This window comes from Thermosynechococcus sp. M98_K2018_005 (genome assembly GCF_015295825.1).
Taxonomy (GTDB): Bacteria; Cyanobacteriota; Cyanobacteriia; order Thermosynechococcales; family Thermosynechococcaceae; genus Thermosynechococcus.
The window spans coordinates 1-54,575 of record NZ_DVEH01000031.1 but is presented as its reverse complement, the minus strand read 5'-3'; the positions used below and the strand labels follow the sequence as shown (position 1 = coordinate 54,575).

39 protein-coding genes and 2 pseudogenes are annotated in these 54,575 nt (G+C 54.4%); 20 read left to right on the top strand and 21 right to left on the bottom strand.

All coding sequences use genetic code 11. The annotated features are described in order from the left end of the window. Positions 1-644 (top strand): annotated as a pseudogene (locus tag IGQ15_RS04195) (cobyrinic acid a,c-diamide synthase); the annotation flags it as partial. Positions 645-705: 61 nt separating this feature from the next. Then, positions 706-1,848, top strand: a complete 1,143-nt coding sequence (locus IGQ15_RS04190; RefSeq protein WP_297048925.1) for a M23 family metallopeptidase — start codon at positions 706-708, stop codon at positions 1,846-1,848. On the opposite strand, the gene IGQ15_RS04185 is transcribed toward IGQ15_RS04190, so the two are convergent. The 3 genes from IGQ15_RS04185 to IGQ15_RS04175 all read right to left on the bottom strand — a co-directional run bounded on the left by IGQ15_RS04185 (position 1,845) and on the right by IGQ15_RS04175 (position 6,821). Then, positions 1,845-3,566, bottom strand: a complete 1,722-nt coding sequence (locus IGQ15_RS04185; protein ID WP_297048923.1) for a phosphodiester glycosidase family protein — start codon at positions 3,564-3,566, stop codon at positions 1,845-1,847. The genes IGQ15_RS04190 and IGQ15_RS04185 overlap by 4 nt on opposite strands. 93 nt (positions 3,567-3,659) lie before the next feature. Then, positions 3,660-6,443, bottom strand: a complete 2,784-nt coding sequence (gene secA, locus IGQ15_RS04180; RefSeq protein WP_297048921.1) for a preprotein translocase subunit SecA — start codon at positions 6,441-6,443, stop codon at positions 3,660-3,662. Positions 6,444-6,509: 66 nt separating this feature from the next. Next, entirely contained in the window at positions 6,510-6,821 is a 312-nt protein-coding gene (locus IGQ15_RS04175; RefSeq protein WP_363315777.1) for a Mo-dependent nitrogenase C-terminal domain-containing protein, read from the bottom strand. A gap of 261 nt (positions 6,822-7,082) precedes the next feature. Here IGQ15_RS04175 and IGQ15_RS04170 point away from each other — a divergent pair, with 261 nt between their 5' ends. The 4 genes from IGQ15_RS04170 (at position 7,083) to IGQ15_RS04155 (ending at position 12,010) form a co-directional block, all read left to right on the top strand. Further along, positions 7,083-8,090 (top strand): radical SAM protein, encoded by a 1,008-nt coding sequence (locus IGQ15_RS04170; protein WP_297048917.1) that lies wholly within the window; start codon positions 7,083-7,085, stop codon positions 8,088-8,090. Continuing rightward, positions 8,011-9,375 carry a glycosyltransferase family 2 protein gene (locus IGQ15_RS04165; RefSeq protein WP_297048915.1) on the top strand — a complete coding sequence of 455 codons (1,365 nt, stop codon included), beginning with the start codon at positions 8,011-8,013 and terminating at the stop codon, positions 9,373-9,375. The genes IGQ15_RS04170 and IGQ15_RS04165 overlap by 80 nt, the downstream gene beginning before the upstream one ends. An 80-nt stretch (positions 9,376-9,455) precedes the next feature. Further along, entirely contained in the window at positions 9,456-10,502 is a 1,047-nt protein-coding gene (locus IGQ15_RS04160; protein WP_363315779.1) for a PstS family phosphate ABC transporter substrate-binding protein, read from the top strand. An 8-nt stretch (positions 10,503-10,510) separates the two neighbouring features. After that, positions 10,511-12,010 (top strand): hypothetical protein, encoded by a 1,500-nt coding sequence (locus IGQ15_RS04155; RefSeq protein ID WP_297048912.1) that lies wholly within the window; start codon positions 10,511-10,513, stop codon positions 12,008-12,010. Here the strand turns inward: IGQ15_RS04155 and IGQ15_RS04150 are convergent. The 5 genes from IGQ15_RS04150 to IGQ15_RS04130 form a co-directional block, all read right to left on the bottom strand. Next, a complete protein-coding gene (locus tag IGQ15_RS04150; RefSeq protein WP_297048909.1) occupies positions 12,000-12,842 on the bottom strand; it encodes a Tab2/Atab2 family RNA-binding protein in 843 nt (280 codons plus the stop codon). The genes IGQ15_RS04155 and IGQ15_RS04150 overlap by 11 nt on opposite strands. Before the next feature lie 190 nt (positions 12,843-13,032). After that, positions 13,033-14,046 carry a cytochrome d ubiquinol oxidase subunit II gene (gene cydB / locus IGQ15_RS04145; protein ID WP_297048908.1) on the bottom strand — a complete coding sequence of 338 codons (1,014 nt, stop codon included), beginning with the start codon at positions 14,044-14,046 and terminating at the stop codon, positions 13,033-13,035. 10 nt (positions 14,047-14,056) lie between these two features. Then, positions 14,057-15,502 carry a cytochrome ubiquinol oxidase subunit I gene (locus IGQ15_RS04140; RefSeq protein ID WP_363315778.1) on the bottom strand — a complete coding sequence of 482 codons (1,446 nt, stop codon included), beginning with the start codon at positions 15,500-15,502 and terminating at the stop codon, positions 14,057-14,059. Between the two features lie 101 nt (positions 15,503-15,603). Further along, on the bottom strand, positions 15,604-18,474 hold the full coding sequence (gcvP, locus tag IGQ15_RS04135) for an aminomethyl-transferring glycine dehydrogenase (RefSeq protein ID WP_297048903.1): 2,871 nt from the start codon (positions 18,472-18,474) through the stop codon (positions 15,604-15,606). A 36-nt stretch (positions 18,475-18,510) separates the two neighbouring features. Further along, positions 18,511-19,149: a methyltransferase domain-containing protein gene (locus IGQ15_RS04130; protein ID WP_297048902.1), complete on the bottom strand. Its 639-nt coding sequence runs from the start codon at positions 19,147-19,149 to the stop codon at positions 18,511-18,513. A 147-nt stretch (positions 19,150-19,296) separates the two neighbouring features. On the opposite strand from IGQ15_RS04130, the gene IGQ15_RS04125 reads away from it, so the two are divergent. From IGQ15_RS04125 to ctpA, 3 genes are all read left to right on the top strand, one after another. Beyond that, the gene (locus IGQ15_RS04125; protein ID WP_297048900.1) at positions 19,297-20,748 is read left to right on the top strand and encodes a TolC family protein; all 1,452 of its coding nucleotides are present in this window, start codon (positions 19,297-19,299) and stop codon (positions 20,746-20,748) included. Beyond that, a complete protein-coding gene (truB, locus tag IGQ15_RS04120; RefSeq protein ID WP_297048899.1) occupies positions 20,748-21,611 on the top strand; it encodes a tRNA pseudouridine(55) synthase TruB in 864 nt (287 codons plus the stop codon). Before IGQ15_RS04125 ends, truB begins: the two co-directional genes overlap by 1 nt. A 65-nt stretch (positions 21,612-21,676) precedes the next feature. Continuing rightward, on the top strand, positions 21,677-22,915 hold the full coding sequence (gene ctpA, locus IGQ15_RS04115) for a carboxyl-terminal processing protease CtpA (protein WP_297048897.1): 1,239 nt from the start codon (positions 21,677-21,679) through the stop codon (positions 22,913-22,915). On the opposite strand, the gene gor is transcribed toward ctpA, so the two are convergent. Then, positions 22,902-24,287 carry a glutathione-disulfide reductase gene (gene gor, locus IGQ15_RS04110; RefSeq protein ID WP_297048895.1) on the bottom strand — a complete coding sequence of 462 codons (1,386 nt, stop codon included), beginning with the start codon at positions 24,285-24,287 and terminating at the stop codon, positions 22,902-22,904. The two genes, ctpA and gor, sit on opposite strands and share 14 nt — an antisense overlap. A gap of 47 nt (positions 24,288-24,334) precedes the next feature. Further along, a complete protein-coding gene (pipX, locus tag IGQ15_RS04105; protein ID WP_297048893.1) occupies positions 24,335-24,604 on the bottom strand; it encodes a transcriptional coactivator PipX in 270 nt (89 codons plus the stop codon). A 171-nt stretch (positions 24,605-24,775) separates the two neighbouring features. Between pipX and IGQ15_RS04100 the strand changes: the two genes are divergently transcribed. The 4 genes from IGQ15_RS04100 to IGQ15_RS04085 all read left to right on the top strand — a co-directional run bounded on the left by IGQ15_RS04100 (position 24,776) and on the right by IGQ15_RS04085 (position 33,567). Further along, the gene (locus IGQ15_RS04100; protein ID WP_297048892.1) at positions 24,776-25,885 is read left to right on the top strand and encodes a S49 family peptidase; all 1,110 of its coding nucleotides are present in this window, start codon (positions 24,776-24,778) and stop codon (positions 25,883-25,885) included. Beyond that, positions 25,885-26,601 carry a tRNA (guanosine(37)-N1)-methyltransferase TrmD gene (trmD, locus tag IGQ15_RS04095; protein WP_297048891.1) on the top strand — a complete coding sequence of 239 codons (717 nt, stop codon included), beginning with the start codon at positions 25,885-25,887 and terminating at the stop codon, positions 26,599-26,601. Before IGQ15_RS04100 ends, trmD begins: the two co-directional genes overlap by 1 nt. A gap of 95 nt (positions 26,602-26,696) precedes the next feature. Then, the gene (locus IGQ15_RS04090) at positions 26,697-30,572 is read left to right on the top strand and encodes an EAL domain-containing protein (RefSeq protein WP_297048889.1); all 3,876 of its coding nucleotides are present in this window, start codon (positions 26,697-26,699) and stop codon (positions 30,570-30,572) included. 4 nt (positions 30,573-30,576) lie between these two features. Further along, positions 30,577-33,567, top strand: coding sequence for a DEAD/DEAH box helicase (locus tag IGQ15_RS04085; protein ID WP_297048887.1), 2,991 nt, complete (start codon positions 30,577-30,579; stop codon positions 33,565-33,567). Here the strand turns inward: IGQ15_RS04085 and IGQ15_RS04080 are convergent. Continuing rightward, positions 33,564-34,346, bottom strand: a complete 783-nt coding sequence (locus IGQ15_RS04080) for a hypothetical protein (protein WP_297048885.1) — start codon at positions 34,344-34,346, stop codon at positions 33,564-33,566. The genes IGQ15_RS04085 and IGQ15_RS04080 overlap by 4 nt on opposite strands. A 183-nt stretch (positions 34,347-34,529) precedes the next feature. Between IGQ15_RS04080 and ccsB the strand changes: the two genes are divergently transcribed. After that, positions 34,530-35,489, top strand: coding sequence for a c-type cytochrome biogenesis protein CcsB (ccsB, locus tag IGQ15_RS04075; protein WP_297048883.1), 960 nt, complete (start codon positions 34,530-34,532; stop codon positions 35,487-35,489). A 13-nt stretch (positions 35,490-35,502) separates the two neighbouring features. Then, positions 35,503-36,537, top strand: a complete 1,035-nt coding sequence (gene tilS / locus IGQ15_RS04070; protein ID WP_297048881.1) for a tRNA lysidine(34) synthetase TilS — start codon at positions 35,503-35,505, stop codon at positions 36,535-36,537. Here the strand turns inward: tilS and IGQ15_RS04065 are convergent. The 3 genes from IGQ15_RS04065 to IGQ15_RS04055 all read right to left on the bottom strand — a co-directional run bounded on the left by IGQ15_RS04065 (position 36,458) and on the right by IGQ15_RS04055 (position 43,306). After that, positions 36,458-38,893 (bottom strand): DNA topoisomerase (ATP-hydrolyzing), encoded by a 2,436-nt coding sequence (locus IGQ15_RS04065; protein WP_297048880.1) that lies wholly within the window; start codon positions 38,891-38,893, stop codon positions 36,458-36,460. The genes tilS and IGQ15_RS04065 overlap by 80 nt on opposite strands. Before the next feature lie 63 nt (positions 38,894-38,956). Continuing rightward, positions 38,957-42,091, bottom strand: coding sequence for an efflux RND transporter permease subunit (locus IGQ15_RS04060; protein ID WP_297048878.1), 3,135 nt, complete (start codon positions 42,089-42,091; stop codon positions 38,957-38,959). A 6-nt stretch (positions 42,092-42,097) separates the two neighbouring features. Further along, on the bottom strand, positions 42,098-43,306 hold the full coding sequence (locus tag IGQ15_RS04055) for an efflux RND transporter periplasmic adaptor subunit (protein WP_297048877.1): 1,209 nt from the start codon (positions 43,304-43,306) through the stop codon (positions 42,098-42,100). A gap of 282 nt (positions 43,307-43,588) precedes the next feature. Between IGQ15_RS04055 and infC the strand changes: the two genes are divergently transcribed. Next, on the top strand, positions 43,589-44,083 hold the full coding sequence (infC, locus tag IGQ15_RS04050) for a translation initiation factor IF-3 (protein WP_297048875.1): 495 nt from the start codon (positions 43,589-43,591) through the stop codon (positions 44,081-44,083). Between the two features lie 17 nt (positions 44,084-44,100). Next, positions 44,101-44,844 carry a M50 family metallopeptidase gene (locus tag IGQ15_RS04045; protein WP_297048873.1) on the top strand — a complete coding sequence of 248 codons (744 nt, stop codon included), beginning with the start codon at positions 44,101-44,103 and terminating at the stop codon, positions 44,842-44,844. On the opposite strand, the gene IGQ15_RS04040 is transcribed toward IGQ15_RS04045, so the two are convergent. From IGQ15_RS04040 to glcD, 5 genes are all read right to left on the bottom strand, one after another. Beyond that, positions 44,837-45,739 carry an MnmC family methyltransferase gene (locus IGQ15_RS04040; protein ID WP_297048872.1) on the bottom strand — a complete coding sequence of 301 codons (903 nt, stop codon included), beginning with the start codon at positions 45,737-45,739 and terminating at the stop codon, positions 44,837-44,839. The genes IGQ15_RS04045 and IGQ15_RS04040 overlap by 8 nt on opposite strands. Then, a complete protein-coding gene (locus tag IGQ15_RS04035) occupies positions 45,739-46,389 on the bottom strand; it encodes an FHA domain-containing protein (RefSeq protein ID WP_297048870.1) in 651 nt (216 codons plus the stop codon). The genes IGQ15_RS04040 and IGQ15_RS04035 overlap by 1 nt, the downstream gene beginning before the upstream one ends. 81 nt (positions 46,390-46,470) lie before the next feature. Further along, positions 46,471-48,783 carry an NAD-binding protein gene (locus IGQ15_RS04030; RefSeq protein ID WP_297048868.1) on the bottom strand — a complete coding sequence of 771 codons (2,313 nt, stop codon included), beginning with the start codon at positions 48,781-48,783 and terminating at the stop codon, positions 46,471-46,473. Between the two features lie 6 nt (positions 48,784-48,789). Beyond that, the gene (cobW, locus tag IGQ15_RS04025) at positions 48,790-49,806 is read right to left on the bottom strand and encodes a cobalamin biosynthesis protein CobW (protein WP_297048867.1); all 1,017 of its coding nucleotides are present in this window, start codon (positions 49,804-49,806) and stop codon (positions 48,790-48,792) included. After that, entirely contained in the window at positions 49,806-51,269 is a 1,464-nt protein-coding gene (gene glcD, locus IGQ15_RS04020; RefSeq protein ID WP_297048865.1) for a glycolate oxidase subunit GlcD, read from the bottom strand. Before glcD ends, cobW begins: the two co-directional genes overlap by 1 nt. Positions 51,270-51,481: 212 nt before the next feature. Here glcD and IGQ15_RS04015 point away from each other — a divergent pair, with 212 nt between their 5' ends. Genes IGQ15_RS04015 through IGQ15_RS04005 form a run of 3 tightly spaced genes read left to right on the top strand, consistent with a single transcriptional unit; the run spans position 51,482 to position 53,658 of the window. Further along, positions 51,482-52,180, top strand: coding sequence for an MBL fold metallo-hydrolase (locus IGQ15_RS04015; protein ID WP_297048863.1), 699 nt, complete (start codon positions 51,482-51,484; stop codon positions 52,178-52,180). 56 nt (positions 52,181-52,236) lie between these two features. Next, positions 52,237-52,773, top strand: coding sequence for a rhodanese-like domain-containing protein (locus tag IGQ15_RS04010; RefSeq protein WP_297048861.1), 537 nt, complete (start codon positions 52,237-52,239; stop codon positions 52,771-52,773). Between the two features lie 3 nt (positions 52,774-52,776). Next, the gene (locus IGQ15_RS04005) at positions 52,777-53,658 is read left to right on the top strand and encodes a sulfite exporter TauE/SafE family protein (RefSeq protein WP_297048859.1); all 882 of its coding nucleotides are present in this window, start codon (positions 52,777-52,779) and stop codon (positions 53,656-53,658) included. Here IGQ15_RS04005 and rbfA read toward each other — a convergent pair. Then, positions 53,655-54,041 carry a 30S ribosome-binding factor RbfA gene (gene rbfA, locus IGQ15_RS04000; protein ID WP_297048857.1) on the bottom strand — a complete coding sequence of 129 codons (387 nt, stop codon included), beginning with the start codon at positions 54,039-54,041 and terminating at the stop codon, positions 53,655-53,657. The genes IGQ15_RS04005 and rbfA overlap by 4 nt on opposite strands. A 224-nt stretch (positions 54,042-54,265) precedes the next feature. Next, positions 54,266-54,442: pseudogene (locus tag IGQ15_RS12000) on the bottom strand (RNA-guided endonuclease TnpB family protein); the annotation flags it as partial. Positions 54,443-54,575 lie beyond the last annotated feature (133 nt).

Sequence of the window (54,575 nt, the reverse complement as noted above, 5' to 3'; positions counted from 1 at the left end):
CCTCAGCCCCCCCTTTTAGCGTTTTCCCCCTCACTCAAGTCACCCTTGGCATTGCCCAAGATGCCGCCTTCCAGTTTTACTACGCTGACACCCTTGATCTGCTCCAAGCTTTAGGGGCAAGGTTAATCGCGGTCTCGCCGCTGCGGGATACCCACTTGCCCACAGGTCTGCATGGTTTGATCTTGGGGGGTGGCTTTCCAGAGGTGTTTGCACCAGAGTTAGCGGCGAATCACTCCTTTCTTGAATCACTGCGGCAGGCCATTCAAGGGGGCTTAGCCATCTATGCCGAGTGTGGCGGCCTTATGTACCTCAGCCAAGGGATCCAAACCTTCGAGGGGCACTACTACCCTTTGGTGGGATACTTGCCGACAGTTGCCCGCATGGGTAAAAAACTCACCCTCGGCTATCGCCAAGCCACGGCTTTACAAACAACGGTGTGTCTGCAGGCAGGAGAGAGGGTTCAAGGCCACGAATTTCACTATTCCTGTTTGAGTGGGCCGCCGCCCGCGCCCCTGTGGCAATTGGATGGTCAAGCAGAGGGCTGGGGCAATTCTCGAATCCACGCCAGTTATCTCCATCTCCATTGGGGCGACCATCCGCAGTGGGCAATTCGCTTTCTTCAGCAGGCAGCAAAGGTTGGATAATGCGACTCACGGGAACGTAATTTTTGAAGGTATTTTTGTAGGGTGGTGTTGGGGACGGTCAATGCCAAGGCAATACCGCTACGGGCTATACCTTTGCCTTGGGCTGCTAGTGACGCTGGGCGTGACTTTTGCCGCTTGGGCAACGGCGCCCTCCCAAAACTTGGAGTATTGGCAGCGGGTGATCCAACAACATCAGCAGCACCAGCAGGCGGTGGGTCAGCAGCGTCAACAACTAGAACGCCTTGAGGCAGCAGCGAGCGATCGCCTTGAGAGTTTGGAAACCAATGTGGACACGACAACGCAGCAGCTAATGGCGGCCAGCGATCGCCTGCAAGCAGCGGAAAAACTGCTCAAAGACCTCAAGGAACAGCAACAAACCCTCAGCCAGCGCTACGAAGCCAGCGTGGCCGTGATTAGCGATCGCCTGCGGCGGCTACAACGCTACCGTGAGATTCCCCAGTGGGCAATGGTCTTTGAGGCGGAAACCCTTAACGATTGGCTTGAGCAGCAGGGGCGTCTGCGTCAGGTCTATGAGCGCGATCGCCAGCACTTGACCGCCTTGGTTCGCGATCGCGAGCGACTTCAGCAGCAGGAGCGACAAATTCAAGTGCAACAGCGCTTCATTCAAGCCCTACGCCAGCAACTGCAACAGCAACAGGCCATCTATGAGCGCGAAGCAGCAAACCAACGGCAACTCATTGCTCGTCTGCGGAGCGATCGCCAAGCCCTTGCCGCTATTGAAGCCCAACTCGCCCGTGATAGTGCCGCCATTCAGCAACTCATTAGCCATCTCCCGAGGGGCGCCCCACCCCTTCCCCGCAGTGGCCGTCTCGCCTACCCGATTCAAGCACCGCTGACCAGTCCCTTTGGTTGGCGGATTCACCCAATTCTAGGCAGGCGGCGATTTCATGCTGGTGTGGACTTTGGCGCTGATTTTGGCACCCTCATCTTTGCTGCTGAAGCGGGCACCGTGATCTTTGCCGGTTGGTTAGGGGGCTACGGCCAAACTGTGATTCTGGATCATGGCGGCGGCATGACGACCCTCTACGCCCATGCCCAGCGGCTCCTAGTACGGGAAGGCCAATTGGTGCAGCAAGGGCAGCCCATTGCTGAGGTTGGCTCGACGGGGCTGTCAACAGGTCCCCACCTCCACTTTGAAGTACGCCTCAACGGCGAACCCAGCGATCCCTTGGCCTATCTCTAGGGGGTTGGCTGCCAAAAAACGCCAATGGCATTATTGACCCGCGTCGTTGTCACCGAATGGCGATCCACCAATACCCCACCCATATACAGAGCGGTTGAACTGCCACCATCCAGATTGACGGCATTGATCAAGCCCAACTCGCGGACAATTTGTGCCCATTCGGCGAGGGTTGGCCCCATACCACCAATACGGTTGTGGGTGGTGACCCAGACAATGCTGCCATCCCTGCGATTGCCCATGGCACTCCGGGGGGCTGCCTGCGCATCTAAACCCACTCCAAATTGCTCCAGTGCCGCATTCAAGACCACTCGCCCCTGATCCACCAGGAGGGGGCCTGCACCGACAATATTGGGAATGCTATGAAAGACAGCGGGCACAGCCGTGGTTTCCAGTTGCACGGAAGCTCCCAGCGGGAAGTTTGCCAAGGCGGAATCAAAGTTACGCGCCACCAGTAGGAAGCCATCTGCGGGAATGGGAACCGTTTGATGGTTATTGATGGGTTGCTGCCCCACCACCTGCTGATTGCGCACTGTGATTACCACTTCACTGCCCGTTTTCCCTTGGTAACTTGCACCCCAACTGGGGGTATAGAGGGCAAGACCGGCTTGGACATAGCCAGAATTAAATGTGACAATGGGCACTGTGCCGGCGGGCGTCCTCACCCACTGCTGCAAACTAAGGCGACCGACAACAATTTGGCCGCGATCGTCCCAGCCAATGGCACCACGATTGAGAATCGGGCCTGAGAGCCAGTTGCCCTCACTGCGAATTGCCCCCAAGGGAGCTTGGCGATCGCGATTAAAGAATCCAGCATTAATGGCGGCTGCGGCTTGCCAGCGTTGAGCCAGTTCGGGTACCGTTGCTAAGCCCACCAAGGTGGTGGGGGTCATTCCGAGGGGACGCAGACGCAGCCCCGGCTGTTGGGGGTTGATGATCAGCAGATCCACAGGAAACTGACGACTGCCGAGGGTAACGGTTTGCTGTTGCCAACGTAGCCCCGGTGCCCATTGAATCGTACGCGGGGGGGGCGCATCACTGCGAAAATCAATCACCAGACGGGTTGGGTTGAGCAGCATCGAGGCCACTGGGCGAGCTGTGCCGGGAATTTGTGTTTCCAGTACGGTGCGATTGGCAGTAGCGGTAACTTTGACATTGGGAATTGTAGCTAACTGGCCGCTGGCTTCAATGGTCAGGCTAAAATCCCGTGGGGTGAGACCAGTGCGGCTAAAGGTGAGCCGATTCACTTGCCAAGGGGTGGGGCGGTCTAATTCAAAGACCCAGCGATCGCCTTGTCGTCCCTGCCGCCAACGGAGAATTCGTGCCGGGGGTGTACTGATCTGCAGCGTATTGCCTTGGGGTTGCACCTGCCACTGGTATTGCTCAATCCACGGTGTAATGTCCAAGTAGCGATACATGCCATTGGCACTAAAGCGCACCGCCAAGGGACTAAATTGTGGCTGAAACCAAGCCACTGGTTGCTGAAACGGGTCTGTAGTATCCCCAAGGAGCACCCCCAAGCGATGGGCAAGGCCACCATCGCTAATCCCTGTGCGCAGTTGATTTTGGTTATCGCGCCACTGCTGCCAAGCCACGGGGTAGTCGCGGCCATTTAAGTTCAGGCGATCACCTTGAATCTCTTGAGCTAATGCGATATTGGCGCTGGAGCTAGCGATCACAATCCCACTGCCAACAACCAGAGAAGCTGACCTTGCAAACACGTCACCGTCCCTACTGAAACGCTATAGTTGACCCTGTAGCCCTGCAGATTGCTCCAGAGCAACGAGGATCAATTTTGGGCAACTCAGTTAGGCCTAATCTGAGGACGAGGACACTTCCTCTGGGGGCGGTGCCACTTGGGGCTGGAACTGGAAGAGGGAATACACCACATTGCGGCGAATCATCACCATCATGTCCAAGAACAATTCATAGCCCTCCCGTTTGTACTCCACCAAGGGATCCTCTTGGCCATAGCCCCGTAGGCCGACCGACTCGCGCAGGGCATCCATTTGTTGGAGGTGCTCCCGCCACAGCAGGTCAATCTGTTGCAGGATAAAGAACCGCTCGGCTTGCCGCATCAGACCCGTTTGGATGCGCTCAATTTCTGCTTCTTTTTGCTCGTAGGCGGTGCGCACTTGCTCATGCAAAAAGGCCTGCATCTCCGGTACGCTCAGATGCGCCAGATGCTCAGGGCGCAGATCCGACAGCAAATAGACAAATTCCTGCACCTTGGCCACCAAGCCCTCTAAATCCCATTCCTCTGGTGGTAGATCAGGATTGACATAGGCGGCAATGATGTCATCCATCGTTTTTTCGGCATACTCCAGCACCCGATCCTTGAGGTCTTCCCCTTCTAGCACCCGCCGCCGCTCAGCATAGATGGCGCGTCGCTGGTTATTCATCACCTCGTCATATTCAAAGACCTGCTTGCGGATGTCGTAATAGTAGGTTTCCACCTTCCGCTGGGCATTTTCCAAGCTGCGGGTGAGGAGTCCCGACTCAATGGGCATATCCTCGTCAACGCGCAGGGCATTCATAATACTGGCGACGCGATCGCCCCCAAAGATGCGCAGTAGGTTATCCTCCAGGCTTAGGAAAAAGCGCGTTGATCCGGGGTCGCCTTGGCGTCCTGCCCGTCCTCGCAACTGGTTATCAATCCGCCGCGATTCATGGCGTTCTGTACCAATCACGTGCAAACCACCGAGGGCCACCACTTCTTCGTGTTCTTTCTTGGTGACCACCTCATATTCTTCGCGGATACGGTTAAAGGCATCCCGCAGGGCTTGAATCACAGGGTCTTGGGTCGGGGCTTTCTCCGAGGCGATCGCCAGCATATCCTCCGCCTGCAACTCCGGCAGACTACGCTCACCATAGGTCTTGACCGCCACATCCACCGCATGGCGCAGCAGCTTTTCCGCATCCTTGCTAATTTCGCATGGGAAGAGTCCCGGTGAGGCTTTCCAATTTTTCTGGGCTGCCTGACTAAAGCCTTGGCCACCCCCGCGAGCCATTTTCAGCCCCAACAGCATCATCGGGTCATCACTGGGGGGCATGACAATGCGAGGCATAAAGTATTCCCGCACCTTGAGGCGTGCCATATAGTCGGCATTCCCCCCCAAGATAATGTCGGTGCCTCGGCCTGCCATGTTGGTTGAGATCGTCACTGCACCCTTGCGGCCGGCTTGGGCAATGATCTCTGACTCCCGCTCCACATTTTCGGGTTTAGCATTCAGCAGGTTATGGGGAATTTCCAACTCCCGCAGCAGTTGGGACAATAGCTCCGACTTTTCAACACTGGTGGTACCCACTAGCACTGGGCGACCCGTAGCGTGAATCTCCGCACATTCAGAGGCCACGGCCAACCATTTACCCCGCTCGGTTTTATAAACCACATCGGGAAAGTCCCGCCGCTGACTGGGGCGATTGGTGGGCACCACCGTCACTTCTAGCTTGTAAATTTTCTCGAATTCCGCCTCTTCAGTCTTGGCGGTACCCGTCATCCCCGCCAACTTCGGATAGAGCAAAAAGAGATTTTGGTAGGTAATTGTGGCGAGGGTTTGGGACTCATTTTGAATTTCGAGGCCTTCTTTGGCTTCGATCGCCTGATGCAGGCCATCACTCCAACGGCGACCCACCATAACCCGTCCCGTGAATTCATCCACAATCACCACTTCACCGTTGCGGACAATGTAGTTCACATCCCGCTGGAAGAGTTCCTTGGCCTTGATGGCATTAAAGATATAGTGTGCCCAAGGGTCTTGGGGGTCATAGAGATCGTTTACCCCCAGCAATTTCTCCGCCTCGATAAACCCCTCATCGGTCATCAGCACATTGCGAGCTTTTTCATCCACCTCGTAGTGCTCGTCCTTTTTTAGAAGACGGGCGACCTCAGCCGCCTTGAGGTACTTCTCGGTGGGACGCTCCACTTGACCTGAAATAATCAGGGGTGTGCGGGCTTCGTCAATCAGTACCGAATCCACCTCGTCAATGATGCAGTAATTGAAGGGACGCTGAACCACCTCGGCCATGGACGTGGCCATATTGTCCCGCAGGTAGTCAAAGCCAATTTCGCTGTTGGTGGCATAGGTGATATCGCAGGCATAGCTTTTCTGCCGCTCTTGGGGAGCCATTTGCTGCTGAATCAGCCCGACCGTCAGACCCAAAAAGCGATGCACCTGCCCCATCCATTCCGCATCCCGCCGTGCCAGATAGTCGTTGACCGTAACAATGTGCACCCCTTTCCCCGTCAGGGCATTCAGGTAGGCTGGCAGCGTGGCCACGAGGGTTTTCCCTTCCCCCGTTTTCATTTCGGCAATCTGGCCATCGTGGAGAATCATGCCACCGATGAGCTGGACATCAAAGTGGCGCATCCCCAGTACCCGTCGCGAGGCTTCGCGCACCACGGCAAAGGCCTCGGGCAGCAAATCATCGAGGGTCTCGCCATTGTCGAGTCGCTGCCGAAACTCAGCCGTTTTCGCCTGTAGCTCACTATCGCTTAGGGGCTGAATTTGCTCCTCTAGCAGGTTGATCTCGACCACAAGGGGTTGATACTTTTTAACCTTGCGCTGATTGGGATCGCCAAATAGGGCTTTCAGCATGCGACAGGCACCATGGATACAAAGCTATACATTTTAATCGTATAGCAACTGCAAGTTCCTCGCTGCCTAGACATATTGGCTGATGTCCTCTTGGCAGACATCGCTGAGGTAGGTGAGGGCACGAAACCGCAGCATCACGACCTCCTCATAAAAGGGATTGAGTTTACACAGGGGGGGAATGGTGATTACTGGCCGACCAAAGAAGGAAAGGGTGCGGGCAAAGGGACATTGAGCTGGGATGAGGCGGCAAATGCGGTGGGCGATCGCTGGCGTTGTAATCGGATAAGTCATTAACCACTGACGGATTTTGGTCATTAACGAAGTGGGCGTGCGGTGGGCAAGCAGTTGATTCATAGGGCTGTCCTCACAATTGCGCATACCCTCACGGTAAAATATAATTCGGGCAAATAACAATACGCTTTTAATATAAAAAATTTTTATAAGTAATAAGCATTGCTAAACTTGCAGCCGGTTCAGGTGAGGACTCGCCGTCCTTCAGCTCAGCAGAGTGCTAAACTGTTCAGCAACTCAAACTCTAATGAAGTTTTGTCTAGAAATTCTTCAATTGCTTGCATAAACTCATTTACCGCTTTTACCCATTATCTTGGCCTTGCTGGAATTCGTTAAGGAAGATACTCAATGCCTCCACTGGTTGCTAACTACTACCTGACCTATCGCTGTAACGCCCGCTGCCACTTTTGCGACATTTGGGCACTAGAGCCAGGCAAAGAAGCTGATTTTAGCGCCATCCAAACCAATCTCCGCGATTTGAAACGTCTGGGCGTGAAATATGTGGACTTTACGGGGGGTGAACCGCTGCTGCGTGCCGATGCCCCAGCCATTTACCGTGAAGCCAAGCGTCTTGGTTTCATGACCAGCATGACGACAAACACGATTCTCTATCCCCGCCGTGCCAAGGAAATTCAGGGCTTGGTGGATTTCTTGAACTTCTCCCTCGATGGGCCTGATGCGGCCACCCATGATCAGTCGCGGGGCGTGAAAATTTTTGACACGCTGGTGGAGTCCGTCAAAATTGCCCTTGAGCTTGGCGAATATCCAGTGCTAAACCACACCGTCACTGCCCAAAATTATGAACGAATTGGTGAAGTGGCCGAATTTGCCCAAAGTCTAGGGGTACGGGTTTGGCTGAACCCCGCTTTTACAGCCCATGAAAACTACAACGACAAGAAGAACCCCACCCCTGAAATTGCTGACCACATTGAAGAAAATGCGAAGAAGTATAACAATGTTGGTTACAATAAGGCAGCATTAGCCCTCATCCGTGCGGGGGGAAACAATACCCAAAATCCCCGTTGCAAGGCGGTGGATGCAGTCATTGCCATTTCCCCCAATGATGAGTTGCTGCTACCGTGCTACCACTTTGCGCAGAAGGGAGTCCCCATCAACGGTCGCCTGTACGAACTGTACAAGTCCTCCGAAGTGGTAGAGGAGTATCGCCGCTCCCAAGGCCGACTCTCCGTCTGCGAAGGCTGCACCGTGTGGTGTTATCTCATTCCCAGCTTCTTTAAGGGAGTGGATAAGTACTGGTTTCTCAATCAGGTGACCTATGCCGGAGAATTCCTGGCCCGAAAACAGTTTCTACAACGAAGCCGATCCCCTCGACGAACTCCTGTCGGAGTGGGTTGATGCCCCAGAGAGTCCTCCATTACAACCACGTTCTGAGGGTCGCCGTCGCAAGGCTTTCCTGGCGCTCTCTCTGATTTGGGGGAGTACGATCGCCCTGCATCTGATTGTGGGTGGTATTTGGCTCATCTATGCCCTAACGTTGCTAATGAGCTTGCAAACGCTGCGCTACTGGCGAGCCAAGCCACAAACACTACCTGCATTAGAGGCCACAGAAAGGGTGCAGCCAATGGTGTCTTTGGTGGTGGCGGCCAAAAATGAAGAGGCGGTGATTGGTCGCCTAGTGAAAAACCTTTGCCGCTTGGACTATCCCCACTATGAAGTGTGGATTATTGATGACAACAGTAGCGATCGCACCCCCGATATTTTGAGTGAACTACAAAAGCAGTATCCTTGCCTCAAGGTGCTGCGGCGGCTGCCGGGGGCGGGGGGCGGCAAATCCGGTGCCCTCAATCAAGTCCTGCCCTTGACACGGGGAGAAATTATTGGTGTCTTTGATGCCGATGCCACGGTACCCCAAGATTTACTGCAAGAGGTGGTCAGCCGCTTTCAAGTGGCCAGTGTTGGCGCGGTGCAAGTGCGCAAAGCGATTAGTAATGCCGACATCAATGTGCTGACCCAGGGTCAAGCTGCAGAAATGATCCTTGATGCCTACTATCAACAGCAGCGGGTGGCCTGTGGCGGCATGGGAGAACTGCGGGGCAACGGCCAATTTGTGCGGCGGCAAGCCCTAGAGCGCTGCGGTGGCTGGAATGAAGAAACGATTACTGACGATCTGGATCTTAGTCTGAAGCTGCATCTTCACGGTTGGCAGATTGACGTGCTAATGAATCCAGCGGTACAGGAGGAGGGCGTGACCACACTAGTGGCACTGTGGCACCAACGCAATCGCTGGGGCGAGGGCGGCTACCAAAGCTATCTCGACTACTGGCAACCCTTGCTGCGCAATCGCCTGGGCTGGCAAAAAAGTTGGGATGTGTTCTGCTGGTTTTTGATCAAATATGCCATTCCCACGGCCACAATCCCCGACCTGCTGATGGCCGTACTGCGTCACCGTAGCCCCCTGTTGGTGCCCCTAACCACACTGAGCTTTACGATTTCGATGGTGGGGATGTTGCGGGGCATTCCTCAGGCACAATCGGTGAGCATCTGGCAACTCTTTTGGCAGAGTTTGCGGGGAACCCTGTATATGCTCCATTGGTTACCAGTGGTAAGTACAACCACGCTGCGCATGGCAGTACGGGCGAAGCGTCTCAAGTGGGTGAAAACTGTGCACCACGGCGTCTAAAGCTAAACATTGGCCAAAAAAAGATCAGTGCGGCGACAACCTTGAGCTAGGCTAGGAGCAGAGTTTTGACTGGTTCTGCCATGTCTCGCAATACCAACCTGCTGCCCTTGCTGGTGTCTCTTGTCGTCACCTGTGGTCTATTGGGGGTGGGGGCAGTGCTCGTGATTCGGTTACTGGGCAATCAAAATCCCCTCCAACAGCTGACTGAAAACTTGGGGGTACCCCAGAGTACACCCGAGAGGGCCGGTGCCAATTTCAGCGATGTCAGCAATGTTCCCAGTGGCACGTTTCAATACGGGGGCAGTACGACGTGGGCACCGATTCGCCGTGATGTGGATCCCCTGATTCAAGCGGCTTGGCCGAATTTTCGTCTGCGCTACACGGATCCACCCACAGGGACACCGGGGTCGGGCAGTGGCATTCGCATGTTAATGAATAATCAACTGGCCTTTGCCCAGTCTTCCCGCCCCCTCAATGAGCAGGAGCGGCAGCAGGCGCAGAGTCAAGGGGTGAAATTGCTGGAATTACCGGTGGCGATCGATGGCATCGCGATTGCCGTTAATCCCAACCTCCAGATTCCCGGTCTCACTGTGCAACAAGTGGTTGATATTTACACGGGTAAACTGACGAACTGGAGCCAAGTAGGCGGTCCGAATCTGGCCATTACCCCCTTTTCACGGCGGCTTGAAGATGGCGGAACGGTAGAGTTTTTCGTCCAAGATGTCTTGGGCAACCAGCCATTCAGTCCCAAGGTGGTGAGGGTGCGGGATACGACGGATGCCCTACGGCGTGTGGGGGCAACCACCGGCGGCATTTACTATGCCTCGGCACCGGAAATTGTTGGTCAGTGCAGTGTGCGGCCCTTGCCCTTGGGGCGGCAGCTCAATCAGTACGTTCCTCCCTATCAGGAACCCTATGTGGATCCTGCCCAATGTCCACAGCGGCGGAATACATTGAACTATCGTGCCTTTCAGGATGGCAGTTACCCCATTACCCGTCGCCTGTTTGTCATTGCCAAGGATGAGAATAGCCCAGATGCCCAAGCGGGTCGCGCCTACGCAGCTCTGTTATTGACGGATCAGGGACAAACGGCCATTGAAAAAGCGGGGTATGTTCGCTTGCGTTAGGGGGTGTGATGTTTGATAGGCCCTTGAATCGAACCTATGAACGGATGATGGTGGCGATCGCCAGCCTTAATTTCGTTGTGGTGCTTTTTGACCTCACCTACATTCCGCTGCGGGATTTTTGGCTATTGGGTAAGGTGCGCATTCCCCTGATTCAGCGGGTCATTTATCTACCTCAGCCCTTGCAAATCACTCCCCTGTACGATCCCATCAAGGGCATAGAACCCCACCGCGCCACCCAAGCATATATTGAAACCGTCGCCAAGCTGCGGCAGACAATTGCCGAGCAGGGGGTAGATGCCCCAGCCACCCAAGAGTTACTGGCTCAGTTGCGCCAACAAAGTTCAACGATGGTGGACACCAACCCCTTTGCATTGGCCAATAAGACGGGTACCCTCGAACAAATTAAGAACCTGATGCGGCTGAAGGTCTTTGGTCGTCGCGATGCTTCCTCAAAACAATCCTTCGAGCGATTTTGGAGTCCAGAGTATATCAGTGCACAGAACTGGCAGACCAACCTTGCTTGGTTTGAGCAGCAAATTATCCCCCTGATGGCCACGAACTATTGGCGTCGCTACGGTGAGGATGGCAACTTCATTGACCACTTTGATACCATTGATGTTCCCTTCAATCTCCTGTTTTTGCTTGAATTCCTGGGACGCACGTTCTGGCTGAGTCGGCAATATCGCGGTGCCCGCTGGCGGGATGCCATGTTCTGGCGCTGGTACGATGTGCTGCTCTTTTTTCCTTTTTGGTGGCTGGCACCTACTTGGGCGTGGCTACGGATTATCCCGGTCACGATTCGCCTTGATCAAGCAGATATTATTTGCCTTGATAGCCTCGAACGGCAGGCCTCTCAGGGCTTGGTGGCAGCGATCGCCACCGATATTTCGGAAGTGGTTGTCTTGCAAGTCCTGACACAACTGCAAAAAGCAATCCGTCACGGCCAATTTAGTCGCTGGCTACCCCGTGTCTCTGGTGTCGGAGGGAGCAAGAAGACTCTCAATGACATTGATGAACTGGCGGAACTGGCGGCCTTGGTTGTGCAGGTGGTGATTTACCGCGTGGTACCGCAATTGCGACCAGAAGTGGAAAGCTTAGTGGCCTACAGTGTCGATCAAGTGCTGCGGCAAGCACCCCCCTATCGGCGGCTCTTGGAGGTGCCATCCCTTGAGGCCTTACCCATCCACTGGCGCCAATTCCTTGCCAAGGAGATTAGCGATCGCCTCTTTCTGCTATTGGAGCAAGCCAGCAAAAACCAAGGCAATCCAACCCGCGAAGGCGCATTACTGGTGAGTCAACTGGTGCAAAAATTTGGCCAAACCCTCAGCGCCGAACTCCAAGAGGAACAGGTGGGCAAGGTGATTCAAGACCTGCTGGTGATGTGGCTAGAGGAAATCAAAATTAATTTTGTACGGCAGACCCATATTGAAGGCATTGAAACGGTTTTGGATGAAACCCGTGCCCTGCAGCAAAGCTTAGAACAGGGACAGGGACGGCTCAAACCTTAGGCGATTCAAGGGGTTGGAGCAGCCACAGAGCGGTGTAGGTGGTGTCATTGGGAGTCGGTTGGATGAGGAGAAAGTGCAGACCTTGAGTGGATCGCAGGCGATCGTGAAAGAGTTCTCCCGCTTTGGCAATCTCAGCATTGTCAAATGTCAAAAAGACCCAGCGATCGCGCAGGCCACTGTGCAACACCACCCCGCAGGGCCGCCCCGGCACAAACTCCAAGCGATAGGGCACCTGCTCTTGCAACCACCGCGCCAGCTGCAGGGACTTGCGACCACCGTAGAGAATAATGCCCGGAATCAGCGTATCGGGAGCTAAGCCCAAAGCCTCTGGCAACATTGCCATTTCAAAGGCCAGAATCCGCAGCGGATATTGCATCAGTTGTTCCAACTCGGGGGGAGTAATTGCTGCAAATTGCCAAGAGTCTCCCCAAAGATCCTCTGGCAGTGGCAATGGCGGCGGCTGCTCGATCGCCAAGGGATCGTAGGCTTCACCCGTATAGGTTTTCAGGCTTGGATACTCCTGAGCGCGCTGGCGCAGGTAGGTCTTGAGGGCAGGGGTGCGGCGCGTGGCTTCAAGGGGAATATTCAGTTCTTGGCAAGCCAGTTCCACTAAGCTTAAACTCTGGGGGCGAAAAACTTGGATGCGCTCTGGTAAAGGCTGACCACAATCTTTGAACTCTGTAGCCAGCCATGAACTGCTCACCAGTGGCTCCGGGCAAAAAGTCGAATAGTAAAAATTGTCTTCAGGGCTGCAAATCACCAGTTCCCACAGATCAAGACCACTGGGGGTACGCAACGGCCGACGATAAAGGTCAACTTGCCAACAGGACATCGACGGAACGGATGAGCAAAAAGAGATGACAGCCCTTTTCAGAAGCACCACGCGCGATCGCCCAGTTTGGCGGATAAACGCTAAGACGAACCCCTACGCTGAGGCATCGATCTGAACAAAGGCTGTATCTTGCTATTGTGCCTCTTTTTTTCTAATTTGTTTGTGTTTTTCGCTTGACTTCCCTCTATACCTAGGCCACAACTTTGCCCCGAAAGACGAGGTAATTATAGAGGTTATAAGCCAGCATAATCGGGATTAAGAAAGCGACGAAAATCAGCATAAAGACTTGGGCACTAGGAGAGGCTGAAGCTTCGTATATGGTGACGCTGGGGGGAATGATGTTCGGGAAAATGACAAAGCCCAAGCCAATAAATGACATCAGAAAAAGCAAAAATGTCCACACCAAGGGCATGACTTCTTCACGCTTTTGTAAACTACGCAGCAATAGAAAAATCAGCAAGATACCCAGCAGTGGAATGGCGGCAAAGATGTAGAACAGGGGTGGTTGAAACAGTTGGGCACGCAGGTGCTCATGGAAAATGGGGGCGCTAATGGTAATCAACACAGCACCGATAAACGTTGTCCAAGCTGCAATGGTGGCCGTGCGGTAGTGGGTTTGCTGCAACTCACCTGTGGTTTTGTAAATTAGATAGGCTGACCCAATCAGTACATAGCCCTGAATCAGGGTCAGCGCCACCAACACCGAGGGCCATGTCAGCCAATCCCACATGCCGCCCGCAAAGTGACCCGCTGCATCTACTTTGATGCCCTCAAAAACAGTGCCCACCGCAAAGCCCTGCCCCAAGGCGGCCAAGAAACTGCCAATGCCAAAGGCAAGGTTCCACACCCGTTTATTATTGGCATTCTCGCGAAACTCGAAGGACACTGCCCGCAAAATCAGCCCCACCACCATAATCACTGCGGGCAGGTAAAGGGCATTGAGGATTGTGGCATAGGCCAAGGGAAAAGCACCAAATAGCGACCCACCCATCAGTACCAACCACGTCTCATTGGCATCCCAAACATTGCCAAGGCTGGTCATGAGGATATTGCGGCGCCGTTCATCGCTACTGGTGAGGGAGAGAATGCCAATGCCAAGGTCAAACCCATCCAGCAGAATGTAGAGAAACAGGAAAAGACCGAGGATAAAAAACCACACCTGAGGTAGAAAGTGTTCTAAGGGGGCAAGGGGATTGGGTTCCATAGCGATTTCCTTATTGCTGAGTCTCCAAGGGACGGCGATCAGGTTGGTGTTCTGCCAGTTTGATGCGAATTTCCAGCTCTTGCGCATTTGCTTGGCCGGGGACTGGCAAAGCAACGTTGGGACCTTTTTGAATAATGCGACTGCCAAAGAAAAGAGCCGCAAAGAAGAAAATCGTGTAGAGGGCAACCAAGCCACTGAGGGAAAAGAGCACCACTTGGGGGGGTAAATCGGAAGCGGCTTCAACCGTCCGCAACTGACCATAGACAATCCACGGTTGACGCCCGACACAGCGCACAATCCAGCCCGCTTCGACGGCAAGGTACCCCAAAGGCCCTGCAAAGATCCAGCCCCACCAGAGCCACTTGTAATGACGCAGGCGATCGCCCTCGAGGCCCGTGCGCCACCAGACAAAAATCGTCGCGATCGCCAGAGCAGCGAGGTACAGACCTATGGCCACCATCAGGCGAAAGGAATAGTAAATTAGGCCAATCAAATGGGGGCGATCGCTGGGTGCCCACTCCTTCAAGCCCAGAATCGGGGTGTCTAGCTTGGGCTTCAGTTCCAATAGATAGCTCAGCAGGCCGGGAATTTTCACTTCCAAGGTATTTGCTTGGGCGGCCTCATTGGGGAAGGCAATCACACTCCAGTCTGCAGGGGTACCCGCTGGCACTGTTTCCCACAGGGCTTCCATGGCGGCTAATTTGGCGGGTTGGTAGTGATAGACCTGCTCAGCACTCAGGTGGCCGACAAACACCTGTAGGGGGGCAATCACCAAGGCCATGACCAACACCACCTTCAGGGATTTGGTAAAGAAATTGGGCAGGCGGTTTTGCAGCAAATACCAAGCACTGATGCCACCGATCACAAAAAGCGACGTTTCGAGGGTGGCAAAGAACATGTGGGCAAAGCTTTTGACCATGAAGGGGTTGGCGATTGCTTGGAAGTAGTCCTGAACGCGGAACTTACCCTCGACAAAGACGCCGCCGGCAGGGGTCTGGAGCCATGAGTTGGCGGCGAGAATCCAAAAGGTAGAGAGGTTCGCACCAAAGGCGACACAGATGGTCGAAATCCAATGCATCACTGGCGGTACCCGCTGCCAGCCAAAAATCATAATGCCCAAGAAGCTGGCTTCCAGCATGAAGGCCATGGTGCCCTCAAAGCCCAAAACAGTGCCAAAGAAATCCCCTACGGATTCAGAGAAGGGCGCCCAGTTCAGACCAAATTGAAAGGCCATCGGCAACCCCGAAGCCACACCAATCCCGAAGTTGAGGATGTACAGCTTTGACCAAAAGCGCGCATGGTGATAGTAGGTTAGGTTCTTGGTTTTCAGCCATAGCCCCTCAATGACCACGAGGTAAATACTCATGCCCGTCGTCAAGACTGGCCAGAGCATGTGGAAAATGGCCGTGAGGGCAAACTGCCAACGGGAGAGAACAACGGTGTCGAGGCTATCCAGTGTCATAAGACCACCTAGGGGTTGACCTGCCTTACTTTTAGCAATGCCTTTTGGGCTTCGACAAGGCCAATCGGCAACCAATGCCAAAATTTCAGCTTTGATTAAGACTCTGGTGAAGTGATGGTCATTGAGCAACTACACACCAGATGGCGATCGCCATAGGCATTGTCAATGCGGGCTACCGCTGGCCAGAATTTGTACTCCCGCAGCCAAGGGGCAGGGTAGGCGGCCACTTCCCGTGAATAGGGGTACGGCCATGGCTCTGTGGCCAGCATCAGGGCTGGATGGGGGGCATTTTTCAAGGGGTTTTGCTGGCGATCGCTCACGCCGGCCTCAATCTCAGCAATTTCTGCACGAATGGCAATCATCGCCTCACAAAAGCGATCCAATTCCGCCTTCGTTTCACTTTCTGTCGGTTCAATCATGAGCGTTCCCGCTACAGGCCAAGAGACGGTAGGAGCATGGAAGCCGTAGTCCATCAGCCGCTTAGCAATATCTTCCACCTCAATCCCTGCCGATTTTTTCAGGGGACGCAGATCAAGAATACACTCGTGGGCCACCAAGCCCTGGGCACCTTTGTAGAGAACGGGATAGTAGGGTTCAAGGCGTTTGGCGATGTAGTTGGCATTGAGGATGGCGATCGCCGTGGCTCGCGTCAACCCCACCCCCCCCATGAGGGTGATATACATCCATGAAATCGGCAAAATACTGGCACTGCCCCAAGGGGCTGCGGTCACAGGGCCAATTTCTGATCCCTGGGGAGTCACCTGCGTCGTCGGTAAGAAGGGCGCTAAGTGAGCTTTCACCCCGATGGGTCCGACACCGGGTCCGCCACCGCCATGGGGAATGCAGAAGGTTTTGTGGAGATTCAAATGGCAAACATCGGCACCAAAGTCCCCCGGACGGCACAGCCCCACTTGGGCATTCATGTTGGCCCCATCCATATAGACTTGACCGCCGTAGCGATGGATGATTTCGCAGATGTGGCGAATTTCCGTTTCAAAAACGCCATGGGTCGAGGGATAGGTAATCATTAACGCCCCTAGGCGATCGCCATAGGTTTCCGCCTTGGCCGCCAGATCGGCCACATCAATATTGCCCTGGGCATCACAATTCACTGCCACCACTTGCATCCCCGCCATCACGGCACTAGCGGGGTTGGTACCATGGGCGGAGGTGGGAATCAAACAGACATTGCGCTGGCCTTCACCGCGGCTGTGGTGGTACTGGCGAATGACCAAAAGTCCGGCATATTCCCCTTGGGAGCCGGCATTGGGCTGCAGGGAAATGGCATCAAAACCCGTGATTTCCGCCAGCATTGCTTCTAGCTCTTGAAACAGTTGCCCATAGCCTTGAGCTTGCTCCGGCGGCGCAAAGGGGTGCAGCTGATTGAATTCTGGCCAACTGATGGGCACCATTTCTGCCGCTGCATTGAGCTTCATTGTGCAGGAGCCGAGGGGAATCATCGAGGTGGTAAGGGAGAGATCCTTGGCCTGAAGGCGGTGAATGTAGCGCAGTAGAGCGTGTTCGCTGTGGTACTCCTGAAAGACCGGGTGTTGCAGGTAGGCAGATTGGCGTTTCAGGGTTAGCGGTAGGCGATCGCCCCCTTGCACGGCAGCAGGACTTGCGCCAAAGAGCGCCAGTAAATCCACCACATCTTTCTCAGTGGTGGTTTCATCAAGGCTGATGCCGACACTGCCATCGTCAAAGTAGCGCAGGTTGATTTGTGCCGCTGCTGCCCGCTCCTTGAGCACCTGTACTGGCAGGTTCCCCAAGCCAATGCGCAGGGTGTCAAAAAACTCAGAATGGTAGAGTGGATAGCCCGCTGCTTCTAAGCCCGCTGCTAGGGTCACTGCCCGTTGATGGATGCGCTCAGCGATTTGCCGCAGCCCCGCTGATCCGTGATAAACAGCGTACATACTGGCGACAACTGCAAGGAGAACTTGGGCAGTGCAAATGTTACTGGTGGCTTTTTCACGACGAATGTGCTGCTCACGGGTTTGCAGGGCAAGGCGCAATGCTTTTTGCCCAAGGGCATCATGGGAAACCCCCACCAGTCGTCCGGGCAACTGGCGTTTGAACGCCTCTCGGGTGGCAAAGAAGGCGGCATGGGGACCCCCATAGCCCAAGGGCACACCAAACCGCTGAGAACTGCCCACGGCAATGTCGGCTCCCAATTCACCCGGCGGTGTCAGCAGGGTTAGGGCAAGGAGGTCGGTGGCCACGGTCACCAACAGTCCCCGCTCATGGGCAGCGGCAATTAGGGCTTGGGGCGATCGCACCGCACCATCGCTAGCGGGATATTGCAAGAGCAGGCCAAAGGCATTCTCCCAAGGTAATTCACTGGTGATCGTGTCAATGGGCACAATCTCAATGCCAAGGGGCAGGGCACGGGTGCGCAAAACGGCAAAGGTTTGGGGATGGCAATCCTGCGCCACCAAGAACCGGTTGGCTCCCCTTTGACGGCAGGCATTCAAGCTCAGCGTCATGGCTTCAGCGGCAGCCGTCGCCTCATCGAGGAGAGAGGCATTGGCAATGGGCAAACCCGTCAAATCGCTGACAAGGGTTTGAAAGTTAAGGAGGGCTTCGAGGCGTCCTTGGGCAATTTCCGCTTGGTAGGGGGTGTACTGGGTGTACCAGCCGGGGTTTTCCAGAATGTTGCGCTGAATCACTGCCGGCGTAATGCAGTTGTAATAGCCCATGCCGATGTAGCTGCGCCAAACTTGGTTTTGCTGGGCAAGGGTGCGTAATTTTTGCAGGGCTGCCGTTTCACTGAGACCCTCACCAAGGGCGAGGGGGCGTTGCAAGCGAATTTCTGGGGGAATGACGGCATTGATCAGCTCCTTGAGGCTGCCATACCCCAACAGGCTCAACATTTTGGGCAAATCAGCGGGCGTAATGCCAATGTGCCGCGCGACAAATTCGGCATCGGTCTCTAAGTTGATCTCTAGTTGGGGCAGTGAACTGACCATCGCTATCGCACTCGTGTTGCAAATCGTTCATATATCTTAATTCTTTGGGCAGGGTTTGCGGGCATGGAGAACCTGTAAACTGTGCCCTAAGTGGTAAGTCTGCCGCTCGATAGTAAAGCCCTGCAACCGTAGCTGCTCAGCTAAGTCTATTTGCAGCAGTTGCCAAGCGGTTTTGGTTTCAAAGAGCCAGAAAAAGAGAGCCATCCCCGGCCAAAAGAGGGGCACTTGCGGACGATGAAAATCAATCAGGGCAAACCAGCCGCCGGGCTTCAGAACCCGCCACACTTCCGCCAAGATGGCACGCAGTTGCTGCGGAGTCATTTCGTGGAGCGCCATGCTGGTGTGTACCAGATCAAAGGTGGCATCGGCCAAGGGCATCTTCTCAGCAAAGGCTTCCACATAGGTGGCTTGGGGCACCCGTTGTTGGGCACGGGCGATCGCCTTCGGGGAAGCATCTAGTCCCGTGACCTGATCAAAGGCCTGAGTTAAGGCTTGAGTAACAATGCCGTGGGCACAGCAGAGATCCAAAACCACCGCACTACGGGGTAAGTCCAAATCTTGCCAAGCCAGGCGATGCAGGCGATCGCTCCCCCCGACCGCTATTGCTGCGAGGGCACTAATAGTGTCGTAAAGCCACGGATATTGATAGCTCCAAGTGCGTAAAATGGTTGCCACGGCGCTTGATCAAGCCTTGAATTTTGCAGAATTTGAATCCGTTGAGTGCCAGTGTACCGCCTTTTTGGCAACGATTCCTTGGGAAAGGACTGTTATAGTCTTATGTGGTAGCGAGAATCCGTAATTGTAACGGTGTCGGGAGTGAGCATGGATCAACAATCCATCTGCCAACAAAGCAGTCTGCTGCTGGGGAGCCTTGTGGGGGTCTTGATCACCGTGAGCGGGGGGGCGATCGCCCAATCCAACCCTACGGCCACCGATCTCCTGCCCTTCAATCCCAATCCCGATCCCCTCTATCTCCCCAGTCGTCCCGATCAAGTGAAAATTGATTTGGATCGCCCCATTACCCTTAACGAAGCGATTGAACTGGCGCGGCGGAACAATCGCCAACTGCAAATCATTGAAGCGCAACTGCAACAAAGTCGGGCGGTTCTGCGCCAAGCGGAGGCGGCTCTCTATCCCAGCATCTCCCTGCAATTGGGGATTAGTCGCACAGATTCAGCGGCGATTCGCCTGCAAAATGCCCAACTGCCACCCCCCTTGCGGCTCAACACCACGAGCAATACTTGGACCAGCACCGTGCAACTGGGCTACAACATTTTCACCTCTGGCCAACGGGATGGCAGTATCAAAGCAGCCCAGGAACAGGTGCGCAATGCCGAACTGGATCTTCAGCGGGAATTTGAACAACTGCGGCAGGATGTCACCAATGCCTATTACAACATTCAACAGGCAGAGGCGCTTGTGCGCATTGGGGAAGCAGCGGTACAAAACTCCCAAATCAGCTTACGGGATGCGATCGCCCGCGAACGCGCTGGCTTGGGAACCAAGTTTGATGTTTTGACAGCCGAAGTGCAACTGGCCAACAACCAGCAGCAACTCGTGCAAGCCCAAAGCCAACTGCAAACGGCTCAACGCCAACTGGCACAGCTGCTCAGTCTCAATGACAAGGCGAATGTGCGGGCCGCTGACCCAATTCGAGTGGTTGGGGAATGGAAACTTTCCCTTGAGGAGAGTATTGCCTTGGCCTGGCGTAACCGCGTGGAACTGGAACAACAACTGACGCAACGGAATGCAGCGCTTCAGCAACGGCGGGTTGCCTTGGGGAATCTAGGCCCCCAGTTGGTGGCCGGCGGAAGTTTTAACACCCTTGATAGCCTCACAGATAGCGCAGCACCCAGTTGGGGATATACCGTTGGGGGTCAAATGAAGCTGACCCTCTTTGATGGGGGGGTCTCCCGTGCCAGTGCCGCCCAGCAGGAAAGTGCTGCCGCGATCGCTGAAGCCCAGTATGCCGCCTTTCGTAACTTAATTCGCTTCCAAGTGGAGCAGGCCTACTACACCCTCCAATCCAGCCAAGAAAATATCCGCACCAATGAAGTGGCGGTGCGCCAAGCAACGGAGGGACTCCGCCTTGCCCGGCTGCGCTTTCAAGCAGGGATTGGCACCCAGGCGGAGGTGAGCAATGCAGAAACGGCTCTGATTCAAGCCCAGAGCAACCTGTTGAGTTCTACCATTGACTACAACCGAGCGATCGCCGCCCTGCAACGCTTTGTCAGTGGTTTACCTCTGAGTCCCCGAGGGACTGCAACGCCTTGATGTTTGGTTTTTTGAATCTGAATAAACCCGCTGGCTGCACCTCCCACGACTGCATCAATGAACTGCGAAAGCGGCTGCGGCTCAAGCGCATTGGTCATGGTGGTACATTGGATCCGATGGCCACAGGGGTGCTGCCGATCGCCGTTGGTTCAGCGACGCGACTCCTCCCCTATTTCAGCGATCGCAAGGCCTATATTGGCACGGTGCGCTTTGGCATCACCACGACCACGGATGACATTACGGGTGACATTTGCCAAGAACAATCTGCAAGTCACCTCACCCTCGAGGCCATTGAGGAACAGCTGCCGCGATGGATTGGGGAGATTGAGCAATATCCCCCAGCCTATAGTGCGATTCAAGTGGATGGCCAGCGGCTCTATGCCCGTGCCCGTGCGGGTGAAGTAGTGAGCGTTCCGCCACGTATCGTTACCGTGTACCGTATCGAGGTGTTGCATTGGCAACCGAGTCGTCAGCCGGAACTCACGCTGCGCATTACCTGTGGCGGTGGCACCTATATTCGCGCTCTTGCCCGCGATTTGGGCGCGGCCCTCGGGGTAGGGGGAACGCTGGCGGCACTGCAACGGATTGAAAGTGGTGGCCTGAGGATTGAGGAGAGCCATTCCCTAGAAAGCATTTCGCCAGAGCATTTACCCCTGCGCCCGCCCCAAGAGGTTCTCTCGCATCTGCCATGGCTTGAGCTCAATGAAGTACAACTCAACGACTGGTACCATGGCCGCGCTGTGATTTGTGAGGGGCTACCGCCGATGGGGAGTTTCGTGGGCGTCACCTTTGCCGCTACCTGTGTGGGCCTTGGCATCAGTGGAGGCGATCGCCTGCATCCCAAGGTAGTTCTCAAGGCATAACTGTGTCTTCCGAAACATTTTTCTAGTGCTAGCCTAGGAAAAAGAAGCAAGCAGCAGGTGAAGTAATGGGGGTTCGTTGGCTGCAACGTCTCGTTTGTTGGTTGGTTGTCCTGGTGGGGGTCTGGGGCTTTTTCCCCACTGACTCAGCGATCGCCCTGACGGCAGAACAGAAACTCTTGAATGAGGCATGGCGTATTGTCAACCAAGCCTATGTGGATCCCTCTTTTAATGGCCAAAACTGGTGGCTGGTGCGCGAAAAGGCGCTGAAGCGTCCCCTACCCAATCGCGAGGCGACCTACGAAGCTATTCAAACGATGCTGGCGAGCCTAGAGGATCCCTTTACGCGGCTGCTGCGGCCTGCCCAATTTCGTAGCCTGCAAACCACCACGGCTGGGGAACTCACTGGTGTCGGCTTGCAAATTAGCACTGACCCTGAAACCGGCGTCCTCGAAGTGATTGCCCCCATTGATGGCTCTCCCGCTGCCGAAGCTGGTATTCAACCCCGCGATCGCATTCTTGCCATTGAGGGCATCCCCACCACCCAGCTCAGCCTTGATGAAGCCGCCGAAAGAATGCGGGGAGCCGCCGGTTCTGCTGTGCATCTGTTGTTACAACGGGGCAGTGAAGCCCCTCAAGAAATCACGCTGAAACGGGGACACATTGAGATTAATCCGGTCATGGCTGAAGTTCGTCAAGTACAGGGGCACACCGTTGGCTATATTCGCCTTGGTCAATTTAGTGCTATAGCGGCCACAGAAATGCGCAAAGCCATTCAAATGCTAGAGCAACAGGGAGCGGAGGAGTACATTCTTGATCTGCGCAATAATCCGGGGGGACTGTTGCAGGTGGGGGTGGAAATTGCCCAACTGTGGCTGGATTCGGGGGTCATTGTCTATACCGTCGATCGCCAAGGGATTATTGATAGCCTCAATGCCAGTGGCGGTGCCCTCACCCATGATCCCCTCGTCGTCCTCGTGAATGGCGGAACAGCTAGTGCCAGCGAGATATTGGCCGGTGCCCTGCAAGATCATGGCCGTGCTCGACTGGTGGGCGATCGCACCTTTGGTAAAGGCTCGATTCAGTCCCTCTTTCACCTCAGTGATGGCTCTGGCCTCGCTGTCACCATTGCCCACTACGAAACCCCTAATCACCACAACATCAACAAAGTGGGGATTGAGCCAGATCGGCGGGTTCTCGATGCTCCAGGGAGTCTCATGGCTATGGGTACAGCAGCAGATCCCCAGTATCTAGCGGCTCTAGAGCTGCTCCACAGTTCGGTTCAAGTCGCCACTAACGCAGTGTGACAAACTCCTCCGCTGTCGAGGGGTGAATGGCCATCGTGGCATCAAAGTCCTTCTTGGTGGCACCCATTTTGAGGGCGATCGCGATTCCTTGAATAATTTCAGCCGCATTATCCCCCACCATGTGGGCACCCAGCACCCACTCTGTATTTTTCTCCACCACCAATTTGACGATCACCTTTTCATCCCGACCCGTGAGGCTGTGGTACATCGGGCGAAAGGCCGCACGGTAGATTTTCACATTCTCTTCCCCCAATTTCGCCTTGGCCTGAGCCTCAGACAGCCCCACCGAAGCCGCCTCCGGCTGGGAAAACACCGCCGAGGGAATATTTTCATAGCTCAAAGTGCGCGGTAGATTACCAAATTGAGTATCGGCAAAGGCGCGGCCCTCGGCAATGGCTACGGGAGTGAGGTTGACGCGGTTAGTGCAGTCCCCCACAGCAAAAATATGTTCCTGATTGGTGCGGTAGTATTCATCTACAGCAATGGCGACAATCCCTTGACTATTGGCAGTCAGATGCACCCCCGCCTGATCGAGACCTAGCCCCTGCAAGTTAGGCGCACGCCCCACGGCACACAGCACCGTATCCACTTTGGTTTCGCAGGCTTGCCCCTGCTGTTCGTAGCGAATGCGGATATTCTCCTTCTTGGTCAGCTTCAAGCCAGTAATGTGGCACTGGGGACGGACATCAATGCCGTGGCGAATCATCCCCTCATAAACGCCATCTTGAATGTCTTGATCAAAACCCCGCAGTGGGCGATCGCCCCGCAGAAAGTGAATGACTTCCGTACCTAGCCCCTGCATAATGCCGGCAAACTCAACACTGATGTAGCCGCCCCCAAGGATAGCCATGCGCTTTGGCTGCTTGGGCAACAGAAACATCTCCCGCGAGGTAATGCTGTGTTCGATCCCCGGCACATTGGGTTTAATCGCTTCGCCCCCGACGGCAATCAAAATTTTCGCCGCTGTCACTCGCCGCTGAACCTGTCCTTGGCGATCGACGAGTTCTAGGGTGTGGGGGTCAGCAAAGCGGGCAAAAAAGGGCAGCAGTTCCACCCCGGCTTTGGCAAGGTAGCTAATGTGCAATTCACTGAGGCGATTCACCTCTTGGTTCACTGCTTGAATCAGTCGCTCCCAGTTCAACTTGGCTTCAACGGGGCGCCAGCCATAACCCACAGCATCTTCAAAGAGGTGGCTAAACTTGGAGCCATAGACCATAAGCTTTTTGGGGACGCAACCCCGAATGACACAGGTACCGCCGACTTTATCCCCTTCGGCAATGGCCACCCTGGCACCGTAGGAAGCTGCCCGCTTTGAGGCCGCCAAGCCACCGGAGCCGGCACCAATCACAAATAGGTCATAGTCGTAGCTCATCCTCGCTCCCCAAAACCTAGCCTCAGTCTAGCGAAATCTGGATCGGGTTACATGAAGGCTTGGCGATGAATTGCCTGTAGAGCTTGGTATTCAGCCATTTTGCCAAGGCGGCGGAGCAATCGCAACCGCTGTTCAATGAGCATTCGCGCATCGGTGCGACTAATGGACTCAAATTCCATCCCCGCCGGCCGTTGGCTAACGATGAAGAACAGCCGCTGTGCATACAACGTGGTAAACAGTTGCCGATGCTCATCAATAGGGCAGACCCCATAAAGCAAGCCAAAGGTGGGGTGATTGAGATAGTGCTCAGCGGTCATCGAGGGTTTCATTAGTAGAGAGAACCTACCTCGCAAAAGGATCGTGACAGGTCAACACGGCAAGGGTGGCTTGTGAGGGGCAAAAACAGAAGAAAACCTCAAGTGGCGGCTAAAATAAGTAAAACATTTGACTGAAAACTTTTCAGATTATACTAGACCCTTTCCTCCTCTATGACGCGCTCCCTTCCCCCCTTTTGGCCCAGTGTGTTTCACCGCTGTGGTGTCATCTTTTTTGGCACGCTGACCTTTTTTTTGACGCTGGGGGTGGTGGGCTTCAGTGCCACAATTTTCTTTGCCCTCCTCGGGGTCTTGTTGGCGCCTGCCAGTGAAACCAGTCCCTATGAACACATCAGCGGCAAGGAGAGCAGTCGCGATCGCATTCTCAGAATCGACATTACTGGTCCAATTCTCGGCAGCCCGCAAAACGAAGAGGATAGCTTCTTTGCGCCCCTTGTGGGTGTCACCTACGGCTATGAAGTGCAGCGGCAGTTGGCAGAGGCCGCTAAGGACAAAACGATTAAGGCCGTCTTTGTCAATATCAGCACTCCCGGCGGCACGATCTTTGGCTCGCAGGCGATCGCCGAGGGCATTAGGAGCTACCGCGCAGCCACCCAAAAACCGGTCTATGCCTTTATTGAGGGAATTTCTGCCTCCGGCGGCGTTTGGGCAATGGTAACAGCGGATCGGGTCTACGCTGATCACGGCAGCATGATTGGCAGTATTGGCATTCTCGGCCCTAGTGTTTTCTACTACGATCGCCCCACTAGTCTCGATAATGGCCTATTGATGGGAGGCGTCACCGCCAATAGTATTGAAGAACGGACACTGAGCGCCGGTCGTGGCAAAGATATTGGCAACCCCTTCCGTCGCCTTACTCCCCAAGAAATTGTGGTCCTCCAAGCCGGCCTTGAGCAGGAGTACAGCAAGTTTATTAATCATGTGGCGCAGTCACGGGGCATTGATCCTAATGTCATTCGCAACGAAATGGGGGCGATGATTTTCAGTAACGAGCAGGCGCAGAGCTACCGCCTCATTGATGGCACCCGCAGCCGCTCAGAAACCCTCAGGGCCCTTGCCAGTGCCGCTAATCTCAAGGAGGGAGAATATGCCCTTGTCCGTTTTCGGCGAGATCGCTCCCCTTTGATCAATCAACTCTTTGGTGTCCAGTCACCTCCCCCAGCCCCGGAAACCCAGCAGCTGTGGAAACAGGAGCAACTTTGTGCCCTCAGCCAATTGCGTGCCCTTGCCTACTATGGTTCCCTCTCTTGCCACCGTCAGTAATGCGTTTCGATATTGTTACCATCTTTCCAGAGTTCTTTGCCTCTCCCCTCAGCAGTGGCTTAATGGCCAAAGCCTTGGCACGGGGGATTGCTGAGGTCGTCCTGACGAATCCACGTAACTTTAGTACCGATAAGCACCAGCGGGTGGATGATGAACCCTACGGGGGTGGTGTGGGCATGGTGATGAAGCCTGAACCCCTCTTTGCTGCGGTGGAATCGCTGCCCTCTTTGCCTCGCCGTGAAGTAATCTATGTTACCCCCCAAGGGCAACCCTTGACCCAACAACACCTCTGGCATTGGTCACAGGAGCGAGATCAACTGGTGATTCTCTGTGGGCATTATGAGGGAGTGGATGAGCGGGTCGTCGAGCATTTAGTGACCCAAGAAATCTCCATTGGCGATTTTGTCCTGACCTGTGGTGAAATTCCTGCCCTTGTGATTCTCAATGGTGTGCTGCGACTCCTGCCGGGCACCGTAGGCAAAGCTGCCTCACTCCATCAAGATAGCTTTGAAGATGGCTTGCTGGATTATCCCCACTACACTCGACCCGCAGAATTTCGGGGTTGGAGCGTACCGCCGGTCTTGCTCTCTGGTCATCATGGAGAAATTGCGGCGTGGCGGCGGGCACAACAGATCGAACGCACTCGTCAACGCCGCCCAGATCTGTATGAAAGGTGGATCAACCATGACCAAAACAAGAAAATCTTATTAGACTAAAAGCTGTACCACCGCCCTCATGGCTCATTCAACCTTAAAATCGACCTCCAAATAACAGGGACAAAATCATTACAACCATTACAAGTGTGCGAATCATGGATAGTTCAAATTTTCCCCTCATCCAGCATTCTCCCTGCGATCGCCTGGAGGAGAGGCTTGTTTGTTTGCTTAACAATGTCGTAGGTGAGGAAATTGAGTACTATCTTGGGGCTGTTTTTGATGCTCTGCCGATTGGAATTAATCTCTATAATACATCGGGGGAAATTGTCTATATCAATCCCTGGGGGCGTCGGCTTTTGCAGGTTACGGATTCCAGCCAAACTGCTGCGGAAATTCGTGCCAACCTAGAGGTTTATTATGCCGATAGCGATTGCCCCTATCCCAAGGAGGAACTGCCGGGGGTGCAAGCCCTCAAGGGTAAAATGATTGGCCCTATAAAAATTGATCTGAAACATAGCCATCAACAGCGCATCACCCTTGAAGTTTATGGCATTCCTATTTTTAGTGCGGCTGGCGAAGTCATGTTTAGCCTTGCGACCTATACTGATGTGAGCGATCGCGAACACTCAGAAATTGAACAAAAAATTATTAGAAATTACTGGGAAAAAGAAGCCAGGCTTTACTGCGATATGGTGCAAAGTCAGACAGACTTCATTGTGCGCTCCCGTGCTGACACCACCATTACATTCGCGAATCAGGCATTTTGTCGGGCTTTTAACCGCTCGCCTACGGAAGTCATTGGTCACCCTTGGTCTGAATTTGTTCTTCCTGAAGATTTACCTGGCCTGTTAGAGCACGTTACTCAACTCACTCCCAGTGCCCCCTCCTTTGCCGCTGAAAATCGGGTGTACCATCCGCAGCAGGGGGTTCGTTGGACACAATGGATTAATCTGGGAATTTTTGATGATCAAGGCAACCTACAGGAAATCCAATCCGTTGGTCGTGACATTAGTATTCTCAAAGAGCAATTACTGCGGGAGCAAGCTCTCAATCGCGTCATTCAGGCGATTCGCAACTCCCTTGATCTCGACACTATCTTTGAGACAGCGGTGCGGGAAGTGGCGCAAGTGGGGCTGGGGTTTGATGTCCTTGTCGTCAAGTATTTACCCGAGGAGGCGCTGTGGCGGCATGTAGCAGAATACCACCATGATCCCGACTTTCCCTCCCTGATTGATGTTGCCATTCCCGATCGCGATAACCCCTTTGCCGAGCGCCTGAAGGCCGGTGAAGTTGTCGCCATTGCTGACTCTAGCCAAATTACTGATCCTGTCAATCAACAAGTTGCCGCCACGTTTCCAGGAGCTTGGTTGCTGATTCCTCTGCTGGTGGAGGGTTGCATCTGGGGCAGCTTAACTCTCTTTGCCCCTCAACAATGCCATGAGTGGTCAGCGGCAGAAATTTCCCTTGCTCGTGCTATCTCCACGCAACTGGAGGTGGCCATCTACCAAGCCACACTCTATCAGCGGGCACAGCGGGAACTGGCTGAACGCCGTCGTATTGAAGCTGCCCTGCGGGAAAGTGAAGAACGCTTTCGCCTCACTGCAACCAATGTCCCCGGAGCCATTTTCCGCTACATCCAATATCCCGATGGCCGCAATCAGGTGTTTTACCTCAATCCCATGTGTGAGCAGCTTTGGGGGGTGCCGGCTGAGGTTGTCGCTGAAGATAGTTCCGTCCTCTGGAATATGGTGCACCCTGAGGATCGGCAGGCCATGTGGGAGTCGGTGCTTGTTTCGGCCCGAACCTTACAACCGTGGTTTTGGCAATGGCGTATTTGCTATCCCAATGGCGATATCCGCTGGGTTGAGGGTGCTGGTCAGCCCGAACAACTGCCCAATGGCGCTGTCATGTATTACACTCTCATTCTTGATGTCACTGAGCGGTATCTGGCGGAGGCGCGCCTCAAGGAGCAACAGGCACAGTTAGACTTGGCGGTGCGGACTTCGAATATCGGTTTCTATTTTTGTGATCTGCGCACAGGGACCTCCTATGCCTCCCCCACGTATAAAGCCCAGTTGGGCTATCCCCCCACCGCTGAAGAGGGCAGCCCCAAGGACTGGAAAGCACGACTGCACCCGGAGGATCGCGATCGCGCCATTGAGGCCTTCCAGCAGTTTTTACAGGGGGAGACAGAGTACGCCATTGACTTTCGCCTGCGTCATCGAGATGGCAGCTACCGCTGGTTTAACAGTAATGCGGTATTGATTCGCGATGAGCACGGTCAGCCTTGCAAAGTGGTGGGTACCCACATTGACATTACGGAGCGCAAGCTAGCAGAAATCGCCCTACGGCAGAGTGAAGAGCGCTACCGACTGCTGGCGGAAAATATCAACGATATTATCTGTCTCCACGATCGCGAGGGCATTTGTTTGTATGTCAGTCCCTCCTGTGAACCCTTGTTGGGGCGTCATCCCGAGACACTGATTGGCCAGCATTTCACAGAAATCTGTCATCCCCAAGAGCGATCGCGGGTGCAGCAGGAACTGCAACAGATGGTTCAACAGCACAAGTTTTGGCCAATCACCTATCGGGTTTGCACCGCTAAGGGTGATGTCCTCTGGCTAGAAACTTTGGTGAAACCTCGCTACGACAGTGAGGGGCAGTTGCAACAGTTTCAGACCACCTCCCGCGATGTCACCAGTCGGGTACAGGTGCAAATGCAGCTTTACCACGAGGCCTACCATGATTCATTGACAGGGCTCCCCAACCGCCTCTATTTGATGGAACAGTTGGAAACGGCCATTACCCAAGCTCGGATAAATCCCAAGTTTCACTATGCGGTGCTGTTTTTAGATTTGGATCGCTTCAAGATTATTAACGATAGCTTGGGACATGCGGTGGGCGATCGCGTTCTGGTCGCCTTTGCCAATCGGTTGCGCCATTGTATTGATAATCGCTATACACTGGCTCGCTTTGGTGGTGATGAGTTCGTGATTCTGGTACCGCAAATTTCCCACATACAGGGGGCGATCGCCCTGTGTGAGCAAGTGCTGCATTGTCTCCACCAACCCCTGAGGGTGGATACGCGGCAAATTGTGATGGGTGGCAGCATTGGCGTTGTTTTTGCCCAAAACGAGTATCAGCAGGGGCTAGAAGTCCTACGGGATGCCGATATTGCCATGCATCAAGCCAAAGCCCAGCAAAAGGGAGGCTATGTCATCTTCAATCAGCAGATGTATGAACAGGTGCTGGATCGCCTCCACCTTGAGCATGATCTGCACGATGCCCTAGAGCACCATCAACTACGGCTGCTGTATCAGCCCTTTTTCAATCTGCAAAATCAACAAGTGGCGGGCATGGAGGCCTTGGTGCGCTGGCAGCACCCCGAACGGGGTCTTATATCACCGGCGCAGTTTATTCCCATTGCTGAGGATACGGGGTTAATTGTTGCCCTGGATCAGTGGGTATTAGAGCATGCCTGCAAGCAATTCTGGCACTGGCAACAGCAGTATGCAGCAGCAGCAAATCTCGTTCTCAGTGTCAATGTGTCTGCCAAAACCCTGAAGCATCCCAGTTTCCTCAAGCATGTTGATCGAGTGCGCCAAAAGTATCCCCTTGCCAAGGGGCAACTGGTGCTCGAACTCACCGAAAGCATGGGGCTGGAATTGGAAAATGAGATGATGAATCTCTTGCAAGCCTTGGGCGATCGCAATATTGATACTAGCATTGACGACTTTGGCACCGGTTACTCCTGCCTCAGTTATCTTCACAGCCTGCCCATTCAACACCTGAAAGTGGATCGCTCCTTTGTCTGTCAACTGGAGCAAAATGCACGCAATTTTCAAATTACCCAGATGATCTTGCTCCTCACCCACCAGTTGGGCTACCGTGCCATTGCCGAAGGCATTGAGACCTCTGAGCAACTGCAAACCCTACAGCAACTCGGCTGTGACTATGGTCAAGGGTATCTCTTGGCTCGACCCATGCCGCCTCAAGATCTCGAATCTCTCTTGAGTTCCGAACTAAAATAGCGTCATGGCTGTTTTACATGGGACGTGGCTGGCAACGCCGAGGCCACAATTTTTTCTTTGGGCAGAAGAATGGCGATCGCTGGCTCAGGCAACCACGCCTTGGGCATCAGCGATGGTGCCTGCTTATCCCTATGCGACCTCCCGGCAGCTGTCCCTTGCCAAGGCGAGTCCCAGTTTTACGTATGCGGCTTTACCCGCCCAAGTGCAGGGCAATGAACTCGTGCCCCTCCCCCTAGCAGAAGTGAAAGGGGAACCGCTGTTTCTCTGGCAGTTGCCGGGCTGGTCAATTCCAGCTTCAGAAGTTTTAGAACAACTGCATCAACTGAGTCTTTACGGCCAAGACAGTGGCAGCATTGGAGATGATCTGCGCTATTGGTTCCACGTAAGTCGCTGGTTGCTGGATTTAATTGTGCGCGGCCAATACCTGCCGACGCCGGAGGGTTGGCGAATTCTGCTCACCCACGGGGCCGATCGCGATCGCTTTCGCCAATTTAGCCAACTGATGCCGCATCTGTGTCGCTGTTATCAAGTGGATGCCACGGCTCTGTGGTTTCCGCCCCATGCCACAGATCTATTAGCGGATTTTCTGCACCACACCTTGCAGGGCTATCTCCGCACTGCCCTTGCTCCCCTAGACTTACCCAAAGTGGGCTTGGCAAAGGAGCATAGCCACTGGCTCGCTTTTCTGAAGACGGGTCAAGACCCCGACTTCCCCCCTTCTTTTGTGGAACGGCTCCAGCGTTGGCAAGAACCCTACCGCGAGCAGTTGGATCTGCGGCCCCAATGGCGATTGGCACTGCAACTGGTGCCTCCTGCTGAGGGTGACTGGCGCTTGACCTTTGGCTTACAAACCGAGGGCGAAACGGAAACAATGCTGACAGCAGCAGAGATTTGGCAATGTACGCAAGAGTCCCTCCTCTATCACGGACAAGTGCTCTGGCAGCCCCAAGAAACGCTGCTGCGAGGACTGGGCTTGGCTTCACGCATTTATCGTCCCCTCGATCGCAGTCTGCAAGAACCTTCTCCTGTGGGTCTGACGCTGCAAACAACGGAAGTTTATGCCTTCTTGCAAAGTGCCATTCCGCCCCTCGAGCAGCAGGGGGTTGCGATTATTTTGCCGCCGAGTTTGCGCCGCAATAGCTCCCAGCATCGCTTGGGCCTGAAGATAATTGCCACATTGCCGCCCACGGCCACTAGCGGCTTGAGTATTGAGAGCTTGATGCAGTTTCAGTGGCAGTTACAGTTGGGGCAGCATCCCCTCTCGGAAGCGGATTTTGATCAACTGCGTCGCCAAGAGAGTCCCCTTGTTTATCTCAATGGTGAGTGGGTGCTGCTGCGTCCCCAAGAGGTCAAGGCTGCTCAAGAGTTTCTCCAGTCTCCCCAAAAGAGCCAACTCTCCCTTGCCGATACGCTGCGCATTGCCACCGGGGATACGCTGACGGTAGCCAAGTTACCCATTCTGGGCCTAGACGCCAATGATGCCCTTCAGGCACTACTCGATAGGCTCACGGGTAAACAAACCCTTGATCCAGTGCCGACGCCGCAGGAATTTTGTGGTGAACTGCGTCCCTACCAAGCACGGGGGGTGGCGTGGCTGAGTTTCTTGGAACGCTGGCGGCTGGGGGCTTGCTTGGCCGATGATATGGGCTTGGGGAAAACGATTCAACTGTTGGCTTTTTTGCTCCACCTCAAGGAAGCGGGACGCGCCTACCGACCGACACTATTGATCTGTCCCACCTCAGTACTGGGCAACTGGCTACGGGAGTGCCAAAAGTTTGCACCGACATTGCGTGCCTACGTCCACCACGGCAGCGATCGCCCCAAGGGCAAGGCATTTCAGAAAAAAGTCGAAACTCACGATCTGATTCTCACTAGTTATGCGCTCCTGCAGCGCGATCGCGCCACCTTGCAACAGGTGTCATGGCAGCATTTAGTACTCGATGAAGCCCAAAACATCAAAAATGCCGACACCCAGCAGTCCCAAGCAGCGCGGGAACTCTCCGCCCAGTTTCGCATTGCCCTGACGGGAACCCCCCTAGAAAATCGGCTCCTTGAACTCTGGTCGATTATGGACTTTCTGCATCCGGGGTACTTGGGCAATCGCACCTACTTTCAGCACCGCTATGTCCGTCCCATTGAACGCTATGGCGACACCACCTCCCTCAACGCCTTGCGCACCTATGTTCAGCCCTTCATTCTGCGGCGTCTGAAAACTGACCGCAGCATTATCCAAGACCTGCCCGAAAAACAGGAGATGCTGGTCTATTGCGGTCTCACCCTAGAGCAGATGCAGCTTTACAATGCTGTGGTGGAAGACTCCCTTGCTGCTATTGAAAATAGTGAAGGCATCCAGCGGCGGGGCAATATCTTGGCTACGCTGACGAAGCTGAAGCAAATCTGTAACCATCCCGCGCAGTATCTCAAGCAGGAAGACTATACCCCCGATCGCTCGGGTAAATTGCAACGCCTCATAGAAATGCTGCAAGAGCTTCAGGAAGTGGGCGATCGCGCCCTTATCTTTACCCAATTTGCCGAATTTGGCAGCCACCTAAAAACCTATCTCGAAAAGGCGCTACGGCAGGAGATCTTTTTCCTATCAGGAGGCACCCCCAAAGCCCAGCGGGAACTGATGGTGGAACGCTTTCAGCACGATCCTGAAGCACCCACGGTGTTTATTCTTTCCCTAAAGGCGGGGGGGGTGGGCTTAAATCTCACCCGTGCCAATCATGTCTTTCACTACGATCGCTGGTGGAACCCTGCCGTTGAAAATCAGGCCAGCGATCGCGCCTTCCGCATTGGCCAAGCCCGCAATGTCCAAATCTACAAATTTGTCTGCACAGGCACCCTCGAAGAGAAAATCCACGAGCAAATAGAACAGAAAAAAGCCCTCGCGGAAATGCTTGTTGGCAGCGGCGAGCACTGGCTGACCGAACTTAACCTCGACCAACTGCGGCAACTGCTCACATTGGATAAAGAGCGAGTCATGACACTCTAGGCCATTGCCCACTCAGAGGCGTGCTCACCCCGCAAAAGACGAATTTGGGCGATCGCGAAAATAGTGGGAATAATGCGCCCATAGTTTGTGGAAATGGCGCGCCAACCCAAGTCAGCAATAAACCACACCCACAGGGCGGTACTGGCAAAGGCCAAGACACTGCGTCCCACGGCAAACCGAGCTGCTCCCATCGCTGCCCCCCGTGACACCAAGGGGGTAATTGAGAGCTTGTAGCCCGCAAAATGAATCGCAAATTGCCGTGCCACCTGCTGCACCAGCATTGAGCGGACGACGGAACTGATGGCGATCGCCGCGCCTCCCTCTAGGATCAGGCGTACGGTTGCCATAGAAATCGGGTGGCCGTGGCGCAGTTCGGGCAAGCTATCTTGGATTTGAGCAGCCAGGACCTTGCGATCCTCATCCCCCAGCTTTTTCCACATCCGCTGCAACACATTCAAGAAGATTTCCATTTCCAGTTCGGGGACTGTCCAACTGGGGGAAAACTTAATTTTCAGATAGCGACAGACCCGCATCAATGTTTGCCGATAGCTGATTTGCTGCGCTTTGCCCTTGAGGACCGTCAGACCATCTGCCGCCAAAAAGCGAAACCGCTCTTCAATGTCATCGAGCCATGCTTGGCGATCCTGAGCTTGAACGGCAATGGGATCGGGCGTTGTTAGATAGTCCAAGGGATTGAGCCGACGACGAAACAGAATTTCTGTTAGGTCTTGCAACTCCTCCTCCGTCGCCAATTCCAGCGCAGCCCGTAGCTCGTTCATGGGGTTCTCGCTCCAGCAGCAGCACAATAGAACATGATGATGCTTCACCCCTGATTATAGGGATTCAGGCTGAAATTGTGGTACAGCCCCTTTCACAAGCATGGAACGCGCTCCCCTATCCCAGAAAAGCGCAGTTCGGACAGTACAATACAAAAGAGTAGCAGGCTGGCGAAATAAAAACCTATGGATTTATTAACCTTAGAAGGTTGGCTCGATAATACGGCCTTTGCGGTGCTTTTCCTCACCATGTTGCTCTACTGGTGCGGGGCAGCGTTTCCCCAATGGCCTGTTCTCACTGCTGCGGGTCGCACGGGGATGGCGATCGCCAATCTCTGTATTACTGGCCTACTGGCAGCACGTTGGCTTGAGGGGGGCTACTTTCCCATCAGTAATCTCTACGAATCCCTCTTTTTCCTGTGCTGGGGTTTGACAGCAATGCACTTTGTCGCCGAGTCCATCAGTGGCCAGCGCCTTGTGGGGGTTGTTACCGCACCAGTTGCCATGGGAATTACCGCCTTTGCGGCTCTCTCGCTCCCCTCGGAAATGCAACAGTCAGCGCCTCTGGTGCCTGCCCTGAAGTCCAACTGGTTAATGATGCACGTCAGTGTGATGATGCTCAGCTATGCCACCTTGATGGTGGGGTCACTGCTGGCGATTGCCTTCTTGGTGGTGACATGGGGTAAACCCGTCAGCCTCAAGGGCAGCTCCGTGGGCACAGGCAGCTTCCGCACTCGCACGCCAGAACCTTCTTTAGAATCCTCGACCGGGGACGGCGGCACCACGGTACTCACCCAACCCACCCTGGAATTGAGTTTGCAACGCCTAACCTTAGCCGAGACCCTCGATAACTTGAGCTACCGCATGATTGGTCTTGGCTTTCCGCTGCTGACCATCGGGATTATCTCTGGCGCCGTGTGGGCCAATGAGGCTTGGGGGGCGCCTTGGAGTTGGGATCCGAAAGAAACTTGGGCACTGATTGTCTGGCTGGTGTATGCGGCTTATCTCCATGCCCGCATTACCCGCGATTGGCAGGGACGCAAACCCGCGATTCTCGCCACTGTTGGTTTTGGCGTGGTCTGGGTCTGCTATTTAGGGGTGAATTTGCTAGGGAAAGGCCTACACTCCTACGGTTGGTTTTTCTAGTGGGTTATTGCAAGTGTGGGGCATTGACCACGCCCGCCTGCATACCACCTTAAAAACCCAGCAATGGCTCCCTGTGGGGGCACGCATCCTCATTGCTCTGTCGGGGGGGCAAGACTCCGTTTGTTTAACACGCCTGTTGCTCGATCTACAGCCCCACTGGCAGTGGTTTTTGGTGGCTGTCCACTGTGATCACCGCTGGCGTGCAGATAGCGCTGCCAATGCAAATTTTGTCCAGGCGCTAGCGCAGCAATGGCACCTGCCCTGTGAGGTGGTAAGTGCGCCGCCGATGCCGCAAACCGAAGCAGCAGCTCGTTCATGGCGCTACCAAGTCTTTGAGACCGTGGCCAAGGCGTTGGATTGTACCCATGTGGTGACAGCCCACACCCAGAGCGATCGCGCCGAAAGTCTCCTCCTGCATCTATTGCGTGGCACCAGCCCCGATGGCCTAGCCACCCTCTTGCCTAGCCGTTCTTTGGGTGCGATTCAGTTGGTACGCCCGCTCCTAGGGATGACGCGAGCGGAAACGGCTGCCTTTTGCCAAGTCTACGGATTACCTGTGTGGCAGGATGCAACGAACCACCATCTCAACTATCGCCGCAATCGGCTGCGTTTGGAGTTAATTCCCTATCTACAACAGCACTTTAATCCGAATGTGGAACAGGTGCTTGCCCAAACTGCTGAACTGCTCGCCAGCGATCGCGCCTATTTCGAGGCTGAGGTGGATCGTCTTGCCCCCACCGTGATCCGCGAGCATCCCCCTGCCTTGGATCGGCTGCGCCTACGGGAATTACCCCTCGCCCTGCAACGCCGCTTGATCCAGCGATTTCTGCGTCAGCACCTGAAACGGGGTGTAGATTTTAGCCTAATTGAAGCGGTGCGTCCCCTGATCACAGCAGGCAATGGCAGCCAAACCTCAACGCTGCCGGGGGGGTACCACCTACGGGTTTGTGGCCAGTGGCTTGAATGGGTTAGACCAACGGCACCACCGCCTGAATCTGTTCCCTCGGATCAAGGGGAGCGATCGCCACCCCCACCGCCTCTTTATTGAGGAGGGGTATCTCTTCGCCGTTGGTGATCCAGGCTCGCTCTTGGGTCGTCACTAGTGCTAGGGGGCTACCGCCACGGCCAATGCCCGCCAAGCGATCTGATTTTTGCCGCAGGGGCATCGCTAACTGGCCTAAATGACCAAGGGGCACAACTTCCATTAGGGGCAGGGGCACTTGTTTACCAAGGCCTGAAGCGGTAACAAAGATAACATTCTCCAGTTCCGACAGGGCGATCGCCCCCACCAAGGTCTCCTGCACACTGAGGCGCACCGCCGCTTGGCCTTGATTCAGCCGTCCCAAAGCGGGAATATCGGGGATTAAAAAGTGAAAGACCCGCCCCCGCGAGGTGGCTAAGACCAAATGCTCTGCATCCGCAGGCAGAACCCAACCGAGGGCATCTCCCGCCTTGAGTTTTGTGAGTTGGAGACCGCGCCCGCTCAGGTCTTGGAGATCTGAGATTGGAATGACCTTAATGCGGCCTTGGCGCGTCAGCAGAATCAGCTTCTCTACTGTGGCTTGACTGGGAAAGACAGTAAGGAGAGTTTCCCCTTGCGCCGACTCCGGCAAGAGAGTCAGTAGGGGTTGACCGCGATCGCTCTCACGGCGGCTGGTAACGGGTAATCGCTCTACAGGCAACGGATAGACTTTGCCGCTTTCGGTAAACACCCACAGGCGATCTCTAGGCTGTACCGAGAAGGCCAAAGGCAATGGCTCTGACCACGGTAGCCACGTCTGCCATTGGATACTCCCCCGACTGCGCTGGCACAGACAGCGCCCGTAACCGCGATGATTCACTTCGACCCACAGGGGCGTATCGTCACGACCATTGGTCTCCACGGTTGTGGGGGGCGGCGGCGCTGCCGTGAGGATTTGGGTGCGGCGGAGATCGGCAAACTCCTTCTTTAACTGACGTAATTCTTTCTTCAGTGCCTTGAGGCGCTCCGGACGCTGGCTAATTAGGGTTTCCAACTGGGCAATCCGCGCTTGTAGCTCCGCCTGTTCCCGTTCCAGTTCTTGACGCTCCTGTTGGGTGAGGCGGCGTAGGGGCATGGCAATCAGGGCACTGGCTTGGCGATCGCTCAAACCCAAGCGTGTCATCAATTCCCGCTGGGCGGTACTGCCATCCGCTGCCGATCGCAAAATCTCAATCACCTGAGCCACCGCACTGAGACCGATTAAGAGTCCTGTCACCACATGCTGGCGGGCTTGAGCGGTTTCAAGCTCATGGCGATACTGCCGTAGCAGGGTCTGCTCCCGGAACTGAAGAAACTCACTGAGAATCTCCTTCAGGGAGAGTTGGCGGGGTTGATTGCCCACCAGTGCCATCAAGTTGATGCCATAGGTGACTTGCAGTGCCGTTAGGCGGTAGAGTTGCTCCAAGAGTTGCGCCGCTGAGGCATCCCGCTTCAGTTCAATCACCACCCGCAGCCCCTCGCGATCGCTCTCATCCCGCAGATCGGCAATGCCCTCAAGGCGACCTTGATTCACCAAATCCGCCACCTTCTCAATCCATGCCGCCTTATTCACCTGATAGGGTAGCTCCGTCACCACAATGGCTTGGCGACGGTGGCGGCCGCGTCCGGGCTGAATATCCTCAAGGGTGACCACCCCCCGCAGCGTGATCGTCCCTCGCCCCGTGGCATAGGCGCGCAGCAATTCTGCCCCATCCACAATCACGCCCCCCGTGGGAAAGTCGGGTCCCGGTAGGTGGGTGAGCAGTTCCTCTAGGGAGAGATGGGGGCAATCAATGAGCGCAATCAGAGCATCCACCACTTCCCCCAGATTGTGGGGGGGGATATTTGTGGCCATACCCACAGCAATTCCCGTTGAGCCATTCAACAGCAAAATCGGCAGTTGTGCCGGCAGCACCAATGGCTCCTCTTGGGAACTGTCAAAGTTGGGGACAAAATCCACAATGGCGTCGCTGATATTCTGCAGTAGCGTGCGGTGGGCGATCGCTGCTAAGCGCGTTTCCGTATAGCGCATCGCCGCCGGAGGATCATCATCAATGGAGCCAAAATTGCCATGCCCTGCCAAGAGGGGATAGCGACTACTAAAGGGCTGTACCAGGCGCACCAGTGCCTCATAGACCGCTTGATCCCCGTGGGGGTGATATTTCCCCAGCACATCCCCCACCACCCGTGCACACTTGCGAAAGGGGCGATCGGGCGTCAGCCCCAACTCGTACATGGCATAGAGAATCCGCCGATGCACCGGTTTTAGCCCATCCCGCACATCTGGTAGTGCCCGCCCCACAATCACACTCATGGCGTACTCCAGATAGGAGCGTTGCATTTCACTGTGCAGTGGTGTCGGAATCACCTGTCCAGAGGTCAGCAAATCCAGTTGTTTGGGCATGATCACGAACAAGCCAAAGGATCATTCCCCACAATACAAGAGTTTTGCGAATTGTAAAGTAAGTTAAGACTCCGTTGGGGTTGCTTCCTCAAGCTTCTCCTTGGTCAGCCGCGCCACTAGTTCCTTAACGAGGATGTAAATGATCGGCACCACAAAGAAACTGAGAAGTGTGGCCGCAAGCATGCCGCCCGTGACACTTGTTCCCAAGGAGTGACGGGATTTTGCCCCGGCACCCGTAGCAATGACCAGCGGGAAGATGCCCAGAATAAAGGAGATGGCCGTCATCAAAATGGGGCGCAGCCGTTCCTCGGCGGCAGTGATCACCGACTTGACAATGGAAGTGCCCCTGCTTTCGCGAATTTGGTTGGCAAACTCCACAATCAGAATCGCATTTTTACTGGCGAGGCCAATCAGCATCACCAAACCAATTTGGCAAAATACGTCATTACTCAGCCCCCGCCACCACTGTGCCAGCAAAGCGCCCATGATCGCCAAAGGCACCGAAAGGATAATGATCAAAGGGTCAATATAGCTTTCGTACTGCGCCGAGAGCACGAGGAACACAAACACGAGACCAAGACCAAAAATCAACGGTGCCTGACCTGCGGAGCGGATGGACTCTAGGGATAACCCCGTCCAGCTATAGCCGATGCCATTGGGGAGAACCTCCTGAGCCAAAGATGCCATTGTCATCATCGCTTGACTATCACTGAGGGGCGGTATATTTTGACCGGTAACCTGCGCCGAACGGAACAAGTTATGGTGATAAATAATGGGCGGTGCTGAAACCTGTTCAATCGTGACGAGATTGCTGAGGGGAATGAGGGCATTTTGCTCCGAGCGTACATAGATGCGGTTGATGTCATCGGGATTCGAGCGAAACTGCTTATCCGCCTGTACAATCACTTGGTAACTGCGAGCAAAAATCGTGAATTGGTTAACGTATAACGACCCCAAGTAAATCTGCATGGCATTAAAAATATCCTTGAGGGGAATTCCCAAGGCAAGAGCGCGGGTGCGATCGACCGTTACATTTAACTGGGGGGCATTTATGGCAAAGGGGGTATTAACAGCAACAAAACCGGGAGTACGATTTGCTTTCAGGATCAGCTCGTTCACCGAACTTGCAAGGGCTTGAAGGCCCAGACCCTGCTGATCCATCACCTGCATATCAAAGCCGCCAAGACCACTCCCACCAAGGTTAATGGTCGGCACATTAGATGAAAACACCACTGCTCCGAGTTCACCCCCTACAGCCTTCTGAAACTGGGGCAGCAACTGATCAAGGGTTGGCCGCTGTGACCAGGGCTTGAGACTCGTAAAGATAATTCCCTTGTCTGAACCCGTGCCGAAGAAGCTAAAGCCGCCAATGGCAAAGGTATGTTCAACCGCTGGATTTTGGGCGATCGCATCCGCTGCTTTGAAGACGATATTACTCGTGTACTCTAGGGAGACCCCCTGGGGCGATTGTACGAGGGTGACAAAATAGCCCTGATCCTCTTCTGGGACAAAGCCACCGGGGACAATCTGAAACAGCCCGTAGGTCAGCCCCAGCAGTGCCACAAAGCCTGCCAGCACCCAGTATTTTAGGCGCACGACCCGATTCAGGTTGCGCTCATAGCCCCGCCGCATCGTGTCAATAAAGCGGTTGATCCAGCGAAACAAGATAAAGTTCGCCATCGGGGGACGTTCCCGCCGCAGGAGCAGGGCGCACAAAGGGGGAGAGAGGGTTAAAGCATTAAACGTCGAAAGGGCGATCGAAAAGACAATTGTCAAAGCAAACTGCTGATAGAGCCGCCCAGTGACCCCCGGAAAAAAGGCCACAGGGATAAAGACCGCCATCATCACCAACGAGGTGGCAATCAATGCCCCTGTCACTTCCGCCATCGAGCGACTGGCGGCTTCTTGGGGGGGCATGCCCTCGTCTTCCATAAGACGCGTGACATTTTCCACGACCACAATGGCATCATCCACCACCAGCCCCGTGGCCAGCACCAGACCAAACATGGTCAAGCTATTGATTGAGAAGTCAAAAGCCTTCATAAAGGCAAAAGTGCCCACCAAGGAGACAGGGATTGTTACCGAGGGAATAATCGTGGCACGCCAATCCTGAAGGAATAAAAAGATCACGGCAATCACAAGGATGATGGCCACAATCAGCGTAATGACCACCTCTTTGATCGACTCCTGCACTGCGTCGGTGGTGCTAAAGCCCACACTCCATTTCAGGCCGGGGGGAAATTTCTCAGCTAAGATAGCCATTTCGGCTTCAACAGCGCGGGCAATGTCGAGGGCATTGGCACCACTAAGTTGATAGATACCAATCCCAACGGCGTCACGGCCATCAAACTGAAAGTTGGTGTTGTAGTTTTGTGCCCCTAGCTCGGTGCGACCGACATCGCGAATGCGAATCACAGAACCATCTTCGCCGCGCTGAATAATAATGTCGGCAAACTCTTCTTCTGAGGCCAAGCGACTTTGGGCTTGAATGGAAATTTGAAACTCCTGTCCCTCTGGTGCTGGCGGAGCACCAATAATCCCGGCTCCCACCTGGACATTTTGATCGGAGAGGGCACGTACCACATCCTGAGCCGTAAGACCGCGACTGGCTAAGCGATTGGGATCAAGCCAAATCCGCATGGCATAGGTGCGTTGACCAAAGACCTGAACCTGTCCTACCCCGTTTAAACGTTGCAGGGGTTGCACCACGTAGAGGGTCGCGTAGTTACTGATGAATGTGGAGTCGTAGTTGTATCCCTCCTCTGGGTATAGGGCTAAGGCCAAAACAATCTGATTCGTGGATTTGCTGACATTTACCCCAGTGTTGATGACCTCTGGCGGCAGTTGGGAGGTGACTGATGCCACTAAGTTATTCACATCCACCGCAGCAATGTTTTCGTCGTAGCCCTCAGTGAAGGTGATCGTGATATTGCTGTTGCCAAAGCTGTCACTGGTGGAGTCAATGTAATCCATCCCCTCCACGCCATTAATTTGCGTTTCTAAGATCGTAGTGACATTCGTTTCAACGGTTTCAGCGTTGGCACCTGCATAATTGGCAGATACCTGAATTGTCGGCGGTGTAACGTTAGGGTAATATTCAATGGGCAGCGTTGGCAGCGCGATCGTCCCCACCAGAATAATCAGCAGAGAACAAACAGTGGCAAAAACCGGGCGCTTAATAAAAAAATCGCTAATCATGCTCTTTTAAGACTCAGGAGTAATGGGGACACCATCGCGCAGGCGCTGAATTCCCGAGACAACAATTTGCTCTCCCGGTTGGAGGCCTTCAAAAACTTGATATCTATTCCCTTGGATGGCTCCCACTTGAATGGGCTTTTGTTTGGCAATCATGTTGCCCTCGGCGTCTTTTTCGGCAACAAAGACAAAGTTTTGGCCGGCAAGATTGGAGACAGCCGTGGTCGGCACCAAAATCCCCGGTTGCTGCTCGAGAATAATGCGGGCTTGAATTTGTTGATCGGCACGGAGATTATTCCGCATATTGTCGTAGAGCGCTTTCACTAAAATGGTTTGGGTATTGTTTGTGGTGTTGGGGGCAATGAAAAAGACGGAACTCGTACCGACGACATTGCCATTCATGTCTATTAATTCCACCGGCGTCCCCATGCGAATGCGGGGGACTTGCTCAATGGGCACTTGGATATAGACTTCTAGGGGTTGATTTGAGGTCAGGGTGAGGAGGTCGGTTTGGGGCGTTACAAAATCGCCCACTTTGGGGGGAATGTTGCCGACAACACCACTAAAGGGAGCACGCACCTGAAACCAATTCAGGACAACGGCCTGCTGCTGAGCATTGGCTTGGGCAGCCAAGAGGACTTTTTCTAACTGGGCAATAGTAGCCTGTTGGGCACGAATATCTGCTTCGGTTTGTTGGAGTGCTGCTTGGGCAGTGCGAAAGCTGGTGATGAAGGATTGCGCTTGTTCTTTGGAAACAGCCCCTTCTGCAAAGAGCGCTGTATAGCGTTCCGCTTGAATCCGATTGAACTCTACAGTGGCCAGATTGGAGCGGCGCTGGGCTTCAAGGGCGCGGAGGATCGAGCGGGCATTCTCTACATTGGCTTGGGCAGATTGAATCGCGGCTAAATTGCTGGCCACAACGGCTTGCTGTTCTGAGGGGTCAATGAGAATGAGGGGCTGGCCTTGAGTTACAAACTGGCCGTTTTGAACATTGATTTGAGCAATTCGGCCCGAAACTTGGGGTTGTAGAGTGATCGACTCACGGGATTGCAAAGAGGCGTTGTAAACAGCGGTTTGCGAAAGGGTTTCCGTTTGAACCGCAGCAAGTTTCACCCGTGCCGCTGGGGGCGGAGCCGTTGCCTTTGGTTGGCTACAGGCGGTAGCAAGGAAGCAAAGACTTCCTAGGAGAGCTGACGTGAACAGTTGCCGTTGCACCATACCTCAGACTTTGAAATATCACCCACAGTCGGCAATAGGTATCCTCAGTCTAGCCTAGAGGCGCCTATGGCGAGTGCTGCTTTAATAATTGGTTTCTGTGTCTCTAGGCGGAATACAGAATAGCCCCTATTGGCAATCCTCCGCTAAGATGTAGAGCAAGGGGCAGGGGGTCATTTCTGGCTCACCTTAGAGGCTAGGACAGTCCTTGCACCAACCTTTATCTTATCAACGACAGTACAGGTACCAGTGGCTCTTACCAAGAAAACACAGCAAGAACAACCCATGATTAATGAGCGCATCCGTTTTCCTCGGGTGCGGGTGGTGGATAGTGATGGTTCCCAATTGGGGATTATGTCGTCCCAAGAGGCGATCGCGATCGCCCGCGAAAGGGAACGTGACCTTGTGCTTGTGAGTGACAAGGCAGATCCACCCGTTTGCAAAATTATTGACTACGGCAAGTTTCGCTTTGAGCAGGAAAAGAAGGCGCGTGAAGCCCGCAAAAAGCAGCACACCTCCGATGTCAAAGAGGTGAAGATGCGCTACAAAATTGAAGAACACGACTACAATGTGTGCATTAATCGCGCCGAGCGGTTCCTCAAAGCTGGAGACAAGGTGAAGGCCACTGTGACGTTCCGAGGACGGGAAATTCAGCACTCCCACTTGGCAGAAGAACTCCTCAACCGCATGGCCAATGACCTGCAAGCGGTGGCCGAGGTGCAGCAGGCGCCAAAGCAAGAAGGGCGCAATATGATCATGTTTCTGGCGCCGAAGCGGTAATCAATGCTGGGGGGCGTATGTTTGGCTTTCGTCCAGACCCCAAATCCACCCCGCTGGATATTTCAGCCCATGAGAAACCCCGTTCGGCACTCCTGCTAGCGATCGCTGCCCTTGTCACGATTTTTCTTTGGCAGATTCCCTTGGGAAACTATCTGCTGTATCCCTTTACAATCTTGGCCACATGGTTCCACGAGATGGGGCATGGCCTCACGGCGATGCTGTTGGGCGGCTACTTTCGGGAATTGGTCATCTATCCCAGTGGTTCAGGATTTGCGCGCTATGGGGGCGAGGTGCTGTTGGGCAATTTGGGACATGGCTTAGTTGCCATTGGCGGACCCCTAGGACCCGCGATCGCTGGCAGTCTCTTTATTTTGTCGAGCCGCTCTCATCGGGCCACAGATATTTGCCTCAAAGCCCTAGGAATGATTATCCTCGCCTCAGTGGGGCTGTGGGTGCGATCGCTCTTTGGCATTCTCTTCATGACATTGGTGGGGATTGCCATTCTGCTGGTGGCCTATCGCGGCAATCGCTGGCTCAGGGGGATTTCGATTCAGTTTCTTGGGGTACAGGCTTGTATTAGCACATTTGAGCAGGTGGACTACCTCTTTACCTATGCCATTCCGGGGGGGCAGCTTTCCGATACAGGGCTTCTCCAACGGTACCTCTGGCTTCCCTATTGGCTATGGGGGGCGCTGATTTCTGTGATGACGTTGGGGCTGTTGCTGTGGAGTCTTCAGGTGGCCTATAGCCGGTCTAAGTAATGCCCCAGCGGTGTCGCCAACGACTGGTCGATTCACGGTGAGCGGTTTGCTGCTCCGCTTGGCGGCGCGATCGAATCATCTCCGCACTGTCCCGCAGCTGCGGATCGCGGTAGGGAATACCCGCCCGGGTTTGCAAATGTTCCTGCTCCATCAGCGATAGGGGAATAAGCTGATCTGCTTGCCAGCGAGCCACGGTTCCCTGTGCCCACTCATGACTGTGCTGGGGGGCAACAATCGGCAGCGTCCCAAGGTGTAAACCCGCCTCCTGCAAAGCGGAACGAACGGCAGCAGCGCGACAATAGGTGGCCAAATGCCCCTCAGGTGCTAAACACTGAGCCACTAAGCTGAGAAACTCTACCGTCCAGAGTTGCGGACAGCGCTGGGGTGAAAAGGGATCAAGAAAAATCGCATCTGCTTGGAATCCTTGGCGAACAAGGTCTTGAATGGTTTGGCGGGCATCGCCAATTAAAAGCTGTGCCTCACAGTGGGGGGTGGCTACCTGCTGTTGCTGAGCTAGTCCTTCAAGAATCCCTTGAACCGATGCTGACCAAGGGGGCATGACCGCTAAAGCTGCTTGGGGAACGCCCAGATCCAGTTCTAGGCCGATAACGGTGACCTGACAGGTGGGATTGTGGTGCCAAATAACCTCTAACGCAGCGGCTGTGTTGTAGCCCAAACCATAGCAGATGTCCAAAAGTCGCAGATGAGAAGCTTGGGCTTTACGGGGCAGATCGGTGGCGATCGCGAACTTTTCAAAGGCTTCTTGGCGCGCTCCCCCAAGGCTGTGGAAGGTTTCGCCAAACTCTGGAGAAAAAAATGTAAGGGAACCGTCTGCCGTAGGTCGAGGCTGCCAGATTGAGTTCAAGGCAGGAGCTAAGTTTTGGGAATAGGCCATCACTGCATTTGCGTGGGGGTCTGCGGTTGGGGGGCAGGTGGTCGGTTCATGATCATAACGCCAATTCCCACGATCAAAAGAACAATGACGATCCCGCCCACAATCAGCAGCCAAGGGGGAGAGGATTTGGGGGCTGGCACGGGTCCTGGACTCGCCGCCCCGGGTTTTGGGGGTGGAAGATTCAGTGGTGCTTCGTGGGGTGGCGGCTGATGGCTCAGCTCTTCCTCTGCTTGGGTAATTGTTGAGGTCATGGGCACAGCCTTAATGCTGTGATAGTTGACGCCCTTCAAATACTTGATAAACTCCGCCTCGCCCATTGACACAGTGGCATAGTGCGCCTTGACGGATCCGCCAAAGTTAATTTCATCTCCATCTTTTAGCTCATGGCTTTGCACCCGCTGGCCATTCACTAGGATACCGTTGGCACTGGGCTTACCATCGGCATTCCCATCCACCACGCGATAGCGATAGCCATTTGGTGAGGGAATCCGCAGCAGCAGCGCGTGTTGCCGTGAGACACCGTGACCATGAATCACGATCGCATTGGTGACATCACGGCCAATGGAGTAGGTTGCCGCATCCAAAGGGATCGTGCGCTTACCCGTTTCATCCTCAATGTTGAGTAGATGGCGCTCACGGCTATCACTCATGGGAACACCTGAGACTGAGATCAACTTTTACCCACTATCTTAGCCTGAGTTGCAAACAGCTGTATTGCACAAGTTTCTAAATTAAGTCAAAGGAAACAGACGTATTGGGGCTAGGGTCTGCAGTTGTTGCCCAAGGCGAAAAGCTTGGGGTTCATAGAGTTCGAGGGTGAGGGCAGCAGGGAGTTGCTGGATAAAAGCGCGCGATTGCGGCAGGGGCAAACCCGCAATTTTTGTAATTAAGTTGCCAATTTCTAGGACAGCTTCCGCATTGCGGGGGAGCCCCACCCACAGCCGCCACTGGCGGCGAGGCGCCATTTTGCCCTGTTCAATCCGCCGTAGGCCATCAATTGTGGCTAAGACAATCAGGCGATCGCCCGTAGCAAGTTGCAGTGTGTCACTGGGCAAAAACTGCTGACTGGTCTCACCGCCGAGAAACTGCTCATGGCGATTGTAGAAAATGGGGATGACTGCATACCCATAGGCCACTTCACCAATTAACTTGCCCTCAAGGGTGTCGCCGGCAGTAACGGTGTAGTCAGCAATCAGTACCGTCTGCTGATCAATTTGAAACAGACCCAGCATTGTTTCGCCAAAGGCAGCACCAGCAAAGGCCTCAGCAGCAAGGGCATAGGCACAGAGGGGGCGGGCACGGGGTAGGAGATCCCGCAGATCATTAGTGAGGCTGGGATCATGGATGCCAATGACCAACCCAATGGGGGACTCGCGCTGCTCCGTGGCTTGGCGGGCAATTAGGGCTGCCTCTAGGTTCAACATTTCATCAGCAGTGGTGAGAACCACACTTTTAGCGGTCTCCAAATGGGCTTGGGAGAGCTTTTCTGGAATATTGCCAAGGAGCATGGGCAGGTCTGCAAAAAGCTGAGTTTGCTCTGGGTTGTCCACGAGTAGAACAAGGGGTTGACGGAAAGCACGTAGGATTTGCACCACCTGTTGACCAATGCGATCTAACCCAACAACGATTACGTGATCCGCCGTGGGCAGGGGGGGACGTTTCTTGAGAAAGTCAAACCGCGCTTGCAGCAGCTTTTCCGCCAAAAGTCCCAAGATACCGACAATAAAGAGGAGACTGACGATCGCCACCAGAATACAGACCACCAGCAGCCACGGGGGAATCGGATCGTTTTCTAGGCCGCCAAAGACATCGCCAAAGCCGCCTAGCAGGAGAATAAACCCAGCAGCAAAGGCCTTTTGCCATGTGAGATCGGGGACGTTGTGGCGCAGTAGGATCGCGGTCAAAAGCCACAGACCACTGCCAATCCAAAGGCCATTGAAGATCAACTCGCGGGAGCGATCGCCATGGATCCACTGCCAGAATTGTTCTGCTTGCTCAGGCAGTTGGCGCACCTGCTGAATGAGGCGCTGGATGGGATTGGGGTCGGGGATAGGCAAGGATTTCACCACTTCCACCCGTTCAATCCAAATGGGGCGATCGCCCACCTCAAAGCGCAGATCTGGTGGCCAATGGTTAAAGAGGCGGTGGGGACGAGTCGGCTGGAAGATGGAGGATTGGGAATGACAGGCGCGAATACTAATCAGGCGTTGGTGACGGCGCCGCCAGCGGTGGGCAGGCGTACCCACGAGGGGACTCTCAGCGGTAATCGTTTGTTGCAGTACCCGAAACTGCTGACCCTCAATCGTAAACGCAGCAAGGATGTTTTCCTCAAGGGCCGCAAGGGCGAAGGCAGGAGCCGGCAGTTCCGTGGGATTGAGCGCCACAAAGCTCCCCAGTTTCTTCTCTAGGAGTGCGTTGAGATTATCGCGACTGGAGCGCACCACAAGATGGACGTCGGGATTTAAGCGCCGAGCCACAATCGCCGTCGCAATGTTGGTGGCCTCATCACTCGTGACTGCCAATAAGGTACGACAGCGATCAATCCCAGCCGCTTTAAGAACCGCCTCCTGCCGACAATCACCGATGATGACAGGTTCACTGAGTAACTCCGTCAACTGGGGAATTTCCCACTCAATGTTGGCGTGGCGTTCAATGGCACAAATCTCTATGGCCAAATGCTCACCTGCAAAGCGGCGCAGACTTTGGGTACACAATTGCCCCAAACTGCCAAGGCCGCAAACAATAAAGCGATCGCAGCTACCCCCCTCTCCCAACTGTATGATGGACGCTTCTGCCGAGGAAGTAGACCACGATTTCCACCAATAGGGAAAGAATTGATAGGGTTCAGCCACAAACAGAAGGAGACTTCCCTCGTTCCACTGCTGCCGCAGGAGAGTGCCCCACTGGGTGAGGCGGTCAAGGTCAACCTGAGTGGACTCAATCCAAATGGCAAGGTGGCGATCGCCGACATCAATGAACCACCTTGCACTGCTACCCAATAGTTGGTGCAGTTGGCGGTCAATGACATCTTCAAGGCTGGCCATAGCCTCCTAGCCCAAATAGGAGAGTAGTACCTCTTTCTCCAACTGACGACCGATCACCACTAGACGGGTTTGGCGTGACTCTGCCGCTTGCCACGGGCGATCGTAAAACCAGTCTAACCGCTGGCCAACTCCTTGTACCACAAGACGCATCGGCTTGCCCTCAATGGCTGCAAAGCCCTTAATACGGTAAATGTCGGGTACCTGTAATAGCTGCTCAAGGGATTGACGCAGGCGTTGCAGATCCCAAGCCCCCAGCTCTAAACAAACCGCTTGAATCTCCGCGTCGTGGTCATGCTCCTCCTCAAAGTCATGGTGGCTGGGTCGCTGCCCCAAGTTCTCCTCAACCGCTGCATTAAATCCCAGCAGCAGATCCACCGACACCTGTCCTTGGTGAGCTGCCAACAGCTTAACCCGTGGGGGCAATTGACGGCGCAGTTCAGCGATGAGCAGCTCCACCTGATCGGGAGTCAGTTGATCCGCCTTGCTGAGAATCACCAAATCGGCACAGGCCAGTTGATCATTAAAGAGTTCCTCAAGAGGCGTATCTTCATGCTCGAGGTTCGGGTCCGCCTCCTTTTGGGCAAAGAGCGCCTCTAAATCTGCACTCACTTGACCCGCTGCCAAGGCAACACCATCCACGACGGTCACAACCCCATCAACAGTAGCCGCATGGCGTACCTCCGGCCAACGGAAGGCCATGACGAGGGGCTTGGGCAAGGCCAGTCCCGACGTTTCAATGACAATGTGATCGATCTCCTGCCGCCGTGCCAAGAGGGTCTGCATCGTTGGCAAAAACTCCTCCTGCACTGTACAACACAGACAGCCATTGGTGAGTTCCCAAATGCCCGCCGCGCGATCGCAACAGGATTGCAACAACTCGCCATCAATGCCAACATCGCCAAACTCATTGACAATCACGGCAATACGCCTGCCGGCGGCATTCTGGAGCAAGTGCCGAATCAGCGTGGTTTTACCACTCCCGAGAAAACCAGTAATAATCGTGACTGGAATTTTTGCACTCATTAAAAAGCCTCAATGTTAGGAAAGTCTTTGAGTTGATGGGCGGCTTCGCCACAGGTTCGTGGTGTTGGAAACACCTTTTCGGGGTTGGCGAGGCGTTTTGGATCAAAAGCAGCGCGCACCTGCTGCATTGTTTCCAGATCTGCTGGACTAAACATTTCACTCATAAAACAGGCCTTATCACTGCCAATACCATGCTCTCCAGAGATACTTCCCCCCAAGCGCACACAGAGCTTGAGAATTTCCCCCCCCAAGGCCTCTACTTCCGCAAGGGCACCGGGAACCGATTGATCGTAGAGAATCAGAGGATGCAGGTTGCCATCGCCGGCGTGAAAGACATTGGCAATGCGATAACCACTGCGCCGACTTAGCTGCTCAATTTCCTTGAGGACAGTGGCCAGTTGACTGCGGGGAATCACCCCATCTTGGACAAAATAGTTGGGACTGAGGCGACCCGCAGCAGCAAAGGCGGCTTTGCGACCCTTCCAAAGGCGGAGCCGATCTTCGGCCTCTGTGGCCACGGTAACTTGGCGTGCCCCCTGTTCATAGCAAATGCGCGTCACTCGCTCCTGTAAAATCGGCACTTCAGCATCTAGGCCATCCACTTCCACAAGCAGCACAGCGCCAGCATCGCGGGGATAGCAGTTGGTGGCCACGACATCCTCAACGGCATTGATACTGAGGTTGTCCATAATTTCCATGCCAGCGGGAATGATACCAGCGCGAATAATGGCGGAAACCGTTTCCCCGGCCGCTTCAATCGTGGTGAAGTCCGCCAATAGCACGGCGATCGCCTCCGCCTGTTTGAGAATGCGCAGCCGAATTTCTGTGGCAATACCGAGAGTGCCCTCAGACCCGACAAAAACCCCCATGAGATCATAGCCGGGCATTTCTGGGGCTGCACCACCGAGTTCAACAATCTCACCATTGGGCAAAACCACTGTCAGTCCCAGCACATGATTCGTGGTCACGCCATATTTCAGGCAATGGACACCGCCGGAGTTCTCGGCCACATTGCCGCCAATGGAGCAAATAATTTGACTCGACGGATCGGGGGCATAATAGAAGCCCTGATCGGCCACCGCTTGCGTAACCCACGCATTAATAACCCCTGGCTGCACTACCACCTGCTGATTGGCCAGATCAATGTCTAAAATCTGGTTCATGCGAGAAGTGACGATGAGAATCCCCTCAGTGTGGGGCAAAGCACCCCCCGATAGCCCTGTCCCTGAGCCACGGGCAACAAAGGGAATCCGATAGCGATCGCACACTTTGAGGATCGCTGAGACCTGTGCAGTGGTTTGGGGGAGCACGACCAGCTTGGGCCGCTGCCGATACAGGGATAGGCCATCGCATTCATACACAAGGGCTTCTGCTGCATCACTGATGACGCTCCCCTTGCCGACAATGGCTGTTAGCTCCTCTGTGACCCGCTGCCAAGGGGTAATTTGCTGTAGTGTGGACATCCCCAGTGCTCTGAAACCGCCTTCTCTTATCCTAAATTGGCTCCCCCTTGAAAAAATGGGGGCAGGGGGGATTTGACATTGCTTTACTGAATAGTTATAAAATTATATTTAGAACCACTAGGCTGAAGTAGTAACTGTTTTAAGTCTAGTTTTAGGTCTAGTTTTCAAGCTGGACGAGTCCCCTCACACTTTACCCCATAAAGGAGTCCGCTATGCTATTTCGCCAACTCTTTGACTACGACACTTGGACTTATTCTTACCTGATTGCTGATGAAGCCACAGGTGAGGCCGCCTTGGTGGATAGCGTCCTTGAACAGGTGGAGCGGGATGTGCAGTTAATTGAGCAATTGGGGTTGAAACTGCGCTACTGCCTCGAAACCCATGTCCACGCCGACCACATTACCGGGGCGGGCAAAGTCCGCGAACGCACAGGCTGCAAAACCCTTGTGCCCGAAAATGCCCATGTGGACTGCGCCGATGGCTATATTAAAGACGGTGAAGTGATTCACGTCGGGAGCATTCCCATTCAGGCGATCGCCACCTTGGGGCACACCGATAGCCACATGGCCTTTTTGGTGAATGGCACCCACCTGCTGACGGGGGATTCCCTCTTTATCCGTGGCTGTGGGCGCACTGACTTCCAAAGTGGCGATGCAGGTGCAATGTACGATGCGGTAACACAGCGGCTCTTTACGCTCCCAGACACCACCTTGGTCTATCCCGGCCATGACTATCGCGGTCACACCGTTTCCACCATTGGTGAGGAAAAACGCTTTAATCCACGCTTTGTCGGTCGCGATCGCCAGCAGTTCATTGAATTCATGGCCAACCTGAACCTGCCGGATCCCAAGAAAATCATGGAAGCGGTGCCCGCTAACCAACAGTGTGGCATGGTTGCCGCTGCCGTCTAGTCTTTTGACCCCTGATTGTTAGCCAACCCTAAGTAACCGCTTGAGAACCAATGACTATGACCCCAACAACGACTGAATCTCCCCTCATTTCTGCGGCCGAACTGCACGATGCCCTGCAACGCCAGCAGGTGCTGCTGATTGATGTGCGTGAGCCAAGCGAATACAACAATGCCCACATTCCCGGAGCGCTACTCTGTCCTTTGGCCAATGTGAAGGAACTTGAACCCCCCTGTGACACCCCAGTGGTGCTCTACTGTGAATCTGGCCGGCGATCGCGCATGGCCTACGAAACCCTTGCCAGTCGGGGCTTCAAAAACCTGAAAAACCTTGAAGGGGGCATTCAACGCTGGAAACAGGGGGGCTATCCGATCACGGGTGCGGTTAGTGCGCCCATCAGCCTGATGCGGCAGGTGCAAATTGTGGCTGGCAGTCTGATTCTCACGGGAGTGATCTTAGGCTTTACCGTCAATCCGGGATTCTTCTTCCTGTCGGGCTTTGTCGGTGCTGGTTTGGTGTTTGCTGGTGTCACCGGTACCTGTGCCCTAGCACGGGTGTTGGCACTGCTGCCCTTCAATCGCCCACAGGTGAAATAACCCATGCTGAGCTACTGGATAGGGCATGGTCTGGCGATCGCCATCGGCTTGAGTCTGGGTCTATTGGGGGGCGGCGGTTCTGTCCTTGCCCTGCCAGTGCTGGTCTATGTCATGGGCATTGAAACCAAGGTCGCAATCCCGATGACGCTTGTGATTGTCGGCAGCGTCAGTTTACTGGCAGTGATTCCCCAGTGGCGGCGTGGCTACGTTAATTTGCGTCTAGCACTGATTTTTGGTTCGGCCACCATGATTGGTGCCTATCTCGGGGCGCGACTGGCAGCCTTGCCTTGGATTACCGATACGGTGCAACTCTTACTCTTTGCCGTTGCCATGATGGTGGCAGCAATTTTAATGATTCGGCGGCAACAGCGTCCCCCTGAACTCACCCCGCCGCAAAGTTCCCTTGAAAGCCAGCTTTATGCCCCCCCAGTATGTAAGTACTGTTGGCTGTGGCTGCCCACAGAAGGCATTGGTGTAGGTATTCTAACGGGGTTGGTGGGAGTTGGCGGGGGCTTTGCCATTGTGCCTGCCCTTGTTTTATTGGGGAAAATTCCAATGCGGCAGGCGATCGGTACCTCACTGCTGATTATCACGGCTAATTCAGTGGCTGCGGTTTGGGGCTATCTCGGCACTGTTAACTTAGATCCACGCTTGACCCTGACGCTAACCTTAGCAGCCGCCAGTGGTTCTCTTATCGGTAGCTACCTCAGTCACCGCATTTCTGCGAAGCGACTTCAGCAGGGCTTTGGTTACTTCTTAATTGGCATTGCGGCCTTTGTGATCCTGAAAACCCTACTGGCACCTCCCCAGCGCAGCAAAAGCTCTTCCCTGCCGCCGCGGCACTACCTTACTGCATCCCTGCCTGCAAGACAAAGCCGGGCCTAAGACTCTGTTTCAGGAGCCTCTGAAGCACTCTGCTGTTGCCCAATTTGATTGAGCAGCGAAAGAACGCGACTGCCCCGTTCGAGTGATCGATCCTCAATAAACACGACCTCCGGTGTCCGCCGCAGCCGAATGCGCTGCCCCAATTCCCGTCGCACAAAGCCTGAAGCCGCCTTCAATCCGGCCATCGTTGAGCGGCGTACCTCATCGGTACTGTAGATACTGACGAAGATCTTAGCGTGCTGCAAATCACCGGAAACTTCCACATCGGTGACACTGACCATGCCCGCCCCCACGCGCTCATCGCGGATTTCATACATTAATAACTGGCTGACTTCCCGTTTGATTAATTCTGCTACCCGTGCCACCCGTCGTTCGGTCGCCATGGCGGGCCTCCTTTTCTCGGTTGTTGGCAAAAACTATCCTGCACCTCCCCTATCTTATCAAGACAGCTATCGCTCTGTTTCTGGCTGGCGGGCGATCGCTCAAGACTTCTGTTGCATGCTCTAACCCAAGGGTATAGTGAAGGCTTCCTGCATCGCTGCAGGCGCAGGCACGGTCTTGTCTTCCAGCGTGATGCACACATACCAGCCATCCGCTTGCCAGTGGCATCAGGAAATAATTCTTTCGTTTGTTTCAGTTGTGCCGCTTGAGAATAGTAATTTAAACATTCAGGAATCTCACCAATGGGTTGAGAGACCAAGGAGCATTGGTCAATGAAGCAGCGAGTGCGATGCAACCAATCCAGTCTTTGTCCCAAGCAGTAGTTCCAATGTCGCCGCAGCAGCTCTAGGCATTTTCAGGGTAGGGCTTCTTGGTCGTTGTTGGATTGGATGCGGTACTCATAGGTGAGAATCATGCAGCCAATTATAGGAGTGATGTGGGCAGGCTAAAACCCCTCCGCTTCAGCGAGGGGATAC

Coding starts and splice junctions, on each gene's coding strand:
- IGQ15_RS04190 (WP_297048925.1), top strand. CDS start 706: ATGCCAAGGCAATACCGCTACGGGCTATACCTTTGCCTTGGGCTGCTA.
- secA (WP_297048921.1), bottom strand. CDS start 6,443: ATGCTGAAAGCCCTATTTGGCGATCCCAATCAGCGCAAGGTTAAAAAG.
- IGQ15_RS04175 (WP_363315777.1), bottom strand. CDS start 6,821: ATGCGCAATTGTGAGGACAGCCCTATGAATCAACTGCTTGCCCACCGC.
- IGQ15_RS04170 (WP_297048917.1), top strand. CDS start 7,083: ATGCCTCCACTGGTTGCTAACTACTACCTGACCTATCGCTGTAACGCC.
- IGQ15_RS04165 (WP_297048915.1), top strand. CDS start 8,011: ATGCCGGAGAATTCCTGGCCCGAAAACAGTTTCTACAACGAAGCCGAT.
- IGQ15_RS04160 (WP_363315779.1), top strand. CDS start 9,456: ATGTCTCGCAATACCAACCTGCTGCCCTTGCTGGTGTCTCTTGTCGTC.
- IGQ15_RS04155 (WP_297048912.1), top strand. CDS start 10,511: ATGTTTGATAGGCCCTTGAATCGAACCTATGAACGGATGATGGTGGCG.
- IGQ15_RS04150 (WP_297048909.1), bottom strand. CDS start 12,842: ATGTCCTGTTGGCAAGTTGACCTTTATCGTCGGCCGTTGCGTACCCCC.
- cydB (WP_297048908.1), bottom strand. CDS start 14,046: ATGGAACCCAATCCCCTTGCCCCCTTAGAACACTTTCTACCTCAGGTG.
- gcvP (WP_297048903.1), bottom strand. CDS start 18,474: ATGGTCAGTTCACTGCCCCAACTAGAGATCAACTTAGAGACCGATGCC.
- IGQ15_RS04125 (WP_297048900.1), top strand. CDS start 19,297: ATGGATCAACAATCCATCTGCCAACAAAGCAGTCTGCTGCTGGGGAGC.
- truB (WP_297048899.1), top strand. CDS start 20,748: ATGTTTGGTTTTTTGAATCTGAATAAACCCGCTGGCTGCACCTCCCAC.
- ctpA (WP_297048897.1), top strand. CDS start 21,677: ATGGGGGTTCGTTGGCTGCAACGTCTCGTTTGTTGGTTGGTTGTCCTG.
- gor (WP_297048895.1), bottom strand. CDS start 24,287: ATGAGCTACGACTATGACCTATTTGTGATTGGTGCCGGCTCCGGTGGC.
- pipX (WP_297048893.1), bottom strand. CDS start 24,604: ATGACCGCTGAGCACTATCTCAATCACCCCACCTTTGGCTTGCTTTAT.
- IGQ15_RS04100 (WP_297048892.1), top strand. CDS start 24,776: ATGACGCGCTCCCTTCCCCCCTTTTGGCCCAGTGTGTTTCACCGCTGT.
- trmD (WP_297048891.1), top strand. CDS start 25,885: ATGCGTTTCGATATTGTTACCATCTTTCCAGAGTTCTTTGCCTCTCCC.
- IGQ15_RS04090 (WP_297048889.1), top strand. CDS start 26,697: ATGGATAGTTCAAATTTTCCCCTCATCCAGCATTCTCCCTGCGATCGC.
- IGQ15_RS04085 (WP_297048887.1), top strand. CDS start 30,577: ATGGCTGTTTTACATGGGACGTGGCTGGCAACGCCGAGGCCACAATTT.
- IGQ15_RS04080 (WP_297048885.1), bottom strand. CDS start 34,346: ATGAACGAGCTACGGGCTGCGCTGGAATTGGCGACGGAGGAGGAGTTG.
- ccsB (WP_297048883.1), top strand. CDS start 34,530: ATGGATTTATTAACCTTAGAAGGTTGGCTCGATAATACGGCCTTTGCG.
- IGQ15_RS04065 (WP_297048880.1), bottom strand. CDS start 38,893: ATGCCCAAACAACTGGATTTGCTGACCTCTGGACAGGTGATTCCGACA.
- IGQ15_RS04060 (WP_297048878.1), bottom strand. CDS start 42,091: ATGATTAGCGATTTTTTTATTAAGCGCCCGGTTTTTGCCACTGTTTGT.
- IGQ15_RS04055 (WP_297048877.1), bottom strand. CDS start 43,306: ATGGTGCAACGGCAACTGTTCACGTCAGCTCTCCTAGGAAGTCTTTGC.
- infC (WP_297048875.1), top strand. CDS start 43,589: ATGATTAATGAGCGCATCCGTTTTCCTCGGGTGCGGGTGGTGGATAGT.
- IGQ15_RS04045 (WP_297048873.1), top strand. CDS start 44,101: ATGTTTGGCTTTCGTCCAGACCCCAAATCCACCCCGCTGGATATTTCA.
- IGQ15_RS04040 (WP_297048872.1), bottom strand. CDS start 45,739: ATGGCCTATTCCCAAAACTTAGCTCCTGCCTTGAACTCAATCTGGCAG.
- IGQ15_RS04035 (WP_297048870.1), bottom strand. CDS start 46,389: ATGAGTGATAGCCGTGAGCGCCATCTACTCAACATTGAGGATGAAACG.
- IGQ15_RS04030 (WP_297048868.1), bottom strand. CDS start 48,783: ATGGCCAGCCTTGAAGATGTCATTGACCGCCAACTGCACCAACTATTG.
- cobW (WP_297048867.1), bottom strand. CDS start 49,806: ATGAGTGCAAAAATTCCAGTCACGATTATTACTGGTTTTCTCGGGAGT.
- glcD (WP_297048865.1), bottom strand. CDS start 51,269: ATGTCCACACTACAGCAAATTACCCCTTGGCAGCGGGTCACAGAGGAG.
- IGQ15_RS04015 (WP_297048863.1), top strand. CDS start 51,482: ATGCTATTTCGCCAACTCTTTGACTACGACACTTGGACTTATTCTTAC.
- IGQ15_RS04010 (WP_297048861.1), top strand. CDS start 52,237: ATGACCCCAACAACGACTGAATCTCCCCTCATTTCTGCGGCCGAACTG.
- IGQ15_RS04005 (WP_297048859.1), top strand. CDS start 52,777: ATGCTGAGCTACTGGATAGGGCATGGTCTGGCGATCGCCATCGGCTTG.
- rbfA (WP_297048857.1), bottom strand. CDS start 54,041: ATGGCGACCGAACGACGGGTGGCACGGGTAGCAGAATTAATCAAACGG.